We start from the raw sequence: 57671 nt of genomic DNA, 5'->3' as shown, positions 1-57671 counted from the left end.
CCTGCCCGCCGAGCAGGAAGCCCGCGTACACCACCATCAGGATCGCCGGTGCGGTGTAGTTGTGCACGGCGTTGTAGAGGAGTGCCCCCAAGCGTGGGCTGCCCGTGTAGCCGAGGGCGGAGAGGTCGAAGGCGAGAAAGGCGGCGGCCAGCCACCACCACGGCTGTCCCGCGGCGATGACGGCGATGACGATGGCGGCCGCGATGGCGCCGTTCTCGAGGCGCTGGACGGTCGCGACGCTCTTGCCGTATGTGTGCTGGCTCATGCCGTCTATCCCACACCCTGTTCCTGGCACGGAGTCAAGACTCCCGTAGCGACTGCTGGTCGCGAGACGATTCACGCCGTGAGATGAGCTTAGAATCGACCGGATGGTCAGTTGAGCCGAACGAAGACGGGGGATCCATGGCAGAGCCGCAGAAGCGCAACACCGAGCGCACCCGCCGGGCGGTCCTCGACGCGGCGATGCACGCGATCCTCGACCGGGGCACTCGTGTGACGATCGCAGAGATCGCGGAGAGCGCTGGGGTCTCGAAGAGTGGGCTGATTCACCATTTCGGTAATCGTGATCAACTGTTCGTCGCCGTCGTGAAGGACATGTCTGAGCAGCTCCGAGAGGCAGTCGTCGCCGAACTCGACCTGTCGGAGAATCATCCGGGGAAGATGCTGCGGGCCTACGTTCGCGCGCTTTGCAAAGGGGGCGCCGACGCGGCGGCGGCGCGTGACTTCGCTGCGGCAGCCAATTGGAACGGGCTGTCCGCGATCCCTGCGATCGCCGCTCTCCTTGAGGAGTACGACGCATGGTGGAGCGAACAGCTCGCGGCTGACGGGCTGAGCGCTGAGCGCATCCAGATTGTTCGCCGGGCAACGGAGGGGGTGGTGGCCGCGGTACTGCAGGGGGGCGAAGATGAGTCGAGCATCGCCGCGGCCCGCCGCCTGTTGCTGGAGCTGGCCACGGAAGGCTCCTTCAGTCAGCCCCTCTGACGGATCGGAGGTTCCTCGCACGCTTGACGTTGTTCCGACGACGTAGCGTGAACTGAGGATGCGCCGATGACGGAAAAGAGATGCCACGCTGTTTGCAGGCGTTCTCGGCCAGCGGCGCGATGTGCTCCGCTGGCCGCGCCTTGTGCCTTCAGGACAGCCGGATGCCTCGCAGCTCGCGACGCGAACTGATCCCGAGCTTGCGGTAGATGTTCCGCAGGTGGGCCTCGATCGTGCGTGGGCTCAGGAACAGCTGCGCACCCACTTCCCTGGAAGTGGCGCCGGTGGCCACCTGCCTCGCGACCTGCAGTTCATGGGCGGTGAGTTCACCGGTCGATGGCGTCGTACGACGACGTGGGTGTTCACCGGTCGCACGGAGCTCTTTCGCCGCTCGCGCGGCGAAGGCGTCCGCACCGATGCGCGAGAGGAGGTCGTGCGCTACCCGCAGCTCATCCCGGGCTTGCTGGCGGCGCCCCGCGCGACGCAGCCATTCCCCGTAGACGAGGTGAGCCCGCGCCGCTTCGCCGGTCAGTCGTGAGGCCTCGAGATACTCAATCGCGGCGCGATAGTGAGGTTCAGCCGACTCGCCGGAGAGCGTGAGCGCACGCGAGCGAGCCTCTAGGCCGCGAGCCCACGGGGTGTCGCTGGCGTCCGCACGGGTGCTCAGCTCCTCAAGGGCCCAGGCGGCGCTGTGCGGGTCGCCGGCTCGAGTCGACGCCTCGATCATTTCGGCCAGGCCGACGCTGCTCAGCGACAGTGCGACGCACTCGCAGGTGATCGCCGCGGCTTGCTGCGCCTTCTCGTACTCGCCGAGGGCGTTGTGCACCACAGCGGTCGCGTATGCGGCCAGTGCGACCTCCGTTCCTTCCGGGGGAGCACTGGGGTCCCGCAACGTGAGCTCTCGCAGCCTGGCCACGGTGTCAGCGTCACCTCGCCATGCGGCAACGATGGTCTCGGATTGGCGCATCGGCACTCCGCCGGTGGATTCCGCGATCGTGATCGATCGCCCTGCCATCTCGCCGGCCCGGGTGAGCTCGCCTCCGAGCGCCAGGATGTTGGCGTGGATGTTGAGCGCGCTGGCGAGACCGGTCAGAGCACCGTCTGCTCGAGCCGATAGGACGTTTGCCTCCGCGAGTCGATAGGCGAGGTCGTCGTCGAGGATGCCGACAGCAGTGCGTGCCGCCAGCCAGAGCCAGGACCGGTAACGCGGTGTCGGGGTATCGGAAGGGTCGGCATCGCACAGCGCTCGCAATGCATCGCGGAGCGGGGGAACGCCGGCGGCGAACCCTCGGATCATCGTTGCCGATAGCGCGAAGAGCAGGCGGTCAACCGGTCGGACGGCGTTCGTGAGCGAGTGGTCCGCGAGGGCGGCCTCGGCGACAGTTTGCCACGTCGGACCACCGAGGACGAGTGCCGTATCAAGGGCGCGAAGATGCGTCTGGTGGGCAAGGTCCGGATCGAAAGGTGCCATGTCGTGTGCGACACGCAGGAGCATCTCCGGGACGTTGGGATCTCGGCTCAAGTAGAAGGCGATCTGCGCCCGCAGCAGCGCCAAGCGCGCACGCTGGAAGTCGTCGAGCGGGCCCGCTTCAGCCGTATCGAGCAGATCGAGCGCGGTGCCAGACGCACCCGACTCGTGCACGGCATGTGCCGCCTCGAGGGCGCGTCCTGCCCGAGCCGCCGGATCTGGTGTCAGCTGCGTCGCTCGCAGCATGAACGCTCCGGCTGCCGCGTAGCCTCCGCGCGCTCTGGCACGGGTGGCCGATCTCTCCAGCTCCCCGGCGACGCGCTCGTCAAGCCCGGAGGTCGCCTGGGCCGCATGCCAGGCTCGGCGATCCGGCTCAGATGCCGGGTCGGTGACAGCCGCCAGAGCTGCGTGGGCGCGCCGCCGGTCGGCCGCGTCCGTAGTGCGATAGACGGCTGATCGGGCGAGGGGATGGCGGAAGCGCACCCGGGCGCCGATCTCCAACAGACCCACCGCCTCGACTGCGGCCGCCGACCTGGGAGCGATGCCGGCGTGTCCGGCGGCGTGCCAGAGCAGATCCGGGTCCCCTGTGGGGTCGGCGGCGGCGATCAGCAGCAGCGTCTGACTGTCTTCGGGGAGCCCCTGTACTCGATTCCGGTACTCCGTCTGTACGCGTACGGAGACGTCAGAGAGATCGGGCTCCTGGAACCCGCCCGCCAGCCGGGGCGGCGGGGTGCGAGAGGGAAGCTCCACCAGGGCGAGCGGGTTGCCGCGGGCTTCGGCGATGATCCGTTCCCGCACGTCGTCGTCGATGGGTGCCGGGACGACCGAACTCAGCAGCAGCCGAGCATCCGCGTCGCCGAGTCTCCTCAGATGCATTTCGGGCAGACCGGCGAAGACCGCGCCTCCCGCCTCGCCGTCGCGAACACTGAACACCATGGCCACACGCTCAGCCTCGATCCGCCGCGCGACGAAGGCGAGAACTTCCGCCGAGGCCGGGTCGAGCCACTGGGCGTCGTCGACGAGACACAGCAGACCGTTCTTCTCAGCTGCCTCGGAGAATAGCCCGAGAGTTGCCAGACCCACCAAGAACCTGTCGGGCGCTGAACCGGCGTCGCGACCGAGCGCGACGCTGAGAGCCAGCTGCTGCGGCTCCGGCAGCGTGGATATCTGGCCGAAAAGGGGAGCACACACCTGATGCAGACCCGCATAGGCGAACTGCATCTCGGCCTCGATACCTGTCGACGTCTCGATGCGGAAGTCGAGTTCCTCGGCTTTCGTCTGCAGGAACTCCAAGACGGCGGTTTTGCCGATGCCGGCCTCGCCGCGCACCACAAGCGCCCCGCTGTGCCCGGCCCTCGCCTCACCCAGCAGATGCTCGCCCCGGCGGCACTCGGCGTGCCGGCCCAAAAGCAACGGCCCGTCTCCTTCCGCTCGGCAACGATCTCGTCGAACTGTGTGCCGACAACAGCCATTATGAACGGTTCGACGGATGTCGACGCAGAATTTCTTTGACCGGCCGTGTACGTGACGGGCCGGAATCTCTTGACCCTGTTGCGACCACAGGGTGTTTGCTGATCTCAGCGGCCGAAACTCTGCCGGCCGGAGCGAAAGGATCTGTCCATGGGTTACATCAACGTCGGGGACGAGAACAGCACCCCGATTCATCTCTACTATGAAGATCAAGGGGCCGGGCAACCCGTTGTGCTGATCCATGGTTATCCGTTGAACGGGCACAGCTGGGAGAAGCAGACGCGCGCGCTGCTCTCGGCGGGGTACCGGGTGATCACGTATGACCGCCGAGGCTTCGGTCAGTCGTCGAAGGTCAGCACGGGCTACGACTACGACACCTTCGCGGCTGATCTGAAGATCGTGCTGGACACTCTCGATCTGCACGACGTTGTTCTCGTCGGGTTCTCGATGGGCACGGGGGAACTTGCCCGCTACGTCGCCAACCATGGGCATGAGCGGATCGCGAAGCTCGCCTTCCTCGCTTCGCTGGAACCGTACCTCGTGGAGCGCGATGACAATCCGGAGGGCGTTCCGCAGAGCGTGTTCGACGGTATCGAGGCCGCCGCGAAGGACGACAGGTATGCGTGGTTCACCGAGTTCTACCAGAACTTCTACAACCTCGAAGAGAACCTCGGCTCGCGCGTCAGCCAGCAGGTCGTCGACGCGAACTGGAACCTCTCTGTCACCAGCGCACCAGTCGCCGCCTACGCTGTGGTCCCGACCTGGATCGAGGATTTCCGTGGTGATGTCGAGGCCGTCCGTGCCGCGGGGAAGCCCACCCTCATTCTGCACGGCACGAGAGACAACATCCTTCCCATCGACGCCACCGCCCGCCGCTTCCACCAGGCCGTGCCCGACGGTGAGTACATCGAGATCGAAGGCGCACCCCACGGCCTGCTTTGGACCCACGCGGACGACGTCAACAAGGCTCTGACTGCTTTCCTCGCCCAGTGACCGTCATGAGTGCGGAGGCGTCGATCGCGCCCTCCGCATCCGCCGAGTAGCAACGGAGGCTTTCATGGCATGGAGCACTCGTGAACTTGCGGAACGAGCCGGGACGACGGTGAACACGATCCGTCACTACCACCGGCTCGGACTGCTCGAGGAACCGGAGCGCGAGTACAACGGATATAAACAATACGAGGTGCATCATCTTGTGAGCCTCTTGCGTATCCGCCGTCTCGCCGACCTCGGCGTGCCCCTCTCTCAGATCCGTGACGTCCGGGCGAGCACCGACAGCACGCCGCAGACCCTGCGTGAGCTCGACGCCGAGCTCGAGGAGAGCATCCGCAGGCTGGAGGAGGCGCGAGCCGACATCGCCGTCATCCTGCGCGATGAGGTTCCGGCAGACACGCCCGCCGGGTTCGCGTCGGTGGCGGGCAGGCTGTCGGAGACAGACGCTTCCATCCTTCACATCTACACGCAGCTGTATGACGAAGCGGCACTCGCCGACATCCAGAAGATCGCTGAGGATGTCGAGGACGTGGCTGTCGATCTCGATCGGCTGCCGCCCGACTCCGATGAGGAGGTCCGACGCGCGCTCGTTCCGCGGCTCGCCAGGAGCCTGGCGCGGAATCTCATCGACTATCCGTGGTTGAACGATCCGGCGTCTCATCTCTCCAAGAGCGGCTACGTCACCTCGCAGACCATGATCGAGGCCATCCACGAACTGTACAACCCGGCGCAGCTCGACGTGCTCGGGCGGGCGCACGAGGCCGCGCGAGAGCTGGTGCTGAAGCTGCAGGAATCGGAAGAGGGACCAGAATCCGGAGCGGGTTGACCGCGTGCTGGGAACACGGTGCAGACTGCGGTCGCAGGATTCGTCTGCAGGCATGAGAAAGGTGCACCGAATATGACCGACGAACAGCGTGAACCACGCGTCGCATCCCAGGAGAGCGTCGGCGGTCGTGCGGACGGCGCGCAGACACTCGCGGAGGATCTCCTCCTGGTGCTCTTCCAGCCGCAGTCCGGCACGATCTCCGGCGAGGGGACGCTCTACTACGTCCTCGCGGGAGCAGTTCTCGCCGACCTCGGCCTCGGCGCTCATGTTCGAACCGGGACGGGACGGCTGGGGGGCCTGACGGTCGAGGCCGTGGCCGACAACCCGCCGTCCGATCACCTGCTGCGCGCCACCTGGGAGTACGTGGCCGACAAGCCTCGAGGAGTGCAGACGGTGCTGGCGGCGACGGGCCCCACGCTGCGCGAGCCGCTGCTGGACCGGTTGATCGAGCGCGGCGAGCTGCGTCGTCGCGCTCGCAGGTCGCTCGGCTTCATCCCCTCTTCGGTGATCGAGGAATCAGACTCAGCGCGCCGTCGGGCGCTGCTCGCCGACATTCGGGCCGTGCTCGTCGACGGAGCCGAACCCACACCCCGCACCGCTGCTCTCGCCGCGCTCCTCTACGGCAGCGGGACGCTCCCTCAGTTCGACCGCGACATCCCATGGACGTCCCCGGTGATCACGCGGGCCGAGGAACTCAAAGAGGGAAACTGGGGAGCCGACGCGACCGCGCAGGCCGTGGCGCGCAGCGTCACCTCGCTCATCGTCAGCAACGTCATCGTCGCCGCCGCCGTCCTGCCGCGTACCTAGGCCGCCTGAAGACGCCTGAAAACCGCCGGTTTCCTGGAGTTTCACGGCCACGTGGACGCTCTTTCCTGTGGGTTTCCTTCCCGCGCTTGACCCTGTTCTGAGAACACAGCTTCTACTGGGTGACGCATGAAGAATCCGCACGCAAATCTGGGAAGGAAGTAGAAAAATGGACCCGATCGAGCAGCTCGTACGAGGCTTTCAAGACCTCGTGGCGTACGTGCCTGAACTGGTGCAGCCGTTCGTCGTCATGCTCGCGGGAGCGGTCCCCTTCGTTGAGGGCGAACTCGCGGCCCTGGTCGGCATCGTCGGAGGGATCAACCCGATCGTCGCGGGCATCTTTGCAGCCGTAGGCAACTTCGTGAGTGTCCTCCTCGTCGTGCTCGTCACCTCGCGCGCGCGCACAGCAGTGGTCGATCGTCGAGCTGCGCGAGTACCCGTGACCGTGGGCGCCGTGAATGCCGCTGAGGACTTCGCCGCCGAGAAGTCGGAGTCGAAGGGCCGCGCGAAGTTCAAGCGGTGGGTAATCCGCTTCGGTGTCCCTGGCGCCAGTATCCTCGGCCCGCTGGCGATCCCGACTCAGTTCACATCCGCCATGCTGGTGGCCGGGGGCACCCCTCGGGCGTGGGTGCTGCTCTGGCAGGCCGTGGCCATCGCCATTTGGACGACTGTCAGCACGGTGTCTGTCTGGGCCGCGCTGACCTTCCTCGTCGGTGTGTGACACGAAGGTAGCCGTCGGGGAATCACGTCGCTGACACCCGAGCCGGAAGAGTGGTCTGGACGTAGCGTCACGGTGGATCACGAACGCCGCCAGCTCACGCTGGCAGCCTCACCAACCAACTACCTGTCTGGAAATCGGGTCGTCCATCAGAACTTACCGTTCATCCACCCAGGGGATCTACGCGGGCACTCTCAAACGACGCACGCACACACGCTCCCAGACCTTTCAGACGAGTCAAGTCGCTACATTGCCGTCTGAGCGGCGCTGGATCATGCTGAAAGGTGACCCATCCACTGCGCGCCGGATTCAGGGGCGACGAGAGGCTTGCCACTGTCCCCAGCGGTCCCACATCGCTGGCAGTTCGACCTCGAGGAAGGCATAAAGTTCGGCGACGTTCTCGAGCCTGTCGCGACGACCCGTGGACGACTCGCCCAGGACGCTGAGCCCGCGCTCGACGATCTGACGGAACGCGGTCGTCTTCGCGTACCGATTCGCGAGCATTCGGCTCCAGCCGTCGGCACCGATGCGCAGATACTCCTGTCGCTGACCGCGCTTGCGGACGCTCTCGACCAGGCCGCTCGGGGTGAGCAGCTTCGCGGAGGAGCTGATCGAGCTGCGGCTTACCTCGAGAACGCGTGCGAGATCAGCGGCGCTCTGCTCAGGGGGGTCGCTGATGAGCAGCCAGCCGATCACGCGCCCGGAGATGAGTGGCATCCCCTCGTCGGCGAAGAACACCGCGACCTCGTCGACGAAGTCGAGTTCGGTTTCCGTGGGGTTGGTCATGTGCTCATCCTCGAGAGAGGTCGTGTCACGAAGTGTCCGCATCATTCTGCCAGGAAGGTCGAGATCAGCCCGTTGACGAGATCGGGCCGCTGCCGATTCGGCCAGTGCCCAGTCTCTTCGATGAGCTCGTAGGAGGCGTTCGGGATGGCCTCCGCAGCCGCACGAGTGTGCTTAGGTGCGATGCCGACATCCTTGTCGCCCTGAATGATGAGCGTCGGGCACTGGATCTCGTGCAGCCGCGGCCGCAGGTCGACGTTCATCCTCCGGAATCCGATGGATCCGTTCTGCCAGTCGGAAGACCCGGAGCCGTTCGCGACGGCATCCGCGTGGTACTCGTCGACGATCTCATCGAAGTCATCCACCGGGCCGGCGAACAGGCTCGTGCGAGCGAACCACGCGCATGCCGCACGGCTGCGGAAGATCCACGACGGCAGCGTGCGATTGAGGAATCGTGATTTCGCCATCAGCCAGAGCAGCTGATGGACGACGGGCGGGAAGGTGATGATCCCACCTGGCGCGAGCGCGACGATCTTCTGGACACGCTCGGGGCGTTCGATCGCGTAGGCGAGGGTCAGCGCTCCTCCTTGAGACACGCCGGCCAGCGATACGGTGTCCAGCTCGAAATGGTCGAGGGTAGCGTCGATGCAACTCAACATGCGCTCGTGGTGGGCCTTGCCGTCCCAGGGGGTGGATCCGCCCTGCTTCGGCCAGTCAAGAGCGAAGACGCGGTGAGATTCAGCCAGCGCCGGGATCGCCCGCCGCCAGCTAAGCGAGATGTTGTCGTTTCCAGCGCCGCTCAACAGCAGTATTGCGGGCCCGGTTGTGCCTCGCGTGACGACGCGGAGGGAGCCCTCTGGTTGGGGGATCCGCACCGAGACGCCGAGGTCGGCGGCCGTGTCTCGTGTGTCTGTCATGGATCGAGTTTAAGTCATTGCAGTAATTACTGCAATGACTGTATTCAACCCGTGCTCGGTATGCGTCCGCGGGGTATCAAGCAATCCTGCCGCTTCGGGTAGCGAATTCCTCGGGGGTCGTGGCCGTCTTCGAAGGAGTCGAACATCCGCATCGCGCCAGCGATATCCTCACAGGTGCGTCCGCGCGCCAGAGCGCCGCGTGATGCAGACATCCCGCCCGCACCGCCACCGGGGAGTCTCGACAGTGGCAATCCTCGCCGTTATCGTGGGCCACGAGGCGGCGGTTCCGCCGCGTGAGGAGCGTGATCATGCTGGTATTCGGAATCATTCTGATGGTGATCGGCGCGATCGTCGCATGGGCGGTGCCGGGCATCTGGCGACTCGAGGGCTTCGACTGGGCGCTCATCGGCTACATCCTGCTCGCAGCGGGGGCGGTGCTCACCATCCTTGGGATCGTGCAGCTGGTGCGGCGCGGACGCGCGACCACGACGACGCACACGGCCGTGGATCCTGCGGCGGGCACGCGTACGGACCACGTCGAGCGGCGCGACGACCTCACCTGAGCCAGGAGGGGGAGCACGCGTCATGTCGTGCGCGTGCTCGACGAGCGCCATTGCGCCTACGGGGCCACGTCACTAGCCTCTCCGCATGGCCGAGATTACGGCGGGCGAACTGCTCGACGTCGAGCATGCGGGCTGGCGCGCGCTGTGCGCTTCTCGGGGCGGCACCTTCTATGGCGAGCTCATGTTGCCGGACGCGCTGTTCATTCTTGTGAACGGAGCGACGATGACGCGTGACGATGTCGCCGCCAGCTTGGATGGCGCACCGGGATGGGACTCCTATGAGCTCGTCGAGGCGCGTCTCGTGCCGATCGCCGATGACGTCGCCGCACTCAGCTACCGCGCCACGGCGACCCGTGCGGATCTCCCGGAGCCGTTCACCGCGCTCATGTCCACCGTCTATCACCGCGTCGACGGGCGGATCCGCCTGGCGCTCTATCAGCAGACGACCATCACCCACTGACTCGGGCTCGCCCGTCGTGGTGCTGTGCCGCCAGCCACGAGTGACGTGCGCGACCTTCGGGTCGAGGCCGGTGTGACCGCGCGTCTCGGGTGATGACGAAGGCCACTGGGGCGGCACGAAGCTGCCGTGAGTGGCGCATGCTTGCCAACAACTTAAAGGTCTAAGCTATATTGGTGGGGCCTTCACTTTGTAGGGCGGAGGCATCGACGCCGACCCGGCGTGAATAGTGATAGGAAAGCCATGGCGCAAAGAAGCGTAACTCTAGGGGGAATTGTCGACGTCCCGACGGGCCTCTTCATCGACGGGCAGTGGGAAGTGGCCCACGACGGCGCGACCGTCGCGAACATCAACCCCGTCGACGGACAGACGCTGGCCGAGGTCTCAGCTGCGGGCAGCCCCGACGTAGACAGGGCCGTCGAGGCAGCGCGGCGTCAGTTCGACTCCGGCCAATGGTCGTCGATGTCTGGGGCGGATCGAGCAGGTCTCCTGCAGCGTCTCGCTGATCTTATGGACCGCGACGCCGAGAAGCTGTCGACCATCCAGTCGTTCGAGAACGGAGCGCCGAGGCTCGCCGGCGCGATGTTCGACGTGCCCGGCTCGGCAGCGACGCTACGGTATTTCGCTGGCTGGGCCGACAAACTGACCGGGACAGTCATCCCGACGCCGGGCTTCATGGGGCGCGAAATGCTGTCCTACACGGTGCGCCAGCCGCGAGGAGTCATGGCCGCCATTGTCCCCTGGAACACGCCGCTCGCCGCGAGTATCAACAAGCTCGCCCCCGCTCTCGCGGCCGGGTGCACTGTCGTACTGAAGCCGTCGGAGGAAGCGCAGCTCGCGGTCCACTATCTCGGCCTCCTGATCCAGGAAGCGGGCATTCCCGACGGGACGGTCAACATCGTCACCGGTGTCGGCCAGGTCGCCGGAGCCGCGCTCGTCGCCCACCCCGGCGTTGACCACATTTCATTCACAGGCAGCCCAGAAATCGGCAAGCAGATCGCCCGCACCGCGGCGGACAGCCTCACACACGTCACGTTGGAACTCGGAGGGAAGTCACCTCAGCTCGTTTTCGCTGACGCGGACATCCGCCGCGCACTTCAAGACACCGCGACCGGTCTTTTCGTGAACCAGGGGCAGATCTGCGCCGCCGCATCGCGTGTTCTCGTGCACCGCGACGTCTATCGCGAATTCGTCGACGGCCTGGGCGCTGCGGCCGCGTCCATGCGGGTGGGGGATCCGAACGTCTCCGGCAATCAGCTGGGGCCGGTCATCAGTCAACGTCAGCTGGACCGGGTGCTCGGCTACATTCACGCTGGCAAGGAGGAAGGCGCTCGCCTTGTCGCCGGAGGGTCGCGCGTGGGGAGCAAGGGCTTCTTCGTCGAACCTACGATCTTCGCTGATGCGACCAATGACATGACGATCGCGCGCGAAGAGATCTTCGGTCCGGTCGGTACGGTTATTCCCTTCGATGACGACGAGCATGCGCTCGCCCTTGCCAATGATTCTGCATATGGGCTCACCGCTACCGTGTGGACGAGCGACATCTCGCGCGCGCATTCGTTGGCTCACCGCCTCCGCTCCGGAACGGTGTGGATCAACGGGTGGGGTGCGGTAAATCCGGCCCTCCCGTGGACGGGGTTCAACGGCAGCGGAACTGGCACCGAGCTTGGCCTGCGCGGCCTGGAAGAGGTCACTGAGGAGAAGGTCGTGAGCGTGATGCTCTGAGCGGGTGCGGACCTTCTCACTTCCGCTCCTCCCCTTCACAAAACCTCGAACTCCTTCTTCATGAAAGGTCAACCAGAAATGTCATCGAACCCGACTGTCCAATGGGACTACATCGTCGTGGGTGGGGGCACAAGCGGCGCGATCATGGCCTCCCGCTTGAGTGAGGACCCTTCAGTGCGCGTACTCGTTCTGGAGGCCGGTCCAGATTTTCCTGCTTCCGAGGCGCCGTCTGATTTCAGCGGCATCGATCTTGAGGCCATTGGTCGTCTCGCGGAATATCCGGACCTGTACTGGCCGCAGGTGGTTGCGCGTCCGAACGGCACGCAGGAGCCGATGCTCTACGAGAGGGGGCGCGGCGTGGGCGGGAGCTCATCCATCAATGCCATGGTCGCGCTCCGGGGCTCGTCCGAGGACTACGATTCGTGGGCCGCTGAGGGGGCGTCCGGCTGGGCTTTCGCCGACGTGCTGACATCCTTCCGTCGGTTGGAACGGGACCTTGATTTCCCCGAATCAGATTTCCATAGCTCAACCGGGCCGATTCCCATCTATCGCGAGCCCGAGTCCGAGTGGGGAGGGATCGACCGAGCGCTCAAAGAATCGGCGCTTCTCGCCGGTCACCCATGGACTGAGGACGCGAATGCGCCCGACGCGACCGGCGTCTCCCCGGTGCCGGCGAACTACCAGGACGGCAAGAGGGTGTCGACGAACGCCGGTTACCTTGAGGCCGCGCGATCGCGCTCGAACATCACGATCAAGGGTGACGTGCTCGTCGACCGGGTACTCATCACCGATAGCGTCACGCGTGGAGTGCAGTTGGCGGACGGCTCGACCCACCGCGTCGCAGAGGGCGGCGAGGTGATCCTCAGCGCGGGAGCCATCAACTCACCGACCATCTTGCAGCGGTCAGGCATCGGCCCCGCTGACCTGCTCGCGCAGCTCGGGATCGATGTTGTCGCGGATCTCCCGGTTGGGGACGGTCTTCAAGACCACGCTGGTGTGTGGCTGGCCTTCCCCTCGACCGACGCAGCGCGACGCAGCACGAGTCCTCGTCCCACGCACATCCTGCTTCGTTACAGCTCGAACATCGGTGAATCGCGGCCCAATGACATGATGATGATGGGCGCGAACGAGGCGTTCTTCCCTGGGCAGCACGGGTCAGCGCTGGGTGTCATTCTGCACCAGCCCTTCTCCCGTGGGTCGGTCCGAATCACCTCGACCGATCCGGCGGTCGGCCCCGAGGTCGACATGAACCTGCTGCAGCATCCTGCCGATCGCGCCCGCATTTCCGACGGGCTGCGGCGGGCTCACGAGCTCTTGGAGAGTCCGCCCTTCAGTGAATACGTCGTGCGGCAGCCCGCACGTCTCGACGAAGAGGCGCAGCGAGCACGGGCGATGTGGGTGTGGCACGCATCCTCCACGTGCCGCATGGGCGGTGCTGATTCCGCGCAGGCGGTCGTGGGTCCTGACGCGCGCGTGCGGGGGGTCGATGGACTTCGAGTTGCGGACGCATCGATCATGCCATCGGTGCCCAGCGCGCCGACGAATATCGCAGCGATGATGATCGGGGAACACGTCGCCGCCATCATTCGACGCGACATCAGGGCTTCACGTAATTGACCTCTTTACGTTGGCGGTCGGAATAACAAGCGCAGTGAGATATCCACGTCAGCTTCGTCTCCTCGGCCGGAGGCGAGCGGCGACTCTATTGTGTTAATTAGACGTCTATCTACCGTCTTGGGTGCTAATAGTTAGCGACCTTTCGTGGCGGTGTGAACTGGGAGTGCTTTTCAATGACGAAACGTAATAACCTGTACCGGAGAATCGGCGTGCTGTTTGTTGGCGGGATCGCATTTTCCGTGGCGAGTGGGTGCGCAAATAATCCCGACGCGGGAAACGCCGACGGTGAGCAAATCGATGGTCCGTCATTAGCGATCGCCGTCGAACAACCGGTCACCGGAGGGTGGGATCCAACCCAATGGACATTCTTGCAGTACTCGCAGGTTTCGCAAGCGGCGTATGAGAGTCTTCTGCACGCTACTGTCGAGGGCGACTTCTCTCCAGGGCTTGCCACCGACTGGGGCTTTGAGTCTGCCCTCGAGTTTCGAATGTCCCTCCGAGAGGGCGTCACCTTCAGTGACGGCGAGGCGTTCGACGCCGCCGCTGTCAAGGCCAACCTCGAGTACGGCAAGGCGTCGGACGGCAGAGGCGCCGCTCTCGTTCAAGCTGTCGACTCGGTGGACGTCGTTGACGAATACGAGGTGGTCATTCATCTGAGCACTCCTGTGCCGGATCTGGAGCTGATTCTGAGTCAGAACATGGGGATGATGGTCAGCCCCGCCGCGCTGGGGAAGCCCGCGGACCTCGTCAACGCGCCAGTCGGGGCCGGCCCATACGTTTTCGACGCCGCGGAATCAATCGAAGACTACTCGTACGTGTTCACCAAGAACCCTGACTACTGGGATGCCGACAATGTCGAATTCTCTGAACTCACCTTTCGCGTGATGTCAGACGCGCAAGCGGCCTTCAGTGCGCTGCAGGCAGGGGAGGTGAATCTCTCCTGGGCGACCCAGCTCGACGCGGATGCCGCGGAGTCTGCTGGCATCAACGTCTACGAGTCCGCTGGTCCGACGGTAGCTGGACAGTTCGTCGACTTGAATGGTGAACTGAACCCGGGTCTCGCAGACGAGCGTGTCCGGCAGGCGATCAACTACGCGATCAACCGTGAAGCAATCGCGGAGAACGTCATCATGGGATCGCCGACAAGCCAAATGTTTAGTCCTGAATCTGATTCGTTCGTTGACGCCCTCGACGACGCTTATCCATATGACCCGGAACGCGCTAAGCAGCTTCTCGTCGAGGCGGGCTATGCGGACGGGTTCACGTTCGCCGTCGGTTCCGTGGCGGCTCACCAGGTTCCTCTTCAGGCCGTGGCCGAGGACTTGGCTGCAGTAGGCGTGACACTTGAAATGGAGCTGCCACAGTTGGCGGAATTCGTCCCTGCGGCTATCAGCGGAAAGTTTCCCGCTGTGTTCGCTCCCGTATCATTCGCAAGTCCGTCACTCGACTTTCAGAATTTCATTTCCACGGAGGGCTCGAAGAACACCCGAAAGTACGAGGATGCGGATCTGATCGCGGCGCTGGATGACTCAGCGTTCCTGGAGCTCGAAGAGCGAACGGTCGAATACCAGAAGATCAACACCGTCCTCACAGAAGAAGCGTGGTTCTTCCCGGTCGTTCGGATGAATGCTTACTACTTCTACGACGAGACCGTGGACGGTCTCGAGCGGCCGGTGGGTCACCCGCTCCCAACGATCCGCACTCTGCACCCGAGTTCTGAATGACTCTCGGCTGCCACGGCGAGCGTGCGCGCCAGTATCGATGCGCATGAGCTGTGAAGAATCGAGGGCCAGGCGTGCGGCCGGCGTGATCAGGAGGCCCGTGCCACCTCATGATCGCGTCGGCGCGTTGCCTCTGCCGACCACACCGATGCGCCGATACGTCGACTGAGCGTCTCCGCGGCGGCGAGATGCTCCTCGGCGACCGCGTTCCACCCCTGCATCCGGGCCAGGATGCCGAGATGAAGATCGACCGGGCCGGCGTCGATGGTGCCGTTCGTGGCCACCATCGACCCGTAGGGCTGCAACAACTCGTAGAGGACGCCCGCGTGCTGGTGAAGCGACAGCTCCTCGCAGGCGAGCGTGAAGTAGTGGAGCGCGTGGAGCCAGAGGAGGTCTCGCGGTAGGCGTTCGAAATTCGTCGCCGCGAACTCGTCGATGACCGCCGTCGCGTCCTCCTGATGCCCGGAGCGCGACAGCGCGAGCGCGAGCGCTGCGTTCCACGCGGGGAGCCCGTCGGTGAGCGCTTCGGCCTGCTCCCGGACCGCGTCCATGATCTCGGGTAGCCGCCCCTGGAGCATCCGGAAAGTGAAAAGCTGCCCGGCGAACCAGGTGTAGGCGTCGGCCTGTTCGCTCTGCGTTCCGAGCTCGAGCGCCATCGCGGCCAGTCGCTCGGCCTCGTCGAAATTCCCACGCGCGCCCTGACGCATCGCCTGCCACGTGCGCAGCAGCCAGGTTCGCGCGGGATCTGCGCGAACCTCTGCCAATCGCACCGCTTCGTTGACATAGCGATCCGCAATCGAGAACTCCCCGAGACGCATCCGTGACTGGGCGGTCCCCACCGCGGCCGACAGACGCATCTGCCGGTCTCCCAGACGATTCGCGAGCGACATCAGCCGATCGTTCATGAGTGCGCACTCGGCCGGATCCTCGAACAGCGCGTGCAACACGGCGTACCGGTGCGCGAACACGAGAGCGAGGGCCTGCGGATCCCCGCTCTCTTCGGCGATGTCCAGCGCGCGCTTCGCAGCCGACAGAACCTCGTCGCGGAGGGCCGACTGCCGCACATGCTCCAGAGCCCACGCGCTCAGCAGCTTGGCGCGTGCGGGGAGGTCGTCGTCGGGACTGTGCGCGAGAGCCACCTCGATGTACTCGACGCGCTCGTCGTCGATTGCGGAGGTGTTCGACCACCATCCGCGGTTGTTGGCGAGCACCGCGGTCGTCAGACGCTCGGGGTCGTCGGCGCTCCGCGCGAGCCGGGAGGCTTCCAGAAGAGTGTCGCGGTACTGCGGCTGTGCGAGTCGCTGCTGGGCGCGCCCGAGCTCGATGAGGAGGTCGCACCGCAGCGTCGTGGGCGTCGCGGCTTCCATGAGACGTAGCGCGTCGCCGAGGAGTTCCTCGCCAGCGGCCGGCGCCCCACGGAAGAGCGCCTGCCTGCCCGCGGCGAGGAGGTGACGCACTGCGCGTTCGATACCGTCGACCACGTCGGAGCGCCGGTAGTGGTGCGCAATCAGCTGGTGATCGACCGCGACATCTCCGGTGTCGTCGCTGTCGAGGGCGCGGGCGATCTGCGCGTGCAGCGCGGCTCGCTCGGAGGCGGGGAGAGAGTCGTAGAGCACCGCGCGCACGATGTCGTGGCTGAATCGGTAGCGGAGAGGCTCCCCTTCAGCGTGTTCGATCAGTCGGTGGTGCAGCGCCGCGCTGAGGGCGGCGTCGCGCTCGGCTGGGGATATGCGCTCGAAGAAGTCGGTGAGGCGGAGTGGTGCGAACGTCGTACCGAGAACGGCGGCCCGCCTCAGCAGGCCGCGGGCGGCAGCCGGGAGAGCCATAATTCGACTCTCGATCACGCGACTCACTCCCGCGGGCGGCGGGGGGAGTTCGGTGGACGACGGCCGCTCGATGACCAGCTGGCGCGTGAGTTCGAGCATGAAGAGCGGATTGCCGCCTGATGCATCGAGGATGTAGTCGCGTCCCCACTCCGGCAGCCGGTCGTCGTCCGACATCCGTCCGCTCTCGTTGTCGATGAGCTGTCCCGCCTCGTGGAGACCGAACCGTCGGAGCGCGAGGTGGCTGACCTGCCCCGACTGCCGCAGCAGATCAGTGAGGGGCGAATCGTCGCCGGAGTCAATCTGGCGATCGCGCACGCAGACGATGACGAGCGCGTTGACGCGCCGCGGGCTATGCAGCAGGTGATGGATGGCGAGTTGCGACTCGTGATCGGCCCACTGGGCATCGTCGATGACAATGAGCCCCGGCTCCTCGCGGGTCGTGGCAGACAGCCAGGCGGCGATGGCGTCCAGGGCGCGGTGGTGATCCGCGTCGTCGCGGCGCGCACCATGATCGCCAAGGTCGTCGTCGACGTCGCCCCGCCAGCCCGGCAGGACCTGAGCGAGGTCGGGCGCGCGGCGTCGGAGCTCCGCCTCGTGCCGTGCGGGCAGGGGAGTGGCGAGATGCGCCTGCAGCAGCTGCGCGAACGCGCCGAATGCTGATCGGGTGGAGAACTCGCAGCGCGCCCGCAAGACGGTGACGCCTCGCGCGCTGAGCCTGTCAACCGCCGCGTCGGCAAGCCGCGTCTTTCCGATTCCCGGTTCGCCGCTGATCGTGACAACTCGGAGGCCGTCACCGCTCTCGCGCCAGGCCCGGTCGATGACGGCGAGCTCGTCGCGGCGGCCGACCAGGGTTTCGTCATGAGCGGCACTGAGGGGCGCGGCAGGCGTCGGCGATTCCGGCTGGTCCGCGGCCAGCGGATCCGCAGCCCCCGCCAGCAATGCGCGGTGCAGGCCCGCGAGCAGGGATCCTGGCTCCGTACCCAGCTCATCGATGAAGATCTCTCGCGCCTGACCGTATGCGTCGAGCGCCTCAGCCTCGCGCCCCGCCTGGCGCAGCGCGCGCATCAGCTGATGCCACGTCGACTCGCGCAGCGGGTCGGACGCGAGCGCCGCGCGCAGCTCGTCCAAGAGCGAAGCTCCGGCCCCGCACGCGAGCGCGGCCTCCGCGCGGTCGTGGCGGGCGATCCGCCTTCGTTCTTCGAAGTGCAATGCCGAGAGCCTCAGCCCGCGCGCTTCGGCGAGGTCGCCCAGGGCCGGACCGCGCCACACATCGAGCGCCTCGGTGAGCGTCTCCAGCGCACGCGAGTGCTCGCCGACCTCGAGCTGCGCGCATCCTGCCTCGTGCAGTGCGGTGAAGCGCACCGTATCGAGATCGAGTCGAGACGGATCGAGGCGGTACCCGCCCGCGACGAATTCGATCTCGAGGCGTAGCTGCTTGCGCAGGCGCGAGATGTGCGCCTGTAGCGCATGGGGAGCATCTGCGGGCTGCTCGTCATTCCACAGGTCGTCGATCAGCGTGTCGACGGGCACGGGGCGGTTCTCGCTGAGGGCGAGCCTCGTCAGGGCGATGCGCTGACGACGACTGCGCAACGGGACCAGGACGCTGTTGACGTGGGCCTCAATCGAGCCCAGCAGACCGACGCGTGTGCTCGCCTCCACCTGTCCCATTCGGCTTCCCCCGTTCGCCCGAGACGGCGCATCGACGTCGTCTCGGTTGGATCCCCGCGACGACAGGGATCGCGACGGCGTGACGCCTCTCCCTCACCTTACGCAATAGTCCTCGATATCGATATGCTGATGAGGGCGTGTTTTCTCCCCTGACGCCTCTGACAACTTCATGAAGGGCCCGGCGATGCGTCGCACAGTTTCCCTCGTCGTCGGCATGTTTGTCGCCGCCGCGCTGCTCATTGTTCCCGCGACTCCGGCGGTGGCCGAGTCGGTGCCGGACACGACCGACGTCACGCCTCCGGCCGCGGCAGCCACCTGGCGCGGAACCGTTTCAGACGCGGTTCGTGCCTTGCCCACTCGTGCGGATCACCGAGCCGGGTACGACCGCGGCAAGTTCGCTCACTGGATCGACGCCGACGGCGACTGCCAGGACACGCGCGCCGAGGTGCTCGTCGACGAATCGACGTCGGCGACGGCGGGCGGATGCACGATCCGTACCGGAACCTGGACTTCGTACTACGACGGTGTGACGACCACGAGTGCGTCTGCGCTCGACATCGACCACGTGGTCCCGCTCGCCGAGGCATGGCGATCGGGCGCACACGCCTGGAGCGCGGAGACCCGCAAGCGCTTCGCCAATGACCTCGATTCGCCACGATCGCTCGTCGCCGTGACCGCGTCGTCGAACCGATCGAAGAGCGACCGCGACCCCGCCGAATGGCTGCCTGCGCAGAACACATGCCGGTACGCGAAAGACTGGGTGGCGACGAAGATCCGGTGGGGACTGTCGGCCGATCGCGCCGAGAAAAACTCGCTCGCCTCGCTCGGCGAACGGTGCTTCGGCGACATCACGGTTCGCATCGCGAACCCCGGCAGCGGCCCGGAGAGCGGCAGCGGCGGCGGTGGGTCAAACTCGATTCCCGTGTACCGGTTCTGGTCGTCGACGTTCGATAACGCGCACTTCTACACGATCAACACGCGCGAGGCGCAGAACCTCCACTCGGGCGACCGCAACTGGGCGTACGAGGGCAAAGACTTCCGCGTCTTCCCCGTGAAGAACAAGCGTTGCCAGCCGGGAACGAAGGCGGCGTTCCGGTTCTGGTCGTCGTCGTTCCAATCGCACTTCTATACGATCAACGCCGCCGAGGCGAAGAAGATTCGCCGGACGGACAAGAACTGGAGCTTCGAGGGCACCGGCTTCTGCGCGGCGATGTCGACCACCGGCACCGTGCCGGTGCACCGCTTCTGGAGCGCGAAGTTCGGCAAGCACTTCTTCACGGCGAACGCCAACGAGGCGAACATGTTACGCCGGTCCGACCCGAACTGGACCTATGAGGGCGTGGCCTGGCAGTCCCCGACGTCCGGCGCACCCTCGCCGGACCTCGAGGATCCGCCCACGCCGAAGCCCAAGCCGAAGCCGGACGGCGTCGCGCCTCCGTCACCGAACGGCTGGGACTGCCCCGCAGGGTACCCGATCAAGGGAAACCACGCGAGCTCGGGCGAGCGGATCTACCACATGCCCGGGGGCGGGTACTACGACCGCACCAGGCCTGAGGAGTGCTTCGCCAGCGAGCGTGACGCGCGCGACGCCGGCTACCGCCGTTCGAAACGCTGACGGCGGCTACCGCCGGCGACCCGCGATCGAGCGGATGAGCCACGCGATGACGGCAATCAACACGAGCGCGATGCCGACCCAGAGCAGGAAGCGAACCGCCTCGACGATGCCGCCGAGCACCAGCAGCACCACGGCGACGATGACGATGATCCACAACAGAATGTTCATACTCGCCACTGTATGCACATCGAGAGGACGCGGACAGGGGGTTGACGACGACGCTCGTGTCGTCCAAGGGGCCAGCCGCGCTTCCCGTGGCGGTCTGGCGCCGCGTTGTCAACCTCCTTCCCGCAGCGGTCTGCGGTCGCTAACGTGCGCCGCATGGCTTCACTGTGGCAGCTGACCGCTCCCCGCATCCCGACCGACGAATGGCGCGCCGTGCCAGGCACGGTGGACGCGATCGTGGTGGGCGCGGGCCTCACCGGCCTCGTCACGGCCGTGCTTCTGGCCCGCGCCGGTGTGCAGACCGTCGTCCTCGAAGCCCGAGAAATCGGCGCGGCGACGACCGGAAATACGACCGGCAAGCTCAGTATTCTGCAGGGCGACGTCTTCTCGGAGATCCGTCAGCACAGCGGCGAAGACGTGCTGCACGCATACGCGCAGGCGAATCTCGAGGGGCAGGCGTGGTTGTTGCGCGAGCTCGAACGGATGGGGGTCGCGTTCGACCGCCGGCCCGCGGTCACCTACGCCGCGGCGGACGCGGACGACGTCGACACCCAGCTCGCCACGCTCGAGGCTGAGCGGACCGCCATGGAAGCGGCGGGGATCGAGGTCGTTCCCGACGCCACGACAGAGGATCCCCTCGCCGCCGTGGGCGCTGTGCGGCTTGGCGATCAGGCCCAGCTGCAGCCCATGGCGGTGTTGGCGGGGCTGACCGACGAACTGCGCGAGCGCGGCGGCCGGATCGTGACGGGCTGCCGCGTACGCGACGTGCAGGAAAGCGGCGAGGGGGTCTCGGTCGTGAGCGATCGCGGCACTATCGCGGCCGCGCGGTGCGTGCTCGCGACGGGATTTCCGATCCTCGACCGTGGACTGTTCTTTGCGAAGCTCGATCCGTCGCGCTCGTACGCCGTGGCGTACCGGCTTCCGCACGAGTCGCCGCCTCGAGACATGTATCTCTCCCTGGGGCGGTCGGGCCGGTCGCTGCGCACGGCGACGGGAGCGAACGGCGAGGAGCTCCTCGTCGTCGGCGGAGGACCGCACGTCACGGGCAGGTCGCCGGACACGGCACGTGCGCTCGGTGGCATCGATGCGTGGACTGCGGAGCGGTTCTCTTCGCCGGAGCGCGTCGCTTGGTGGGGCGCACAGGACTACAGAACCCACTGGCGGCTCCCGTTCGCGGGCGCACTGCCGCGCGGAGGCGGACGCATTTACACGGCGACCGGATACAACAAGTGGGGCATGACGAATGCCGTCGCGGCCGGGCTGACGATCGCCGCCGACATGCTCGGAGGGCACCTCGAGTGGGCCCACACGCTGCGCGAGCGCGCGTTGCGGATTCCGGCGGTGAAGGCCGCAGTCGGTGCCAACGCCGAAGTGGGGCGACGGGTGATCGTTGACTGGGCCTCGAGCGAGGCTGGCACCGGCGGCGGCGATGATGAACCCGCTGAGGGCGACGGGATCGTCGTGCGCGAAGGAGCTTCGCCGATCGCGATCTCCCGTGTCGACGGATCCATCTGTCGTCTGTCAGCCGTCTGCCCGCACCTCGGCGGAATCGTGACGTGGAACCGTGCGGAGCGCAGCTGGGACTGTCCTCTGCACGCCTCGCGGTTCTCCGCGACGGGCGAGCGTTTGGAGGGACCAGCCGTCGACGATCTCGCGTCCGCACCCGTGTGAGCGAGATGTGAACGCTGCGTGGTTGTCTGAGGGATCTCGCACGCGCACAGGAAAGCAGCACGCACCATGCCATTCACACGCAACGTCAGTACCCCCAGGATCACGACCGTCGCCACTCTGGTAGCAGCCACATTGATGCTCGGCGGATGTTTCTCAAACCCGATCGACGAGGTCGTGGACCAGATCGATGAGGCAGTCGCCGGGGAAGCAGCGGCTGAGGCGGCCGCCGATGACGAGCAGGCTGACGCCATCGAGGTCGAGGTCGAGGATTCGGACGGCGAAGTCGGACTCACGTCGGGCAATACCGTCCCCGACGGGTTCCCCGCCGAGGTGCCGTACATCGACGGCCGGATCATCGTCGGACAGGTCGCGGGTACGGGAGACAACAAGCTGTGGAGCCTTGGGATCGCGGTCGACGATGTCGAAGCCGCGTTCGCCGAGCAGGTCGAACTCGTCCGTGCAGAGGGTTTCGAACCCGGACTCGACAGCCCCGACGGTCTTCTCAAGCAGTTCTCGAAGGACGGCCTGGCGCTGTCGGTGAGCGCCTCCGAACTGGCGGACGGACAGCCGATGGTGATGGTCCAGGTCCAGAGCACGGCCTCTGACGATGGATCCTCCCGGCCCGAGGACGGAGCGAACGATGCGGACACAGACAACGCCGACGCAGTGGACGGCGACATCGTCTGTGAGGACGGCGATGCCGCCGCTCGTGCCGAGATTCCGAACGAACTCGCGGAGCTGAGCGTGCCCTTCTACCCGTGCCTGGTCGAGATGTCCGCGATCCCGGGAAGCGACCCGCTGTTCGTCGGGGAGTACGACACGGATCACCCGTCGGTCCTCGTCGAGGCCGAGATCCTCCTGCAGTTCGAAGGATCCGATTGGGAGGTCACCAGCCGCGCGAACGAGGGCGACAACACGATCACTCAGGCCGAGATGCCCGGATACTCGCTCGTCGTGGTGGTCGGCCCGAGCCGGATGCCCGACGCCGAGAGCAGCGTTCACTACACCTTGCGCCCCCAGTGACCACGGATCCGCGCCCCTGATGGAATCGCGGAGGACAATGGGCGTATGTCGTTCCCGCTGATCCCCGAGCTTCCGAAACCGCAGTATGTGATGTCGCAGGAGGGCTTCCGACTCGCGACGTACACGTGGGGTGACGAGGACGCGCCCACCGTCGTCGCGGTGCACGGCTTCGCTTCCAGCTGCCGCGACAACTGGGTGAACACGGGGTGGGTCAGCCGCCTCGTGCGAGAGGGGTTCCGCGTGCTCGGGATTGACCAGCGCGGGCATGGCGCGAGCGAGAAGCCCCACAGCCCCGAGGACTATACGATGGACGCGCTCGTCGCCGACGTCGGCGCCGTCCTCGACACGTACATGGTCTCGCCGGTCTCCTATCTCGGCTACTCGCTCGGAGCGCGTGTCGGATGGCACGTCGCGCACGGGTTCCCGCTGCGCGTGGGCCGCGCGATCCTCGGCGGCATCCCGGATGGGCGTCCCCTCGGCCGTCTCGACATCGCTCAGGCGCGCGCGTATATCGAGGACGGAACCGAGGTGACGGATCGGGTCACGCGCAACTACGTCACGCTCGCCGAGCGGGTCGCCGAGAACGACCTCCGCGCACTCGTCGCGCTCGCGGCGGGCATGCGATTCGGCGACGAGGATCCGGATCTCGGGGATCCGCCGCAGCAGCCGATCCTCGTCGCGACGGGATCCGAGGATCGGATCCTCGAGGAGTCTCGCGAGATCGCCGCCGGGCTGCCCGACGGGAGCTTCGTGGAACTGCCGGGGCGGCACCACTTCAACGCGCCGGGGTCGCGAGACTTCAAGGCGGCCGGCGTCGACTTCCTCAGGGCGGGGCGCCAGGACTGACCGCGACTGAAGCCCGTCGACAGGACGACGGCAGTTCGTGGACGGGCGCCGGGTTGACGCCGGATGAGCCCGGTGGGCCAAGAGTGTTGCCGTAGTCGTGCATCGGACGGTCGGCGAGGGCTGAGGCGGCCGGTCGTTCAGGCGATGACGTCGACGACGCGCGTCTCGCCGCGTACCGGCGTGAGCGCTCCAGAGGTCCAGGCCGCGACGTCGGCGTCGAGCGCGTCGAGCTCGGCGGCCGGAACCCACACCGCGAACGTGGCGGCGTCGGCGTACGCCACGTCATCGAGCACGGATCCGTGCTGCGACACCCAGTCGCGCAACAGATGGTCGACGCGACCTGCGTCAGCGTGGGGAACCGCGATCGCGGCGTGCGTCAGCGCTCGACGATGCACGATCCGTGCGCGATCGAGCGTTTCGGAGACAGCATTGCCGTAGGCGCGCACGAGGCCGCCGGCTCCGAGCTTCACGCCCCCGAAGTAGCGCGTGACGACGGCGACGAGGTCGGTCATCCCGCGGCGGCGCAGCACCTCGAGCATCGGCACGCCTGCGGTCCCCGAGGGCTCGCCATCGTCTGATGAGCGCGCCTGGTCGCCCGTGGCGCCCGTGACCATTGCGACGCAGTTGTGTCGCGCGTCCCAGTGCTGCTTGCGGATCTCCGCGATGAACGCGTCGGCCTCGTCAACGGACCCGACGGGCTGCAGGTGGGTGATGAATCGGGATCGCTTGATCTCGATTTCGTGGTCGACGCGCCGCGCGATCGTCGCGGGATACTCGGCCATCCTTCGAGGCTACCGGCGCACCGCGCCCAGGCGGGTCGGGCAGACTGGGGCGGATGCCTTCCCTGCTTGCTGCCGCGCGTGCCGCGGGCGACGACTCCGATGCCCTCTACGACGCATTCCTCGGCTGGTCGCTCGAGAAAGACATCGAGCTGTATCCGGCGCAGGACGAGGCCGTGATGGAGCTCGTACAGGGGAACAACGTGATCCTCGCCACCCCGACCGGAACGGGTAAGTCGCTCGTGGCGATCGCCGCGCACGCCATCGCCCTCGGCCGCGGGCAGCGCACGTATTACACCGCGCCGATCAAGGCGCTCGTGAGCGAAAAGTTCTTCGCGCTCGTCGAGACATTCGGCGCCGAGAACGTCGGCATGGTCACGGGCGACTCGTCGGTCAACGCCGACGCACCCATCGTGTGCTGCACGGCCGAGATCCTCGCGAATCTCGCGCTCCGCGAAGGCGCGGACGCTGACGTCAACCAGGTCGTGATGGACGAGTTCCACTACTACGGCGACCGCGACCGCGGGTGGGCGTGGCAGGTGCCGCTGCTGCTGTTGCCGCGCGCCCAGTTCCTCCTGATGTCGGCGACGCTGGGCGACACCACCGCCATCGAGCGCGACCTGACGGCACGGACGGGGCGCGAGACGGCCCTCGTCGCCGGAGCCGAGCGGCCCGTCCCCCTGCACTTCCGGTACGAACAGCGCCCCGTGCACGACGTAGTGGAAGACCTGCTCGCCGAACACGAAGTGCCCGTCTACATCGTGCACTTCAGCCAGGCCGGGGCGATGGAGCGCGCGCAGGCTCTCGCGAGCATCAACGTCACCTCCCGCGCCCAGCGTGACGAGATCGCCACGGCCCTCGGCGGATTCCGGTTCACCACGAACTTCGGCAAGACCCTCTCGCGCCTCGTGCGCGCGGGCATCGGCGTGCACCACGCGGGCATGCTGCCGCGCTATCGCCGACTCGTCGAGACGCTCGCGCAGCAGGGGCTGCTGCGCGTCATCTGCGGTACCGACACGCTCGGGGTCGGCATCAATGTGCCTATCCGCACGGTGCTCATCACGGCGCTGTCGAAGTACGACGGGACCCGCATGCGTCGGCTCGGCGCGCGCGAGTTCCACCAGGTCGCCGGCCGAGCGGGCCGCGCCGGGTTCGACCCGTACGGCAACGTCGTCGTGCTCGCTCCCGAGCACGAGATCGAGAACGCTCAGGCGATCAAGAAGGCCGGCGACGACCCCAAGAAGCGCAAGAAGGTGCAGAAGAAGCAGGCACCGAAGGGCTTCGTCAGTTGGAGCGAGCAGACGTTCGAGAAGATCATCGAAGCGGATCCGGAGCCGCTCACTCCGCGCATGCAGATGACGACCGCGATGCTGATCGGCGTCATCGCCCGCGGGGGAGATGTCGTCGCCAACGTCCGTGCGCTCGTCTTCGACAACCACCAGCCGCGACAGGAGCAGTACGCACTCGCGCGCCGCGCCCTCGAGCTGTTCCGCACCCTGCGCGATGCCGAACTCGTCGAGGTCACTGCAGTCGGCGAGATCCGCCTCGTCGTCGACCTGCAGCCGAACTTCGCCCTCAACCAGCCGCTGTCGCCGTTCGCGCTCGCCGCGTTCGACCTGCTCGATCCGGCAGGCGGCCCCGGATCCGTGGGCACGGGCGACTACGCGCTCGACGTCGTCAGCGTGGTCGAATCGACGCTCGACGACCCACGTCAGATCCTCGGTCAACAGGAGTTCAAGGCGCGTGGCGAGGCCGTCGGCGCGATGAAGCGCGAGGGCATCGAGTACGACGAGCGCATGGAACTGCTCGAGCAGATCACATACCCGAAGCCCCTCGACGAGCTGCTCTCCGAAGCGTTCGAGACGTTCGCGTCATCGCAGCCCTGGGTGCGCGACTTCCAGCTGTCGCCGAAGAGCGTCGTGCGCGACATGTATGAGCGGGCGATGAGCTTCGCCCAGTTCGTGCAGTGGTATCAGCTCGGACGCAGCGAGGGACTCGTGCTGCGCTATCTCTCCGATGCCTACCGCACGATCCGGCAGACGGTCCCGCCCGAGGCACGCACCGAGCCGCTCGAGGACATCGTCGAATGGCTCGGCGAGATGGTGCGGCAGGTGGATTCGAGTCTCGTCGATGAGTGGGAGACGCTGCTCGCCGGTCTCGACGCCCCGGAGGGGGAGGGGCCCGTCCTGCCGCCGTCGCCCGCGTCGGTCGTGCGGAACCGGCGGGCGTTCACCGTTCTCGTGCGCAACGCGCTGTTCCACCGGGTGCAGCTGGCGGCTCTCGAACGGGACGCCGATCTCACCGGCCTCGACCCGGATGCCGGCTGGCCCGCGGCGCTTGACGACTACTTCGACGAGCACGACGCGATCCTCGTCGGTGCGGCGGCGCGCTCGCCGCAGCTGTGCGTGATCGACGAATCGGATCCGTCAGTCTGGCGCGTCGAGCAGACGATCGACGACCCGGCGGGTCACCGAGACTGGCGGATCCGCGCGGAAGTCGACCTCGCGGAGTCGGCCGAAGAGGGCGAAGCGGTCGTCCGCGTCACGGAGATCGTCCGCCTCTGACCGGCCGACAAGTCCACAAGTCTCCGACGAGTCCGCTGCGAACAGCTGCGGACTCGTCGGAGACGTGTGGACTCGCGGGGAAGGTCGCGTCAGGCGGCGCCGGTGAGGCCGCGGGAGATCGTCGCCGCGGCCGCGAGCCACGCGCGCTGAGTCTCCGGCCGCAGGGCGCCGAAGTGCAGGTGACCGTCGATCATCGCGGGGTCGAACGGGATCTGCACGACGTCGCGCGTCAGCTTGCGGTATCCGTCGACCACGCGCCGGACCTCGTTCGCCGGCGCCTTCTGGTCGGCCTGGCTCACGATCGTCACCGCGTTCGCCGCGAGGCGCGCCGAGTGCTCGTCGCGATCGGCCAGTGCATCGAGCAACAGCGCGCCCGCCTCGGCGTGCTCGTCGCGTGTCGTCGTGGCGACGACCAGCTGATCGGTGCGGTCGATCATGCGCTGCCACAGCGGATCCGACTCGTCGTTGCCCGAGTCCATCACGATGAGGCGGTAGTAGCGCGCGGCGACGGAGTGGATGCGGTCGACGTCCTCCGCCGAGACGCGCTGCTCCGACGCGAGAGCGATCGGCTGCGACCGCAGCACATCGAACCGGTCCTGTCGCTGGTGGTGCACGAACTTCGCCACATCGGCCGCCTGCGCGTCCGCGGACAGCAGATGCTCCGCCGCCTCGAGCATGTCGTGCAGCGTGCCGTCGTGCGGGCCCTGCTCCGTGCGCCAGCCGAGCGTGCCGCGCGTCTGGTTGTTGTCCCACGACAGGACCCCTGCGCCGCCGAGCCGCGCGAACACGGCACTGAGCAGGATCGTGGTGGGGGTCTTTCCGGATCCGCCCTTGCCGTTCACGACGGCGATCGTGCGCGGTCCCGGCCAGTGCTGCGCGACCGACATCTGGTCCGCGCGCTCGGCGCGCTCCTCCGCGCCCGGACCCATGCGGATCCCCATGCGGGTCATCGCGCCACGGAAGCCGCGCGTGGCGGGCTCTTCGCGCGCGTCGCTCTCGAGTTCGCTCGTGAGGAACGTCTCGCGGTTCGCACGGCGGTTATCGAAATCGGCAGTCGACACGCTGCCGTCGGCCGGATCGTCGTCGGGTGCGCTGGATCCCGTGCGCACCGGGCCGGCATCGCCGGCGCGGCCGGCGGGGACGTACGACGGCCCCGTGTCCGCGGCGGCCGGGCGGGGCGGAGGCGGCGTCATCTGCACCGGCGCCGGCTCCCCCGCGGCGTACTCGACACGCTCGTCGCCGTCGACCACGAGCGGCCACTCGCCGTCGGGCTCGGTGACGATGACGCGCGTCGGGGCGCCCAGCTGCCGGGCGATCCCGGCGGTGAGGCGCACGATCTCGCGGCGTGCGTCCTCGGCGTGCGTCGTTGGGATCTGATGCGGCGTCTCGTCGACGACGAGGACTGCGGACCCATCCGGGTGGATCGTGGCGTGGAGCCCGTCCTCGTTCGAGCTGTCGCGCATGGCGCCCCCTTCGAAAATGCGCTGGTGGTGTGAAGCTCCCCAAGAGGGCAGCGGTTCCTCAGCCTACCGACTGTGTATCGATGGATCCCGAACCGACGTTCGTTGTCTATCGCGAAAGAATGCACTTTCTTGCGCCCGAATCGGCGCGCAGAACGACGTTTTCTAGCCGTACGCTCGAGATGACCGCTACCCGCGCGTGGCGCACCCGCCCGACGCATGAAGGAGTCAGATCGCGTGAGCACGCTCTACGAAGCCAGCCGCATCGAATGGGCTGAGCGAGAGGAACTGGCCGAGCGGATGATCCCGCTGATCGGCCGCCTGTACCGGCAGCACGGCATCGTCCCCTCGATCCTCGGACGCCGCCTGATCAACTGCTCGCCCCTCGAGATCCTGAAGGCGCACCGCTTCACCCGCAAGGTCGGCGACCAGGTGCTGGATCCCGTCAAGACTCTGGCCGTGCTCGAGGCGCTCGAACGCCTGGCTCCGGGGCCGGCTTCGCTCGATATCGCGCGACTCGTGACCGAGTTCGCCAAGGTCGGCGCCTCCTACGGCGGTCGCGAACTGGAGCAGTTCCTGCGCAGCGAGCTCGCCGAGGTCGTCGCCGCGGAGCCGGCGACCCCGACCGACGTCGTGCTCTACGGTTTCGGGCGCATCGGCCGCCTCGTCGCGCGCCTGCTCATCGCGCATCAGGGATCCGGTGACGGCCTGCGGCTGCGCGCCGTCGTCGTGCGCCGCGGGTCCGACGACGACCTGCTCAAGCGCGCCGAGCTGCTCAAGCGCGACTCCGTGCACGGCCCGTTCCAGGGCACCGTCGAGGTCGACGAGGAAGCGAACACGATCCGCGCGAACGGCACGCTGATCCAGGTCATCTATGCGAACGACCCCGCGAAGATCGACTACACCGAGTACGGGATCCACAACGCGATCGTCGTCGACAATACCGGGCGCTGGCGCGACGAAGAGGGCCTCGAGCAGCACCTCCGGGCGACCGGTGTCTCGCGCGTGCTGCTCACGGCCCCCGGCAAGGGCGACATCAAGAACATCGTCTTCGGCGTCAACAGCGACGAGATCGCCGACACCGACCGGATCCTGTCGGCCGCCTCCTGCACGACGAACGCGATCACACCGGTGCTCGCTGCGATCGACGAGGCGTACGGCGTTGACCGCGGGCACGTCGAGACGGTCCACTCGTTTACGAACGACCAGAACCTGATCGACAACTTCCACCAAGGATCGCGGCGCGGGCGCGCGGCGTCGCTCAACATGGTCATCACGGAGACCGGTGCGGCGAAGGCGGTCGCGAAGGCTCTGCCGCAGCTGAAGGGGCGCCTGACGGGCAGCGCGATTCGTGTGCCGACGCCGAACGTGTCGCTGGCGATCCTCAACCTCGATCTGAAGCGTGCGACGACGAAGGACGGCATCAACGCCTTCCTCCGCCAGACGTCGCTGACCGCCCCGCTCCGTCAGCAGATCGAGTACAGCGAGAACCCGGACGCGGTTTCGACCGACTTCGTCGGCACGAACCGTGCGGGCATCGTCGACGGACTGGCGACCATCGCCGACGGCGACGAGAACGTCGTGCTGTACGTCTGGTACGACAACGAGTTCGGCTACTCGGGTCAGGTGCTGCGCGTGCTCGAGCGCATGGCCGGTGTGCACCCGATGATCCTTCCCGTCCGTCAGCCGGTGGCAGCCGAGGGTGCACGGGAGGCCGTGCTGGCCTGATGTGTCAGATCGCGTCGTCCGCCGCGACGATGTCGATCTCATACATGTGCGACGGCGCCGACTCGTCGTGATTCGTTCGCGCCTCATCGATGAGCGCCTGGATGCGCTGGTGGAGGTCGCGGAACTCGTCGGGCGTCAGACGCGCGGCGTGCCGCGACATGACGCCATGCATCACCGCATCGCGCCCCGTGAGGTATTCCATCGACCAGGCGGCGGCTCGACGCACGATGTCGCCGTGGTCGGCAATGTGTCCGTCGACCACCACGGCGCCGAGCGCCTCGTCCGCGATCGGATCCTCGGCCGAGCCAAACGTGATCGACCGGATCGCCGGCACCCAGACGCGGTCGCGTCGGTCGCGCGCGCGGGACGGATCCTCTTCGATGATGCCTGCGTCCGCGAGCGTGCGGAGGTGGAAGCTGAGGCGGTTCGCGGGGATATCGAGCGCGTCGGCGAGGTCGGCAGCGCGAGCTGCGTCGAGGCGATCGAGTGCACGGAGGATCGCGCGGCGCACCGGGTGCGAGAACGCCTTGAGCATCGCGGTGGAGGCCGCGACCGATTCCTGCCCGTCACCGTCCATGCCACGAGTCTAACGAAACAGCACGAATAGTTGCGCAAGGTTAGTTGCGCAAGAAAAGCTGCGGGGTTATGGTGGCCGGTATGTCCACACCCTCCCTCTGGCGCACGCCGTCGTATCTCACGTGGTTGGTTGGCGACACGGCGCTCGGACTGACCCGCGCCCTCGTCGGGTTCGCGTTTCCCCTCATCGCGCTCGTGGTGACCGACGATCCTGCGCAGGCCGGCGCGATCGGCGGCGTCGGGCTCGCTGTCGCCGCCTTCTCGGGGATCGTCGGAGGCGTCTGGGCAGATCGGCACTCGCGGACGCGCCTGCTCGTCCTGGGTGCTCTGATCGGCGCCGTCGTCGCGGGCGGATTCATGGCGCTCGCGCTCGCCGACGCACTGACCTTCGTGGTCTTGCTCGCGATCGAGGTCGTGCTCGCGCTGCGCACGGGGGTCTTCGGGATGGCGGGGGAAGCGCTGCTCAAGGACATCGTGCCGAGCGGCGCGATCGGCCGCGCACAGGCGACCAACCAGGCACGCGACGCCGCCCTGAACCTCGGCGGCGGACCGCTCGGCGGCGTGCTGCTGACCGTCGGAGCGTGGTTCGTGGGGGCGGTGCTCCTCGCCTGCCAGGTGATCGCGCTCGTGACCGCGTGGCTTCTGCGGCGGCACGTGCCGGGGCATGCTCCGGTGCGTGCCGAGGCGCGACGGAGCGTGTTCGCGGAGGCTCGAGAGGGGTTCGCCTGGCTGTTCTCCCGGAGCGACCTGCGCGGCGTACTCGCGATCATCACGATCATCAACCTCGGACTGAGTACCGCGATAACCACCGTGATCTTCTCGCTCCAGCAGCGCGGGTTCTCTCCGACGGACATCGGCTGGATCGCCGCCGGCGCGGGGGCGTCGATGCTTGCCGGATCTCTTCTCGCGCCATGGTGCGTGGCTCACGTGCGTACCGGGATCCTTGCCGCCGTCGGTATCGCGGCGCTCGCCGCTGCTGTCGTCGCGCTGCCGTTCGTGGACGCCCTGTGGCCGACGGTCGCGCTGCTCGCGGGCGGCGCCTTCCTGATCCCCGCGCTCAACGCGGGCATGAGCGGCTACTTCATGGTCGCCGTGCCCACGCACCTCATCGGCCGCGCGAGCAGCGCCGCCTCGCTCTGCACGGCGGGGGCAGCGCCACTCGCGCCGGTGCTCGCCGGTGTCGGCCTCGCCGTCTTCGGGCGGCTCCCGACCCTCCTCTGTGCCGCAGCGCTGTGCGCCCTCGCGGCGCTGCTCGCCATCGCGAGCCGGCCGCTCCGTGCGCTCCCCGCCGAGAGCGGGTGGGCCGCGCACGCCGAGCGCAGCGCGCCTCCTTCTGTGTCCGTGACGCGCGCGGACTAGGATCGGAGGGGACGCGAGGAGGGGCCGTGAGGCGCAACGCAGAGGCGATAGAAGAGGGTGTCGCGATCGCCCTCGCTGCCGCGCGCCTGCAGCTGAAGAACCGGATCCTCGTCGACACGATCGTCGCGGGTGAGGACTTCGCCCTCGAAGCGTTCGGTGTGGATGCCCGGGAGGTGCTCATCGCGCTCGCGGACGAGCAGGACGGCGCGGCGTCGGCCATGACGACCGCCCGCGTGAAGGCCTGGGGGCGGCACTCGGATCCGCACGGCACGCACGATTACCGAGACCGCGACGTGCGCAACCTGCGTCGGCGTGCGAAGCAGTATGCGGGCGTGGCCAAGCGACTCCGTGCGCTCGCCGAGTCCGACGACGACGTCCATCGCCTCGTCGAGAAGGCCCGCGACGCCGCCTGGCACGACGTCGAGAACAACATCGACAACCGGCTTCGGATCGAGGCGATGCGCCCCGATGACGACCCGGACTACGCGCGCATGCGAGACGCGCGCATGGAGGCGCTGCGCCTCGTCGACCTGCAGAAGCTCTCCAGCGAGACGCGCGCGCGGGACGAGCAGACCGACGCCGCCAGCTGATACTCAGACACGCCCGACGCTCCGGAGGTGGGGGCGCCGATTTCCGCTCCACCCGTGGGGCAATGTAAGCTGTATGAGTTGTCACGGCAACGTGCGCCCCTAGCTCAACGGATAGAGCATCTGACTACGGATCAGAAGGTTGGGGGTTCGAATCCCTCGGGGCGCGCAGAACGAAAAGGCCCGGTTCCACGGAACCGGGCCTTTTCGTTCCCCGACGCAGCGCTTCGTGTGACGCTTGTGACCCTTTGCGACGCGACGAAGGGTCACAAGCGTCACACGAAGCGCTGCCCGCGCCCCTTGGGGCCCGGGCGTCGGGGGGAGCGGGCGCGTGGCGCTACCGTGGAGGAATGCCTTCCCCTACTCCTACCGAGGTTCTGGACGTCGTCGGCCGCCTGGAGGCGGAGCAGGAGATCCCGGACGAGATGCGCGCGGACGTGCGCCTGCTCGGGCGCCTGCTCGGCCACGTGCTGCTCGAGAGCGGATCCGACGGGCTGTTCGACGACGTCGAACGCCTGCGCGCCGCGACGATCGAGGCGTACACGGATCCGACGTCGGACGCCTTCGACCGGGCGACCGCGATCGTGAGCGGCTTCTCGCCCGCACGCGCCGACGAGGTCGCGCGTGCCTTCACCGTCTACTTCCACCTGGTGAACCTCGCCGAGGAACGCCAGCGCGTGCGCATGTTGCGTCGACGTGACGGCGCGGCCTCTCGCGATCCCCGCGGCACGATCTCCGGCGCGCTCACGGCGCTCGCCGACGAGATCGGCGACGACGCAGCGCGCGAGCGGCTCGGTTCGCTGTGCTTCCACCCGGTCTTCACGGCTCACCCCACCGAGGCGCGGCGCCGTGCGGTCTCGGCGAGCGTTCGACGCCTCTCGGACCTCGTCGACGCGCTCGACGCGGATCCGCGCGGCGGAGCGGCTGAGGACCGCACGCAGCGGCGGATGCGCGAGGAGATCGACACCCTGTGGCGCACGTCGCCGATCCGCCCCGAGAAGCCATCGCCCCTCGACGAGGTGCGCACCGTGATGGGTGTCTTCGATGACACCCTCTTTTCGGTCGTGCCCGAGATCTATCGCCGCGTGGATGACGCTCTGCAGGGCGCGGACAGTGGGGCACGCCCGCCGGCGGTGACGCCGTTCGTCCGCGTCGGCAGCTGGGTCGGCGGCGACCGCGACGGCAACCCGTTCGTCACCGCGAAGGTGAGCAGGAAGGCCGCCGCCATCGCGAGTGAGCACGTGCTCCACGGGCTCGAGCGCGCCGCGCTGCGCGTCGGTCGGGGGCTGACGCTGGGCACCGCCTCGACGCCGGCCAGCGCCGACCTCGACGCGCTGTGGGTCCGGCTGCGCAGCGCCGACGAAGACGCGGCGGCCGAGGTCGCGAAGCGCTCACCGAACGAAACGCACCGCGCAGTCGTCCTGCTGCTCGCGCGCAAGATCGTCGCGACGCGCACCCGCAACGCCGACCTCGCCTACCGCGACCCGGACGATCTGATCGCCGACCTGCGCATCGTCCAGAACTCGCTGGTCGCCGCGAGCGCCACGCGCCAGGCCTACGGCGAGCTCCAGGAGCTCATCTGGCAGGTCGAGACCTTCGGTTTCCATCTGGCCGAGCTCGAGGTACGTCAGCACTCGGCTGTGCACGCGAAGGTCCTCGCGGAGCTCGAGGCTGGGGGAGAGCGCAGCGAGCTGACCGAAGAGGTCCTCGAGGTCTTCCGCGCCATCGCGTTCGTACAAGATCGCTTCGGCCCGCGCGCCGCGGGGCGGTACATCGTGTCATTCACACAGCAGACGCAGGATCTCGCGAACGTCCACCGGCTCGCCCGCTACGCCGTCGGCGAGAATGGCACGCCGCCCGTGCTCGACGTGATCCCCCTGTTTGAGACGTTCGACGACCTGCAGGCGGCTCCCGGGATCCTCGCGGAGATCGTCGACGAGCCGAACTTCGCGGCGCGCCTCGCGCAGACCGGGCGCCGACTCGAGGTGATGCTCGGATACTCCGACTCGTCGAAGGACGTCGGACCCGTCGCCGCGACGCTCGCGCTGTACGAAGCGCAGGCGGCGATCGCGGAGTGGGCACGCGACCAGAGCATCGAGCTGACGCTCTTCCACGGCCGCGGCGGCGCCCTCGGCCGCGGCGGCGGACCGGCGAACAGCGCGATTCTCGCTCAGCCACCACACTCCGTTGACGGGCGCTTCAAGCTCACGGAGCAGGGCGAGGTGATCTTCGCCCGCTACGGCGACCCCGACATCGCGATGCGTCACGTCGACCAGGTGGCGGCCGCGATCCTCACCGCGTCGGCGCCGTCGAACGAAGAGCGTAACCGCTCCGCGGCGACGCGGTTCGCCGACATCGCCCAGAGCATGGAGGCCGCCTCCCGCGCGCGGTTCTTCGACCTCGTGAAGGCCGACGGCTTCGCGCCGTGGTTCGCGACCGTGACGCCGATGGAGGAGGTCGGTCTGCTGGCGCTCGGCTCGCGTCCGGCCCGGCGCGGTCTGTCGGTCGAGTCCCTCGAAGACCTCCGCGCGATTCCGTGGGTGTTCGCGTGGACGCAGGCTCGGATCAACCTCGCCGGCTGGTTCGGCCTCGGCACCGCGCTCGACGCGGTGGGCGACGAGAACCTCCTCCGCGAGGCCTACGCCGAATGGCCGTTGTTCCGCACGATGATCGACAACGTTGCGATGAGCCTGGCGAAGACCGACGACCGCATCGCGCACGAGTACCTCGCGCTGGGCGACCGGGAGGATCTCGCGGCGCTCGTCCGGGACGAGATGGCTCTCACCCGCGACTGGGTCGTGCGGATCGTCGGCGGCAACGGCCTGCTCTCGAACAAGCCGGTCCTGCAGCGCGCGGTGAAGCTCCGCAGCCCCTACGTCGACGCGCTGTCGCTGCTGCAGCTGCGCGCCCTGCGGGCGCTGCGGGACGCCCCCGAGGGCGCCGATGCGGATCCGGAGGTGCAGCGCCTGCTGCTGCTCGCAGTGTCCGGCGTCGCCGCGGGGCTGCAGAACACGGGGTGACGCTCGGGCGCGCGTGACGGCGTCACGCCGTCACGGCCCGCGCCTCCGCCGGTTTACGCGGGTGAAACGTCAGAGGCGTCGCGCAGCTTCTGCGTGAGCGCCGTGAGCGTGCGCAGCTCATCCGTCGACAGCGTCGACATGCGCTCCGCGATGTGGCGACCGTGGGTCACCGCGAGTGCGCGGAACTGCCGCACGCCCTCCTCGGTGGCGGTCACGAGTGCGCCGCGTCCGTCCTCCGGATCCGGCTGCTTTGTCACGAGCCCGCGCGAGATCATCTTGTCGATGAGGCGAGAGACACTCGGCTGGCTGATGAGGATGTTGCCCGTGATGTCGCGCAGCCGGGCGGTGTTGCCGGGGGCGCGGACCACGGTCAGCAGCACGTCGTATTCCGACTGGTACAGCGAGGAGCCGCTGAAGTCACGTTTCAATTCGTCGAAGATCTCGTACTGGGCGCGGAAGAGGTTCTCCCACGCTTCGACGGCGAGGCGGCGATCCGGCATACATGCAAGTGTATGCGTCTCCTGCGCGAGGACGAGGAAAGGGCCCGGGTGAAGTATTCTTCAACCGGGCCCATGTCCCTTGCACCAAGAGTGTCCTGCAATCACATGCCGGTGACCGCCACAGCAAAACGATCACCGTGCGCATCACTCTATAACGGTGAGGTAACGGATAGCAAGAGATTTCCGTTACGTTTCTGTTATTCATCATTCGCTCATCACAATCATTCAGGTTCAGAGAGGAGCCCGGCTATGGCCATCGCGACGACGAACCCCACGACGGGGAAAATCGAGCAGACCTTCGAGGCGCACTCCGAGGAGGAGGTCGAGCGCCGCATCGCGCTCGCGCAGTCGGGATTCGAGGACCTGCGGGCGACGACGTACGCGGAGCGCTCCGGCTGGATGCGCCGCGCCGCGGACATCCTCGAGGAGAGCATCGAGGAGCTCGCGAGCCTGATCACCCTCGAGATGGGCCGACCGATCGCCGGTGCGCGCGCCGAGGTCACGAAGTCGGCCAAGGGCCTGCGCTTCTACGCGGACAACGCCGAAAGCTTCCTCGCGAGCGAGCAGCTGGATGACCCGTCGGTCGTCGGCGCCTCGCGAGCCGGCAAGACGTACGCGCCCCTCGGCGTCGTGCTCGCCGTCATGCCGTGGAACTATCCGCTGTGGCAGGTGCTGCGGTTCGCCGGTCCCGCTCTGATGGCCGGCAACGCGGGCCTGCTCAAGCACGCGTCCAACGTGCCGCAGGCCGCCCTCTTCCTCGACACGCTGTTCGAGCGCGCCGGGTTCCCGACCGGCGCCTTCCAGACGCTGCTGATCCCCGCCGCGCGCGTCGAGGGCGTCCTCCGCGACCCGCGCGTGAAGGCCACGACGCTCACCGGATCCGAGCCCGCGGGCCGCTCGCTCGCGTCGATCGCGGGTTCCGAGGTCAAGCACGTCGTCCTCGAGCTCGGCGGTTCGGATCCGTTCGTCGTGATGCCGTCGGCCGACGTCGAGCGCGCCGCGACCGTCGCCGTGACCGCCCGCAACCAGAACAACGGGCAGTCGTGCATCGCCGCGAAGCGGTTCATCGTGCACACCGACGTCTACGACGAGTTCGCGCGACTGTTCTCCGAGAAGGTCGCCGCGCTCACCGTCGGGGATCCCTTCGAGGACTCGACCGACGTCGGCCCCGTTGCGACGAAGTCCGGCCGCGACGAGCTCGCCGAGCAGGTGCGCGACGCGGTCGACAAGGGTGCCGAGGTGCTCGCCGGAGCGCGGGTTCCCGAACGCGACGGGTGGTTCTACGAGCCGACCGTGCTTGCGGGCATCACCCCGGAGATGCGCCTGCACCTCGAGGAGGCATTCGGCCCCGTTGCGACGGTCTACCGCGCTGCCGACCGCGAGGAGGCCCTGAGTATCGCGAACGGCACGACCTTCGGCCTCAGCTCCTCGGTCTGGACGAACGACGACGACGAGGAAGACTGGTTCGTGACGAACCTCGACGCGGGCGCCGTGTTCGTCAACGGCATGACCGCATCGCACCCCGAGCTGCCGTTCGGCGGCGTGAAGGACTCGGGCGTCGGTCGCGAGCTCGCGGCGGAGGGTATCCGCGAGTTCTGCAACGTCAAGACCGTCTGGAAGGCGTGAGCTCCGGCGCGACGTCCCGATCGGATCCGGCCGGCGTGCTCGTCGTCGGCGAAGCGCTCATCGACATTGTCGACGACGGCGCACGCCGCGATGAGCACGTCGGCGGGAGCCCGGCGAACGTCGCGCTCGGTCTCGGACGGCGGGGCGCAGACGTCGCGCTCCTCACACAGATCGCGCGCGACGAGCGCGGCCGCCGAATCGCCGAGCACGTGACGGCCTCCGGCGTGCGCATATGCGATGAATCCTGGTCGCTCGAGCGCACGTCGACGGCGCTCGCGCGGATCGGATCCGACGGGGCGGCGACGTACGCATTCGACATCGTGTGGGACGCGCTGCGCGCGCCGGAGGGGATCCGTCCGCGCGTCGTGCACACGGGATCCATCGCGACGACCCTCGAGCCCGGGGCGGCTGCGGTCCGCGACGTGATCGCCGGTCTGGGCGCGGACGAGGTCACGTTCGACCCCAACATCCGCCCCGCGCTCGTCGACGACCGCGACGTGGCCCTCGCCCACGTCGACGCGATGATGCGGCTCGCGACGACCGTCAAGCTCAGCGATGAGGACGCGGCGTGGCTGTTCCCCGGCGACGACGTCGATGCGGTGCTCGACCGGATCCTCGCCGTGGGACCGCGCCTGGCGGCCCTCACGATCGGTGCGGAGGGCGCGGTACTCGCCACCGCGCAGGACCGTGTGCCCGTGCCGCCCGTCGCCGTCGACGTCGTCGACACGATCGGGGCCGGCGATACGTTCATGGCGACGATGATCCACGCGCTGGCGTCGCGACCGGCCGGTCCCCTCGCCTGCGGCGATCTCGAAGCGATCGGGCGCGACGCGGTCCGAGCCGCCGCCGTCACCGTCTCTCGGGCGGGTGCGGACCTGCCCTGGGCCGCCGAGCTCGCCGACGGATGACGACGCTCGCACCACTGTCTGTACCGCCTCGCGGTCACCTGTTGTTACTCTCGTGTTGGTCATTCGTTCACCTCTCGGTGTGAGCGCGTGGCCGGGCGTCCGCCGGGCGTCCCTCCACGTACTCCAGGGAGACAACAGCGGTGGCGACCGACACCCCCTCGAAGCCGGAACCCGACCCCGACGAGGGCCCCAGAGACTTCGAAACACCGGACCCGCAGGATAAGTGGTGGCATCTCGGCTTCGGCGGGCTGCTGGCGATCTGCCTGGTGACGTTCACGCTGTGGTCGTTCGGGTGGGTCTCTGACGGCACCAACCGTGTCCTGCTGATCACCGCCATCGTGTTCGGCGTCTTCATGGCGTTCAACATCGGTGGCAACGACGTCGCGAACTCGTTCGGCACGAGCGTCGGATCCGGCACCCTGACGATGAAGCAGGCACTTCTCGTCGCCGCCGTGTTCGAGGTCTCCGGCGCCGTGCTCGCGGGCGGTTCCGTCACCGACACGGTGCGCAGCGGCATCGTCGACATCCAGGTCGTCAATCAGAGCCCGGACGATCTCGTCTACATTATGATGTCGGCGCTCCTCGGCGCGGCGCTGTGGCTCTTCCTCGCCACGCGCATGGGCTGGCCCGTCTCGACCACTCACGCGATCATCGGCGGCATTGTCGGCGCCGCGGTGACGATGGGGCTCAAGACGGGGCTCGGCGGCCTCGAGATGGTGCAGTGGGAGTCGATCGGTCAGATCGCGCTCTCCTGGGTTCTCTCGCCGCTGCTCGGGGGCGTCGTCGCGTTCGGGATCTTCTGGCTGATCAAGCGGTTCATTCTGAGCCCCGCGCAGGACGACCGTGAGGAGGGGCACTACGCGTTGCAGACGCTCGTGCCCATCGTCGCCGCCGTCGCGGCGATCATCCTCGCCGGCATGCTCCTGGTGAAGGGACTGTCGAACCTCGAAGTCGCCGTTGATCCCGTCGTCATCGCGTTCCTCATCGCGATGATCGGCATCGCCGTCTGGGCGGCCGTGTACGTCTTCGCGAAGTCGCTCAAGAAGAAGAAATTCAAGAAGGCCGCCTTCATCCTCTTCTCCTGGATGCAGGTCTTCACCGCGAGCGTGTTCGCGTTCAGTCACGGCGCCAACGACATCGCCAACGCCGTCGGACCCTTCGCCGCGGTGCTCGACGTGTTCCGCACGGGCCGGGTCGGCGAATCGGCGGCCGTTCCGCTGCCGATCCTCATCACGTTCGGCATCGCCCTGTTGGCCGGACTCTGGTACATCGGACGTCGGGTCGTGTCGACGGTCGGTAAGCGGATCACCGAGATCCACCCCGCGAGCGGGTTCTCCGCCGAACTCGGCGCGGCGGGCGTCGTCATGCTCGCGTCTGTACTCGGCCTCCCCGTGTCGTCGACGCACATCCTCATCGGAGCCGTCCTCGGCGTCGGGCTCGTGAACAAGGCGGCCAACTGGCGCCTGATGCGGCCGATCGCGCTGGCATGGGTCCTCACGCTTCCCGCGGCGGCCGCCGTCGGATCGGTCGGTTACCTCGTCCTCAGCGCGGTCGCCTGACCCCGCGGTCCAGTTAGAGTCGAAGGGATCCGCAGAGGAAGGAACCCGCGATGACGATCGACATCCCCCAGATCACCCTCAATGACGGCCACCGGTTCGCGGAGGTCGGGTTCGGAACCTATCGCCTGACGGGCGACGACGGCATCGCAGCGATCGCGTCGGCGATCGAGACTGGCTACCGCGTCGTCGACACAGCCGTGAACTACGGCAACGAGGCCGAGGTCGGCGAGGCCGTGCGCTCCAGCGGCGTCGGGCGGGACGAGGTCATCGTCACGTCGAAGATCCCCGGCCGGCACCACGGGTACGACGAGGCGATCGCGTCGACGCGCGATTCGCTGGCGACGCTCGGGCTCGATCGTCTCGACCTCCACCTCATCCACTGGCCGAACCCGAGCGTGGACCGCTACGTCGACACGTTCCGCGGCATGCTTCGGCTCCAGGACGACGGCCTCATCCGCTCCGTCGGGGTGTCGAACTTCACCGAGGCGATGCTCGACCGCCTGATCGAGGAGACGGGCGCGATCCCCGCTGTCAACCAGGTCGAGATGCACCCCTACTTCCCGCAGACCGCACTCCGGGCGTTCCACGAGACGCACGGGATCCGCACCGAGAGCTGGAGCCCGCTCGCACGGCGCACCGAGCTGTTGTCGGAGACGACGATCACCGAGGTCGCAGCGGCGCACGGCGTCACCCCGACGCAGATCGTGGTGCGCTGGCACGTGCAGAACGGATCCACGCCGATCCCGAAGTCGGCGCACGCCGATCGCCAGCGGGAGAACGCCGACGTGTTCGGCTTCACGCTGACGGACGACGAGGTCGCGCGCATCTCGGCGCTCGAGCGCGGCCGTCTCTGGGACGGCGACCCGAACACGCACGAGGAGATGTGACGCGCCGCCAGTCGCCTCATATGAACCGTCGGCGACAATAGCTCGCGTGGGAGCGAAGAAGACGGCGGGCATCGTGGTCGGCGGCCTGGCCCTGATCGCGGCGGTCGGTGCGGTCGGGGTCATCGGCGTGACCGCGATCATCTCCTCGATCTCGTTCGAGGCTCCGTCCCTCGGTGACGAGGCGGCCGATCGCGTCCCCCAGGAGACCTCGGCGACCCCCGTCGCCGCTCCCGACGACGACGCATGGATCACCGCGGTCGCGGACGAGACGGGGATCCCCGAACGCGCTCTCGTCGCGTACGTCGCGGCAGACGCGTACGCCCGCGGGGAACTCGGCTGCGAGGTCGGGTGGAACACCCTCGCCGGGATCGGCTGGGTCGAGAGCCATCACGGCACCCTGCAGGGCGGATCCATCGACGCCGACGGCGTCGCGCGCCCCGAGATCCGCGGCATCCCGCTCGACGGCACGAACGAGACCATGCGGATCCCCGACACCGACGGCGGCGCGCTCGACGGCGACACGCAATGGGACCGCGCCGTCGGCCCTCTGCAGTTCATCCCCGAGACGTGGTCGATCTGGGGCGTCGACACCGCCGGGGACGGCGGCGCGGATCCGCACAGCATCGACGACGCCGCCGCGACGGCGGCGCGCTACCTCTGCCGGCTCGACGGCTCCCTCACCTCAGAGGAGACGTGGGTGCGTGCGATCCGCTCCTACAACGACGTGTTCGACTACCAGGTGCGCGTGGCGTCGGCGGCCGAACGCTACGCGAGCGTCGCCGCGTCGATGACGAACCGGTAGCGCACGTCTCCCGCGACCGTGCGGTCGTACGCCTCGTTGATCTGGTCGGCGGTGATCAGCTCGGTCTCGGGGGCAATGCCGTGCTCGGCGCAGAACTCGAGCATCGCCTGCGTCTCGCGGATCGACCCGATGTTCGAGCCCGCGAACGACTTGCCGCCGCCGATCAGGGATCCGACCCGCAGCGCGAGCGGCTCGGGAGGCAGCCCGACGTTCACGAGCGCGCCGTGCGGCCTCAGCGTGCGCAGGTAGGCGTTGACGTCGTACGGCGCGCTGATTGTGTTGATGATGAGGTCGAAGGTGCGCGTGAGCGCGCGCAGTGCGCCGTCCTCGTTCGTGGCGACGTGCCGCGCCGCGCCGAAGGAGAGCGCGTCCGCCTTCTTCGCGTCGGTGCGGGAGATCGTCGTGACCTCGGCTCCCATCGCGACGGCGATCTTCACGGCCATGTGACCGAGTCCGCCGAGCCCGACGACGGCGACCTTCCTTCCCGGTCCCGCGCCCCAGCGCGCCAGCGGCGAGTACGTCGTGATGCCCGCGCACAGCAGGGGAGCGGCCCTGTCGTAGGGGATCGCCTCCGGGACGGCCAGCACGAAGTCCTGATCGACCACGACGTGGGTGGCGTACCCGCCCTGCGTGGTCGTGCCGTCGACATCGGTGGAGTTGTACGTGCCGACGTTGCCGTTCGCGCACATGTGCTCGTCACCGGCCAGGCATTCGTCGCACTCCCGGCACGAGTTCACCATGCAGCCCACGCCGACCCGGTCACCGACCGCATGCTTCGTAACCTCCGCGCCGGTCTCGATGACCTCGCCGACGATCTCGTGGCCGACCACCTGCGGGAAGGTGATCTTCCCCCACTCCTCGCGGACCGTGTGGATGTCGCTGTGGCAGATGCCGGAATAGCGGATCGCGATCATCACGTCGCGCGGACCGACGTCGCGCCGCTCGATCGTCAGTGGAACGAGGGGATCCGTCGCGGACGTCGCGCCGTATGCATTGACGGTGAGCATGAGGACTCCTGTCGGGATGGGATGCGTCCCCCTATCGTGGCATGCGCGCGGGGCTGACGAATCAGCGGTGGTGCGCCGGCCCGTGAGCCGGTGCGAAGCGCAGCGGCGACCATGCGCCCGGCTGGTCGAGCTCGGCGTAGCGCACTTCCGCGCGGTCCGGCCATACCCGCGCGGTGCACGCGATCGTCGAGAGCGTGGGATATCCGTGCGGGCGGTTGTCGCGGACGATCGCGCGGGCGTCGCCGGGGTCGACCTCGGCGGTGCGCGCGAGGACGTCCGGCCACTCCTCGAACGGTGCGTCCGCGAATGTCTCCCGCCAGGCGGCGATGCGCGGCGTGCGCGGGTCGTCGACGTCGTTGTGCGCAACCATATGGGTTCCGGGCGCGAGGGTCTCGGTCCTTAACGCGGATCCGTCCCACGACGTGACGGCGGCCGCACCGGCGGCGATCTTGACGACGTTGAACCCGCGCATCCGCTTCACCCCGTCAAAGGGCATCGCGTCGAGTGCGGCGAGTTCGTGGGCGTCGAGCTCTCGGAGCGGGCGCCCCGACGGGTCCTGCGCGAGAGCGTCGAAGGGCAGTCGTCCGCGCGAGAGGATCTGCTCCTCCGGGAGATCGGGGGTTCCCTCACGGTTCAGCACGACGGCGAGGCGTCCGGCGTCCGGTTCCGCCGCGAGCCACGCGCCGCCGGTGCGCTGATCGCGCACGCCGACGACATCGGGGCGCTCGGGCCACCAGGCGCCAAGCGGATCCCAGGAGCGGGAGGGGTCTTCGTCGCGCACCGCGAGGAACGACACGGGCTCGGAGGAACCGGTAGAGGGAACGCGGACGACGACGGTGCACACGCCTCCCAACCTATCGGCTCGCCAGGAATGACAGGATGGGTCCATGTTCATCGTCGTGGGCGTGACCGGCGGCATCGCCGCGTACAAGACCGTGCAGCTCGTCCGGCTGCTCGTGAAGGACGGACACGATGTGCACGTCGTGCCGACCGACGACGCGCTGCGATTCGTCGGGATGCCCACGTGGGAGGCGATCAGCCGCAACACCGTCACCACCTCGGTGCACGACGACGTCGCCCAGGTGCGCCACGTGGCGCTGGGCCAGCAGGCTGACCTCGTCGTCGTCGCACCGGCGACCGCAAACACGATTGCCAAGATGGCCGCCGGGTTGGCTGACGACTTGCTCGGCACGACGCTGCTCGCCACGACGGCACCCGTGCTCATCGCCCCAGCGATGCACACCGAGATGTGGCGCCACCCCGCGACCCAGGCGAACATCGACACCCTGACCTCGCGCGGCGTCCACATGATCGGACCTGTCTCCGGGGAGCTCACGGGAGGCGACAGCGGCCCGGGCCGCGTGTCCGAGCCCGAGGACATCTACGCCGCCATCCGCCGCGAGCTCGAGCAGGGCGCCCCCGGCAGCGCCGCCGCGGCCGGTACGCGCTGGCTGGTGACGGCGGGCGGCACCCGCGAACCGCTGGATCCGGTGCGTTACATCGGCAACCGTTCGAGCGGGCGCCAGGGCCTCGAGGTCGCCCGTGCGGCCGCCGCCCGCGGTGCCGACGTGACGCTCGTCGCGGTCAACATGGATCCGGGCCTCGTTCGTATGACGCCCGAGACCCTTCCCGGTGCGGCCGAAGGGTCGTATGCGTCACACGAATCCGGCATCCGGATCCTCACGGCCAGCAGCACCGAGGAGCTGCGGGATGTCGTGCGGGAGGAAGCCGACCAGCACGACGTGGTTGTGATGGCGGCGGCGGTGAGCGACTATCGCGCGGCGGACGTCGCGCAGGACAAGATGCGCAAGGAAGACACGGGCGGGGCGCTGAGCATCGAGCTCGTCGAGACGCCGGACATCCTCGCGGAGATCGCGGCGTCGCGGCGCGAGGGCCAGACGATCGTCGGCTTCGCGGCCGAGACCCCGGGCGAGAAGACGCTTGCCGAGCGCGCCTTCGCGAAGCGCGAGCGCAAGGGGTGCGACCTGCTCGCGGCCAACGAGGTCGGGTGGGATCGCGGTTTCGAGCGCGACGACAACCACCTTCTCGTCGTCGATGAGATGGGAATCGTGGCCGACGTCGCGGGCACCAAGCGTGAGACGGCCGAGGGGCTCGTGACCGCGATCCTCGCGCGCTGAGCGAATGACTGCTGGGCGAGAGGCGCCCTCATCCGCTCAGGGAGTCCTCTGCTCGGCCAAAAGTCCTCCGCTCAGGACCGCTCGGCCACGTCCACGTCAGGCGACGACGAACGCGTCGGCGACCCCCTCCGGGGAGAGGGCGTGCTCGACCGCGAGCATGCTCGCACCGATGATCGGAGCCTGCGCCCCCGCGGCCGACTGCGCGATCGCGAGACGTTCGGTCGCGAGCGGCATGGACCGCGCGTAAACCACCTCGCGCACGCCGGCGATGAGGTGCTCACCGGCACGGGACATGGATCCGCCGATCGCGATGACCGACGGGTTCAGCAGGCTGACCGACGTCGCAAGGACCTCGCCGATGTCGCGGCCCGCCTGTCTCACGGCCTGGATCGCGGTGAGGTCGCCCTGGCGGACGAGGTCGACGACGTCGGAAGCATCGGCCGCGTCGTATCCCTGCGCGCGGAGGTCGCGCGCGATCGCGGAGCCGGACGCCAGAGCCTCGAGGCAACCGGTGTTGCCGCACGCGCACGCGACATCCGAGCCGCGAGAGACGCGCACGTGGCCAATGTCGCCCGCGCTGCCGCGTGCGCCGCGCTGGAGGCGCCCGTCGGACACGATCCCGCACCCGATTCCCGTCGCAACCTTGATGAACATGAGGTGATCGACGTCGGGCCACGCGACGGTGCGCTCGCCGAGGGCGGAGATGTTGACGTCGTTGTCGACGAGCACCGGCACGTCGAGGTGCTCGCGGAGCCATCCGCGGACGTTGACGTTGTTCCACCCCGGCATGATCGGCGGGTTGACGGGGCGGCCCGTCGGGAACTCGACCGGGCCGGGGAGCCCGATTCCGATGGCGGCGATGTCGGCTTCGAAGCGACCGAGTTCACCGAGCAGGCGGCGGGCGCCGTCGACCACCCACGCGAGGATCCGGTCCGGCCCTGCCGCGATCGGCAGCGGCTCGCTGTACTCCGTGAGGATCGTCCCGCCGAGGTCGGTCAGGACGATGGTCGCGTGCGATGCGCCGAGATCCGCGGCTACGACGATCTTCGCGGCGGGGTTGAGCGCGAAGCGTGACGGCGGCCGACCGCCCGTCGAGGCGCCGTCGGCTACCGGTGCGATCAGTCCCATCCGCATCAGCAGGTCGACGCGCGCGGCAACGGTCGACCGGGCGAGGCCCGTGTGCTTCGCGAGCTCGGCCCGGGTGTGCGGGCTGCCGTCTCGCAGCAACTGGAAGATCTCGGATACGGATCCGCGGCCGTTCGTTGACACCTCAGGCACTGCGCACCCTCCCTGACTTTCGTTCCGCGCGCTGAGCGCCCGCCCCCGCAGTCTTGTCGATGAGGGTGTGAATCACCTGCCGGGGCGGGAGGCGAAGCGCTGCTGTAGCAGAACGGCGACGACGATGATGATGCCCTTCACTACGGACTGCGTCGACGACGGCAGATTGTTCTGCACGAACACGTTGGTCAGCAGCGAGAAGATCAGCACGCCGAAGACGGTGCCGACCATGGTGCCGCGTCCGCCGGACAGCAGCGTGCCGCCCACGACGACCGCAGCGATCGCGTCGAGCTCGAGCAGGGTTCCGTGCGTCGAGGTGCCGGCCGTCGTGCGGGCGATCATCAGCACCGTGCCGATGCCGACGCACAGGCCGGCGATCGTGTAGATCCACATCGTGTGACGCTTCACCTTGATGCCGCTGAGGCGCGCGGCTTCGAGGTTGCCGCCGATCGCGATGGTGCGGCGCCCGAAGGTGGTGCGGTTCAGCACGACCCAGCCGGCGACCGCGACGAGAGCGAAGATCCAGATCGAGAGGTCGACACCAAGGATGTCGACGTTCATCGCGCGAACGAAGTCCTGGTCGCGGATGATGAGCGTGCCGTTGTCGGAGATGACCTCGGCCAGCCCGCGCGCGCCGACCATCATCGCGAGGGTCGCAATGAAGGCGACGACCTTGCCATAGGCGATCACGACGCCGTTCACGAGGCCCGCAGCCGCGCCCGTCGCAAGGGCGAGGACGACCATGACGATCCAGTGCGACTGCGCGACGATGTCCTGCACCGCGGCGATCGTCGCGACGACTGACGCGAGCGCCAGCACCGCCCCGACCGACAGGTCGATGCCCGCCGTGAGGATCACGAAGGTCATTCCGACGGCGACGACGCCCAGCACCGACGCCTGACGCAGCACAACGAGCATGTTGTCGAAGTTCGCGAAGTTCTCGCCGCCGGTGATCGCGCCGACGACGAAGAGGACGATGAGCGCGAGGACGAGACCAGCGTTGCGGCCCACGCCGCCGCTGAAGAAGCGGCGCAACGCGGACGGGGCCTGAGTCGGTTCGGTTGTCTGCGTGCTCACGCTGCGGTTCCTTTCATGACGAGATCGAGCACGCCGTGCTCGTCGATCTCGGATGCGTCGATTGTGGAGAGGAGTTGCCCGTCGCCGATGACGAGCACGGTGTCCGCGAGACCGAGGACTTCCTCGAGTTCACTCGAGACGACGACGATGGCGTTGCCGGCGTCGGCGAGGCTACGGATCAGAGCGTAGATCTCGGCCCTGGCGCCGACGTCGACGCCGCGCGTCGGTTCGTCGAGGAGGAGGATGCTGCTGCCGTGCACGAGCCAGCGCGCGAGCAGGATCTTCTGCTGATTGCCGCCGGACAGGGTTCCCGCGGCGCGAGTGGAGTCAGCCGGGCGCAGCTCCAGTGCGTCGATCTGCTCGTCCGCCACGGTGCGCTCGGCCGACTCGTCGAGCCAACCGGCGTGCGCGATCTCCTGGAAGGACGACAGAGTCACGTTCTTGAAGATCGGTTCGCCGAGCAGCAGCCCCTGTGACTTGCGCTCCTCGGGGCTGAGGCCCATCCCCGCGGCGATCGCGGCGGCAACGGATCCGCGCGGGACGCGGGATCCGTTCACTGTGACGGATCCGCTCGTCGCGCGCCTGGCGCCGTAGATCGTCTCGACGATCTCGCTCCGCCCGGATCCGACGAGGCCGGCGAGCCCGACGATCTCGCCCGCGCGCACCTGAAGCGATACATCCTCGAACGCGCCGTCGAGGCTGAGCGAATCGACGTCGAGCATGACGGGCGCGCTTGCGGGAACGCCGGGGCGGTCGGGGAAGACGTTCTTGACGGCGCGGCCGGTCATGTGGTGGATCAGTTCATCGGTCGGCGTCGACGCGACGTCGAGGTTGCTTGCCGTCGACCCGCCGTCCTTCAGCACGGTGATCCGATCGCCGATCGAGCGGATCTCCTCGAGCCGGTGCGTGATGTAGATCACGGCGATGCCCTGGTTCGTGAGCTCATGCACGATGCGGAAGAGGTTGTCGACCTCACCGCTGTCGAGCACGGCGGACGGCTCGTCCATGATGATCAGCTCGATGTCGTGCGAGAGTGCGCGAGCCATGCTCACGATCTGCTTCCCGGCGGCACTCAGCGAGCCGACTTCGGTGTGCGGCGATAGGTCACTGTGGCCAAGGCGCTCGAGGATCTCGCGTGCCCGCGTGGCCTGCTCCGACCGTCTCGTCACGCCAGCGCGGTCGAGCTCGTGGCCGAGGAAGATGTTCTCGGCAATCGTCAGGCCGTCGACGACATCGAGCTCCTGGTACATCGTCGCGATGCCGAGCTCGATCGCGGCCTGCGGGTTCGGCATGCGCGTCGCCTCGCCGTGCCACGAGATGTCGCCCTCGTCGTGCGCGTGCACCCCGGCGAGCACCTTGATCAACGTTGATTTTCCGGCGCCGTTCTGCCCGAGCAGGCAGTGCACCTCGCCGGGTGCGACATCGAGGTCAACGCCGCGGAGGGCGATAACGGAGCCGAACCGTTTCGTTACGCCCCTGACCGAGAGAAGAGGTTCAGGGTGGTCCACTTTGATCACTCAGCGAACATAACATGTCGAACGTGCCGACGAAAGCAGCCGTGTCCCGAACGTTACGTCGCTGCATACAACGATGTAGTCCTTGTCATCGCGCCTAACGCGACTTTTTACATCGTCCAAGCAAAAGATGTACATCGTGCAGCAGTTCTGCTAGCGTCGGCCTCGTCGATACGGACAGCATTGTCGGCGCTTCACGCGTCAACCGGATCGGCGTCACCTGCACTTTTCAAGGAGGAACCATGCAGTCACGACGCGCAACGCGTAAACGGGCGCTCATCTCAGGCATCGCCACGGCCGCCGCCATCGGCCTGCTCGTCGGATGCACGAGCGACGGAACCGAAGACACGGGCGGCTCGGCGTCAGACGAGACGACCACGGAGAACGAGGCGTCCGGCGACGACGCAGCCGCTGGCGGCAACGTCGTGATCGGCTGGTCGGGCCCCGAGGCCGACCACGGCTGGCTCGGCGCGATCAACACGGGCGCGATCGAGGCCGCGGAGGGCTTCGACGACGTCGAGCTCCGGCAGGCCGAGGGCACGAACGACGTCACGCAGCAGATCGCAGCGATCGAGCAGTTCGTCAACGAGGGCGTCGACGCCATCGTCGTGCTGCCGAGCGACGGCGCGTCGCTGACGCAGGCGGCGCTGGCGGCAATGGAGGCGGGAGTTCCCGTCATCAACGTCGACCGTGAATTCAGCAACACCGACGCCTCGCGGATCACGATCCTGGGCGACAACTACGGCATGGGCGTCAGCGCAGGCGAGTACATCTGCGAGCGCGTCGCCGACATCGACGACCCGATCATCGGCGAGATCGCCGGTATCGACTCGCTGCCGCTCACGCAGGACCGCTCCGAGGGCTTCGCCCACGCACTCGAGGAGTGCGGCCTCGAGGTCGGCCCGCGCGTCGCGGCCGACTTCACCGTCGCCGGTGGCCAGGAGGCCACGGCACAGTTCCTGACCGCTAACCCGCACTTCGACGCGATCTGGAACCACGATGACGACCAGGGCGTCGGTGTCATGGCGGCGATCAACGAGTCGGGCCGCGACGAGTTCTTCCTCGTCGGCGGCGCGGGAAGCCAGAACATGATGGACCTCATCGAGGCCGGCGACTCGGTCATGGAAGCCACGGTGATCTACCCGTCGACCCAGGCGGCCGACGGCATCGCGATGGCGCGCCTGCTCGCGCAGGGCGGCACGATGAGCGACCTCGTCACGCCGAGCGTGCCGTACCGCATCGTGCTCGACGCGCCGGTCGTGACGGCCGAGAACGTCGACGAGTACTACGACCTCGCGTTCCAGTCGTAACAGCAGCCGCGGGGCGCCGCAGGGCGCCCCGCGGTCACGCCCAAAGGGAAGGAAATATACATGACGGACACTCTGCGCGTCGCCCTCGTCGGCTACGGATTCATGGGGGCGGCCCACTCGCAGGCGTGGCGCACGGCGCCGCGCGTCTTTGACCTGCCGCGCGCCATCGACATGTCTGTCATCGTCGGACGTAACGCCGATGCCGTGGCGGCGTCCGCCGAGAAGTGGGGATGGCGCGAGTCCGCGACGGACTGGCGCGACGTCGTCACCCGCGATGACATCGACATCGTCGACATCGTCACGCCCGGTCACTCGCACGACGAGATCGCGATCGCGGCGCTCAAGGCCGGTAAGCACGTGTTGTGCGAGAAGCCGCTTGCCAATTCGGTGGCCGACGCTGACCGGATGGTCGACGCCGCGCACGGCTCCGGGTCGGTCGCGATGCTCGGCTTCACGTACCGTCGCGTCCCGGCCCTCAGTCGCGCGCGCGACCTCATCGCCGAGGGACGGATCGGCACCGTGCAGCAGGTCCGCGCGGCCTACCGCCAGGACTGGCTCGTAGACCCCGAGGCGCCGCTCTCGTGGCGTCTCAAGAAGGACGAGGCCGGTGCCGGTGCGCTCGGCGACATCGGCGGCCACGCCGTCGACCTCGTGCAGTTCCTCACGGGCCAGACGATCGAGAAGGTCTCCGGCGTCATCGAGACCATCGTGAAGGAGCGTCCCGTCGAAACCGAGCGCGTCGGCATCGCCGGCAAGGGCGGCGACGAGTACGGCGAGGTCACGGTCGACGACCTCGCGATCTTCACCGGTCGTCTGTCGGGCGGCGCGCTCGCGGCGTTCGAGGCCACGCGTTTCGCCACGGGCCGTAAGAACGAACTGACCGTCGAGATCTCCGGTGACAAGGGAGCGATCGCGTTCAACCTCGAGGACATGAACGTGCTGCGCGTCTACGACCGGACCGCCGATGACCTCGACCAGGGCTTCACCCGCGTCATCGTCACCGAGCCGGGTCACCCGTACCTCGAGGGATGGTGGCCGGCTGGCCACCTGCTCGGCTACGAGCACGCCTTCAGCCACCAGGTCAAGGACCTCGTCGAAGCGATCGCCGACGGCTCCGCGCCGGCGCCGACGTTCGACGAGGGCGCCCAGGTGCAGCGCGTGCTCGAGGCTGTTGAGAAGAGCTCCGCCGACGACGCCCGCTGGGTCGCCGTCTGATCACGTTCAGGAGGACATTATGACAAGACCGATCACTCTGTTCACCGGCCAGTGGGCCGACCTGCCGTTCGAAGAAGTGTGCCGACTCGCGGGCGAGTGGGGCTACGACGGCCTCGAAATCGCCTGCTGGGGCGACCACCTGGATCCGTGGCGCTGGGATGACGAGGCATACATCGCCGACCGAAAGGCGATTCTCGAGAAGAACGGCCTGAAGGTCTGGACGATCGCGAACCACCTTAAGGGTCAGATGGTCTGCGATGACCCGATCGACGGACGGCATCAGGACATCGCATCGGACCGCGTGTGGGGCGATGGGGATCCCGAGGGCGTGCGTCAGCGCGCCGCGGAAGAACTCAAGAACACCGCGCGCCTCGCGGCGAAGCTCGGCGTGAAGACCGTCACGGGCTTCACGGGATCCGCGATCTGGAAGTACGTCGCGATGTTCCCGCCCGTGGGTGACGACGTCATCCAGGCCGGCTACCAGGACTTCGCCGACCGCTGGAACCCCATCATCGACGTGTTCGAGGAGGTCGGGGTCCGCTTTGCGCTCGAGGTGCACCCGTCCGAGATCGCGTACGACTACTGGACGACGAAGGCAACGCTCGAGGCGATCGGGAACCGCCCCGGCTTCGGCATCAACTTCGACCCGTCGCACTTCATGTGGCAGCAGCTGGACCCGGTCACGTTCGTTCTTGACTACGCGGACAAGATCTTCCACGTGCACGTGAAGGAGTCGGTTGTGAACCTCGACGGTCGCAACGGCGTGCTCGGTTCGCACCTGCCGTGGAACAACCCGCGCCGCGGATGGACCTTCGTGTCGACGGGACACGGCGACGTTCCGTGGGAGCCGCTCTTCCGTGCGCTGAACTTCATCGGCTACGACGGTCCGACGAGTGTCGAGTGGGAGGACGCGGGCATGGATCGCCTCGACGGTGCTCCCGAGGCCCTCGAGTTCGTCCGGAAGCTCAACGCCATCACGCCGCCCGACGCGGCGTTCGACTCCGCGTTCAGCACCAAGTAGGACCCCGCTGAACGAGCGGCCCGGCGGAGATCCGCCGGGCCGCTCGTCGTTTCAGTGAGCCGCGTGATACTCCGTGTCGCCGCGCTTCCAATAGCCCTTGATGACGGCGCGAGCGGGATCCACGCCCCACCGGCCGACGGCGAGCGCGCGGGCGGGCTTGACGATCGCCTGCTCCGCCCCCACGAAGACGAACGGATCCTCGCCCGGCTTGTCGTCCTCATCCATGTTCGCGAGCGCGGCGGCGAGGGCGGTCCCGGGGAACGCGCGCTTGCGGTGGATGTATTCGACCGGAACCGGGGCGTCGATCGGAACCTGGTCGGCGGCCGTCGGAACTTCGATGAGGATCACCGCGGCGTCGTCTTCGTCGAGAAGCGCGGCGTAGCGGCGGATCTGTGCGATGGCCGTCTCGTCGCCGGCGAGGAGCCAGCCATCGGGCTTGCCCGCGAGGCGGATTGTGCCGCGCGGGCCACCGACCCCGATCGGAGCGCCGATCGGGGCGTTCGCGGCCCAGCGGCTCGCGACACCCTCGTCACCGTGCAGCGCGAACTCGAGGTCGAGGAACGGCGTCCCCGCGTCGTCGTCGCCCCACGCGAGCGGCGTGAACTCGCGACTCGGCGCCTCCCGCATCTCCTCGACGGTTCCCGGCTCGGCCTCCGGCAGGAAGATGCGGATGTGATCGTCGACGCCCGAGGTCTGTCCGAATCCGTCGAGCTCCTCGCCGGCCACGCGGATCCGCACGTACCGGTCGGTCAGGAACTCGCGCGAGACGAGGTGGGCGCGGCGGAAGGCGAGCTCGACGCTCTCGCGCTCAAGAGCGAACGAGGGGGAGGTGCTGGTGGACGTCGTCATATAACTTAGGCTAGCCTATGAACGTCCGATTGAGGCTTGCCTTACCTAAGAGCTGTGAGTGCATCGGGTCCACCACCACGAGTCCGCGCCTGATAGCGCGCTCTCCCTACTGCAGGAGTTCCGCATGAGCATGATCCGTCCCCTGTCCGCGCTGTCGCTTGTGGCCGCGTCCGCGCTCGTCCTGGCTGGCTGCGCCTCGCAGAACGACGCCGAGGCCGCCGCCGGAGGGGACGCGCCGGCCGGTGCCGACGAGACGATCGAGTTCACGTTTGAGAACAACATCGCGGGCGAGGACGAGGAGCCGGAGTACGAGTCGGTGACGGTCAACGTGCCGAAGGACCCCGAGAACGTCGTGATCTTCGACATGGCGTCGCTCGACACGTGGGGATCTCTTGGTGGCGCTCCCGTTGTCGGTGCGCCGCTCGATTCCGTGCCCGACTACCTGGCCGACTTCGTCGCCGACGATGCGATCAATGCCGGCACCCTGTTTGAGGCCGACCTGCTGGAGATCGAGGCGGCGCAGCCCGACCTCATCATCGTTGCGGGCCGCTCGGCGACGCTCTACGACGACCTGCGCGAGATCGCACCGACGGTGAACCTGTCGTCCGAGGGCTCCTTCGAGGAGACCCTTGAGCGCAACACGACCTTCCTCGGTGAGGTGCTCGGCGCCGAGGACGAGGCCGCGACGGCGCTGGCCGACATCGAAGCACAGCTTGCCGAGGTTCGCGAGCTGACCGCTGAGATCGAGACCGGTCTCAGCGTGATGGTGTCCGGCGACAGCCTCAGTGCGCTCAAGCCGGCGAACGGCGACTACTCCGGCCGCAACCTGCGCGGCGGCCTCGTCTACGACCTGTTCGGTGTCGCCCCCATCACCGACGACATCGAAGCGGCGACGCACGGCGAGCCGATTTCGTTCGAGTTCCTGACGGAGTTCGACCCCGAGTACCTGTTCGTGACTGACCGGAACGCGGCGACCAACGAAGAGGGCGCGCAGTCCGCCGATGTGGTCCTCGACAACGACATCGTGCACGAGACGACCGCCTGGAAGAACGACAACATCGTCTACCTCGACCCGACCGCCTGGTACATCGTGTTCGGCGGCCTCCAGACGACGCAGATCATGATCGACGACATCACAGCGGGCGTTGCGTAAGACGCTGACCGCCCCGACGAGCACCCCCGCCCCCGCGCGCACCCGGCGCACGTGGGTGGGGGTGCTCATCGGCGCCGCGCTGGTGGCGCTCGCCGCCGTGAGCCTCCTCATCGGGGCCTCGAACGATGTGTCGGTGTCCTCCCTCGCGAAGGGTGACGGCGACGCTCTGTTCCTGCTGGCTGCCAGCCGGATCCCCCGCACGGTCTCGCTCGTTCTCGTCGGTGCCTCGCTGGGAATCGCGGGCCTCATCATGCAGATGCTCGTGCGCAACAAGTTCGTCGAGCCATCGACCACCGGCGTCACGGAGTTCGCCGTTCTCGGTATGCTCATCGCGCTCGTGTTCTGGCCGGGCATGCCGATCCTGCCCCGCATGGCCTTCATCTCGCTCTTCGCGCTCGCGGGCACCTGGATCTTCCTCCGCATCATCCGCTTCGTCCCGGTGCGCACGCTCGTGCTCGTTCCGCTCGTGGGCATCATGCTCGGTGGCGTCGTCGGGGCCGCGACGACGTTCTTCGCCTACCGCCTCGACCTTCTGCAGTCCCTCGGCCAGTGGTCGCAGGGATCCTTCGCGACCGTCATGCGCGGACGCTACGAGTTCCTCTGGGTCGCGGTGGTGATGGTCGTCATCGCGTGGCTCGCGGCCGATCGCTTCAGCGTGATCGGCCTCGGCGAGGAGTTCGCGACGAACCTCGGACTCGACTTTCGGCGCGTCGTCGCAATCGGCATGATCATCGTCGCCGTCATCACGGCGTGCGTGCTCGTCACCGCCGGCGTCCTGCCGTTCCTCGGCCTCGTCGTGCCGAACATCGTCAGCCTCATCATCGGCGACAACGTCCGGCGCGCGATCCCCTGGGTCGCCGGGCTCGGATCCGTGTTCGTGGTCGCGTGCGACATCATCGCGCGCGTCGTGCGGTTCCCGTACGAGATCCCACTGTCGGTCGTCGTCGGCATCGTCGGCGCGGGCCTGTTCCTCTGGCTGCTCTTGCGGAGGAGGGGTCGTGTCCACTGACGTGCGTCCGGCGGTTGTCGCCGCCCCCTCCGCTCCGCGTCCAGGCCGGGTGCGCGCGCTCTGGTCTCGGCCCGGGGCGCGGATCCTCGCACTCGCGGTCGTCGTCGCCGCGCTTGCCGTGTTCTATCTCGTGAACGACGTGCCGGGGTCCTTCCTGTTCGCGGCGAAGATCCGCGGGCTGACCATCGCGGCGATGGCCGTCGTCGCGTGCGCGGTCGGCGTCTCGACGGTGGTCTTTCATACGATCACGCAGAACCGGATCCTCACGCCGTCGATCATGGGCTTCGACGCGTTCTACGGCCTGATCACGACCGGCATGGTGTTCCTGTTCGGCGCGAGCGGCTTCCTCCAGGCCGACAGCGTCGTGATGTGGATCCTGCAGACCGTGGTCATGGTGGCGTTCAGCGTTGCGCTGTTCACGTGGCTGTTCGCGGGCAAACGGCGGTCGATTCACCTGATGCTGCTCGTCGGGATCGTGCTGGGCACGTTTTTCCGCAGCGCGACGGAGTGGATGCAGCGCATGCTGGATCCACTCGACTTTCAGGTCGTGACCGACGCGATGTTCGCCTCGCTGACGCGACCGGATCCCGCGCTGCTGCTGTTCACCGCGGCCCTCGTGCTGGCGGGCTGTGCCGCGGTCGTGCCCCTCGTCGCGCACCTCGACGTGCTCACGCTCGGGGCGCCAGCCGCCGTCGGTCTCGGCGTCGATCACCGTCGGGTTGTGATGTCGTTGTTCCTCGTCGTGTCGGTGATGGTTGCCGCCTGCACGGCGCTCGTCGGTCCGATCCTCTTCTTCGGTCTCATCGTCGCGAACCTCGCCTATTCGTATGCGGGGAGCTTCCGGCACCGCTGGACTCTTCCCACTGCCGTGCTGCTCGGGCTCGTCTGCCTGCTCGGCGGGCAGATCGTCATCGAACAGCTGCTCGGCTGGAGTGGGACGCTGTCAACCGTGATCGAATTCGCCGGCGGCGCGTTCTTCCTGTACCTCGTGCTGAGAAAGGGGGCACGGTGATCGTGCTCACGGGCGCCACCAAGCGCTACAACGGAAACACCGTCCTCGACGACGTGACGACGTCGTTCGGGGAGGAGGGGATCACCTCGCTGATCGGGCCGAACGGCGCGGGGAAGTCGACCCTCTTCGGGCTGGTGGGGCGGCTCATCGCGCCCGATGGCGGATCCGTCACGGTCGACGGCCTCGACGTGCAGACGGCGTCGTCGAAGCAGCTCGCGCGCACCATCGCCGTGCTGCGCCAAGACAACCAGCTCGCGGCGCGGCTGACGGTGCAGGACCTCGTCGAGTTCGGTCGCTTCCCGCACTCGCGCGGACGGCTCACCACGGAGGACCGCGACCGCGTCGACGAGGCGATTTCGTACCTCGCGCTGACGGAGCTGCGCGGCCGTTTCCTCGACGAGCTGTCGGGCGGGCAGCGACAGCGGGCGTTCATCGCGATGGTGCTCGCGCAGGACACGAAGTACGTGCTGCTGGACGAGCCGCTCAACAACCTCGACCTGAAGCACATGACCGAGATCATGAAGCTGATCCGTCGCATGGCCAATGAGCTCGGCAAGCGCATCATCATCGTGCTGCACGACATCAATTTCGCGGCGACCTACAGCGACCGGATCGTCGCCATGCGCGAGGGCCGGATCGTCGCCGACGCCTCATGCGGCGAAATCATGCGCCCGGACGTGCTGCGTGAGGTGTACGACACCGAGGTCGACGTGCGCGAGATCGATGGCCGCCCCGTCGCCCTCTACTACGCATGACCGCGCACCGCTGACGCACGGCCGCCCTCGGGTGCTGAGGTGCTGGGGCGCGTCGGCTGCAAGGCGGAGGAGTGAAGGCGTACGAATGTACGTCGATCGACGACAACGCCGCAGGCGGTGTGCG

General features: G+C 67.7%; 48 protein-coding genes and 1 tRNA gene (1 of these 49 running past the window's edge). 33 read left to right on the top strand and 16 right to left on the bottom strand.

The genetic code is table 11. From position 1 onward, the window contains the following. A protein-coding gene (locus tag IEW87_RS14850; protein WP_188713181.1) for a DUF4260 family protein crosses the window boundary here: on the bottom strand, window positions 1-265 show its 5' portion. The gene continues 143 nt to the left of window position 1, outside the view; 265 of the gene's 408 nt are visible here — the first part of the coding sequence; the start codon lies at window positions 263-265; the stop codon falls past the left edge of the window. Between the two features lie 137 nt (window positions 266-402). On the opposite strand from IEW87_RS14850, the gene IEW87_RS14845 reads away from it, so the two are divergent. Continuing rightward, complete coding sequence (locus IEW87_RS14845) at window positions 403-981, top strand: TetR family transcriptional regulator (RefSeq protein WP_188713180.1); 579 nt, start codon at window positions 403-405, stop codon at window positions 979-981. A 148-nt stretch (window positions 982-1129) separates the two neighbouring features. Here IEW87_RS14845 and IEW87_RS14840 read toward each other — a convergent pair whose 3' ends face one another. Next, window positions 1130-4111, bottom strand: coding sequence for an AAA family ATPase (locus IEW87_RS14840; RefSeq protein ID WP_188713179.1), 2982 nt, complete (start codon window positions 4109-4111; stop codon window positions 1130-1132). Here IEW87_RS14840 and IEW87_RS14835 point away from each other — a divergent pair. From IEW87_RS14835 to IEW87_RS14820, 4 genes are all read left to right on the top strand, one after another. Beyond that, entirely contained in the window at window positions 4067-4909 is an 843-nt protein-coding gene (locus IEW87_RS14835; protein ID WP_188713178.1) for an alpha/beta fold hydrolase, read from the top strand. The genes IEW87_RS14840 and IEW87_RS14835 overlap by 45 nt on opposite strands. Before the next feature lie 64 nt (window positions 4910-4973). Then, on the top strand, window positions 4974-5735 hold the full coding sequence (locus IEW87_RS14830; RefSeq protein ID WP_188713177.1) for a MerR family transcriptional regulator: 762 nt from the start codon (window positions 4974-4976) through the stop codon (window positions 5733-5735). A 72-nt stretch (window positions 5736-5807) separates the two neighbouring features. Beyond that, window positions 5808-6542, top strand: coding sequence for a GOLPH3/VPS74 family protein (locus IEW87_RS14825; protein ID WP_188713176.1), 735 nt, complete (start codon window positions 5808-5810; stop codon window positions 6540-6542). Between the two features lie 166 nt (window positions 6543-6708). After that, entirely contained in the window at window positions 6709-7260 is a 552-nt protein-coding gene (locus tag IEW87_RS14820; RefSeq protein ID WP_188713175.1) for a small multidrug efflux protein, read from the top strand. A gap of 306 nt (window positions 7261-7566) precedes the next feature. Here IEW87_RS14820 and IEW87_RS14815 read toward each other — a convergent pair whose 3' ends face one another. Together IEW87_RS14815 and IEW87_RS14810 are read right to left on the bottom strand one after the other, a co-directional pair. Then, a complete protein-coding gene (locus tag IEW87_RS14815) occupies window positions 7567-8043 on the bottom strand; it encodes a GbsR/MarR family transcriptional regulator (protein WP_188713174.1) in 477 nt (158 codons plus the stop codon). Window positions 8044-8084: 41 nt separating this feature from the next. After that, a complete protein-coding gene (locus tag IEW87_RS14810) occupies window positions 8085-8957 on the bottom strand; it encodes an alpha/beta fold hydrolase (protein ID WP_188713173.1) in 873 nt (290 codons plus the stop codon). Between the two features lie 308 nt (window positions 8958-9265). Between IEW87_RS14810 and IEW87_RS14805 the strand changes: the two genes are divergently transcribed. From IEW87_RS14805 to IEW87_RS14785, 5 genes are all read left to right on the top strand, one after another. After that, window positions 9266-9520: a DUF6458 family protein gene (locus tag IEW87_RS14805; protein WP_229731238.1), complete on the top strand. Its 255-nt coding sequence runs from the start codon at window positions 9266-9268 to the stop codon at window positions 9518-9520. 85 nt (window positions 9521-9605) lie between these two features. After that, window positions 9606-9980 (top strand): nuclear transport factor 2 family protein, encoded by a 375-nt coding sequence (locus IEW87_RS14800; protein ID WP_188713172.1) that lies wholly within the window; start codon window positions 9606-9608, stop codon window positions 9978-9980. A gap of 240 nt (window positions 9981-10220) precedes the next feature. Then, window positions 10221-11702 (top strand): aldehyde dehydrogenase family protein, encoded by a 1482-nt coding sequence (locus IEW87_RS14795; RefSeq protein WP_188713171.1) that lies wholly within the window; start codon window positions 10221-10223, stop codon window positions 11700-11702. 60 nt (window positions 11703-11762) lie between these two features. Continuing rightward, window positions 11763-13319, top strand: a complete 1557-nt coding sequence (locus IEW87_RS14790) for a GMC family oxidoreductase (RefSeq protein WP_308420934.1) — start codon at window positions 11763-11765, stop codon at window positions 13317-13319. A gap of 173 nt (window positions 13320-13492) precedes the next feature. Beyond that, the gene (locus IEW87_RS14785; protein WP_188713169.1) at window positions 13493-15043 is read left to right on the top strand and encodes an ABC transporter substrate-binding protein; all 1551 of its coding nucleotides are present in this window, start codon (window positions 13493-13495) and stop codon (window positions 15041-15043) included. Window positions 15044-15129: 86 nt separating this feature from the next. Here the strand turns inward: IEW87_RS14785 and IEW87_RS14780 are convergent, their stop codons facing one another. Further along, window positions 15130-18534, bottom strand: coding sequence for an ATP-binding protein (locus IEW87_RS14780; RefSeq protein WP_188713168.1), 3405 nt, complete (start codon window positions 18532-18534; stop codon window positions 15130-15132). Window positions 18535-18718: 184 nt separating this feature from the next. Here IEW87_RS14780 and IEW87_RS14775 point away from each other — a divergent pair, with 184 nt between their 5' ends. Further along, a complete protein-coding gene (locus tag IEW87_RS14775; RefSeq protein ID WP_229731237.1) occupies window positions 18719-20149 on the top strand; it encodes a sunset domain-containing protein in 1431 nt (476 codons plus the stop codon). Window positions 20150-20155: 6 nt separating this feature from the next. Here IEW87_RS14775 and IEW87_RS14770 read toward each other — a convergent pair whose 3' ends face one another. Further along, on the bottom strand, window positions 20156-20317 hold the full coding sequence (locus IEW87_RS14770) for a hypothetical protein (RefSeq protein ID WP_188713167.1): 162 nt from the start codon (window positions 20315-20317) through the stop codon (window positions 20156-20158). Between the two features lie 153 nt (window positions 20318-20470). On the opposite strand from IEW87_RS14770, the gene IEW87_RS14765 reads away from it, so the two are divergent. From IEW87_RS14765 to IEW87_RS14755, 3 genes are all read left to right on the top strand, one after another. Beyond that, window positions 20471-21985: an FAD-dependent oxidoreductase gene (locus IEW87_RS14765; RefSeq protein ID WP_188713166.1), complete on the top strand. Its 1515-nt coding sequence runs from the start codon at window positions 20471-20473 to the stop codon at window positions 21983-21985. A 66-nt stretch (window positions 21986-22051) separates the two neighbouring features. Then, window positions 22052-23008 (top strand): hypothetical protein, encoded by a 957-nt coding sequence (locus IEW87_RS14760; protein WP_188713165.1) that lies wholly within the window; start codon window positions 22052-22054, stop codon window positions 23006-23008. A 45-nt stretch (window positions 23009-23053) separates the two neighbouring features. Further along, window positions 23054-23854, top strand: a complete 801-nt coding sequence (locus tag IEW87_RS14755; protein ID WP_188713164.1) for an alpha/beta fold hydrolase — start codon at window positions 23054-23056, stop codon at window positions 23852-23854. Window positions 23855-23991: 137 nt separating this feature from the next. On the opposite strand, the gene IEW87_RS14750 is transcribed toward IEW87_RS14755, so the two are convergent. Continuing rightward, entirely contained in the window at window positions 23992-24636 is a 645-nt protein-coding gene (locus tag IEW87_RS14750) for a YigZ family protein (protein WP_188713163.1), read from the bottom strand. A 53-nt stretch (window positions 24637-24689) separates the two neighbouring features. Between IEW87_RS14750 and IEW87_RS14745 the strand changes: the two genes are divergently transcribed. After that, the gene (locus IEW87_RS14745; protein WP_188713162.1) at window positions 24690-27197 is read left to right on the top strand and encodes a DEAD/DEAH box helicase; all 2508 of its coding nucleotides are present in this window, start codon (window positions 24690-24692) and stop codon (window positions 27195-27197) included. 89 nt (window positions 27198-27286) lie between these two features. On the opposite strand, the gene IEW87_RS14740 is transcribed toward IEW87_RS14745, so the two are convergent. Beyond that, window positions 27287-28660, bottom strand: coding sequence for an AAA family ATPase (locus IEW87_RS14740; protein ID WP_188713161.1), 1374 nt, complete (start codon window positions 28658-28660; stop codon window positions 27287-27289). A gap of 216 nt (window positions 28661-28876) precedes the next feature. Between IEW87_RS14740 and IEW87_RS14735 the strand changes: the two genes are divergently transcribed. Next, the gene (locus IEW87_RS14735) at window positions 28877-30385 is read left to right on the top strand and encodes a glyceraldehyde-3-phosphate dehydrogenase (RefSeq protein ID WP_188713160.1); all 1509 of its coding nucleotides are present in this window, start codon (window positions 28877-28879) and stop codon (window positions 30383-30385) included. 4 nt (window positions 30386-30389) lie between these two features. Here IEW87_RS14735 and IEW87_RS14730 read toward each other — a convergent pair whose 3' ends face one another. Beyond that, window positions 30390-30962 carry a helix-turn-helix domain-containing protein gene (locus IEW87_RS14730; protein WP_188713159.1) on the bottom strand — a complete coding sequence of 191 codons (573 nt, stop codon included), beginning with the start codon at window positions 30960-30962 and terminating at the stop codon, window positions 30390-30392. 80 nt (window positions 30963-31042) lie between these two features. On the opposite strand from IEW87_RS14730, the gene IEW87_RS14725 reads away from it, so the two are divergent. From IEW87_RS14725 to IEW87_RS14710, 4 genes are all read left to right on the top strand, one after another. Continuing rightward, on the top strand, window positions 31043-32320 hold the full coding sequence (locus IEW87_RS14725) for an MFS transporter (protein WP_229731236.1): 1278 nt from the start codon (window positions 31043-31045) through the stop codon (window positions 32318-32320). A 26-nt stretch (window positions 32321-32346) separates the two neighbouring features. Next, window positions 32347-32910, top strand: a complete 564-nt coding sequence (locus IEW87_RS14720) for an asparagine synthase (RefSeq protein WP_188713157.1) — start codon at window positions 32347-32349, stop codon at window positions 32908-32910. A gap of 93 nt (window positions 32911-33003) precedes the next feature. After that, window positions 33004-33076 (top strand) — tRNA-Arg (locus tag IEW87_RS14715). A gap of 181 nt (window positions 33077-33257) precedes the next feature. Beyond that, window positions 33258-35927, top strand: coding sequence for a phosphoenolpyruvate carboxylase (locus IEW87_RS14710; protein ID WP_188713156.1), 2670 nt, complete (start codon window positions 33258-33260; stop codon window positions 35925-35927). Between the two features lie 53 nt (window positions 35928-35980). On the opposite strand, the gene IEW87_RS14705 is transcribed toward IEW87_RS14710, so the two are convergent. Beyond that, window positions 35981-36427, bottom strand: coding sequence for a MarR family winged helix-turn-helix transcriptional regulator (locus tag IEW87_RS14705; protein ID WP_188713155.1), 447 nt, complete (start codon window positions 36425-36427; stop codon window positions 35981-35983). A 249-nt stretch (window positions 36428-36676) separates the two neighbouring features. Between IEW87_RS14705 and IEW87_RS14700 the strand changes: the two genes are divergently transcribed. The 5 genes from IEW87_RS14700 (at window position 36677) to IEW87_RS14680 (ending at window position 42209) form a co-directional block, all read left to right on the top strand. Continuing rightward, complete coding sequence (locus IEW87_RS14700; RefSeq protein WP_188713154.1) at window positions 36677-38053, top strand: NADP-dependent succinic semialdehyde dehydrogenase; 1377 nt, start codon at window positions 36677-36679, stop codon at window positions 38051-38053. Next, a complete protein-coding gene (locus tag IEW87_RS14695; RefSeq protein ID WP_229731235.1) occupies window positions 38050-38961 on the top strand; it encodes a PfkB family carbohydrate kinase in 912 nt (303 codons plus the stop codon). The genes IEW87_RS14700 and IEW87_RS14695 overlap by 4 nt, the downstream gene beginning before the upstream one ends. A 140-nt stretch (window positions 38962-39101) precedes the next feature. Continuing rightward, a complete protein-coding gene (locus IEW87_RS14690) occupies window positions 39102-40520 on the top strand; it encodes an inorganic phosphate transporter (protein WP_188713153.1) in 1419 nt (472 codons plus the stop codon). Between the two features lie 50 nt (window positions 40521-40570). After that, a complete protein-coding gene (locus IEW87_RS14685) occupies window positions 40571-41407 on the top strand; it encodes an aldo/keto reductase (protein ID WP_188713152.1) in 837 nt (278 codons plus the stop codon). A 46-nt stretch (window positions 41408-41453) separates the two neighbouring features. Then, entirely contained in the window at window positions 41454-42209 is a 756-nt protein-coding gene (locus IEW87_RS14680) for a lytic transglycosylase domain-containing protein (RefSeq protein ID WP_229731234.1), read from the top strand. Here the strand turns inward: IEW87_RS14680 and IEW87_RS14675 are convergent. Both IEW87_RS14675 and IEW87_RS14670 read right to left on the bottom strand, forming a co-directional pair. Continuing rightward, on the bottom strand, window positions 42173-43216 hold the full coding sequence (locus IEW87_RS14675; RefSeq protein ID WP_188713151.1) for an NAD(P)-dependent alcohol dehydrogenase: 1044 nt from the start codon (window positions 43214-43216) through the stop codon (window positions 42173-42175). The genes IEW87_RS14680 and IEW87_RS14675 overlap by 37 nt on opposite strands. Before the next feature lie 61 nt (window positions 43217-43277). Beyond that, window positions 43278-44060, bottom strand: coding sequence for an NRDE family protein (locus tag IEW87_RS14670; protein ID WP_188713150.1), 783 nt, complete (start codon window positions 44058-44060; stop codon window positions 43278-43280). Between the two features lie 43 nt (window positions 44061-44103). Between IEW87_RS14670 and coaBC the strand changes: the two genes are divergently transcribed. Beyond that, entirely contained in the window at window positions 44104-45354 is a 1251-nt protein-coding gene (gene coaBC, locus IEW87_RS14665; protein ID WP_188713149.1) for a bifunctional phosphopantothenoylcysteine decarboxylase/phosphopantothenate--cysteine ligase CoaBC, read from the top strand. Between the two features lie 96 nt (window positions 45355-45450). Here coaBC and IEW87_RS14660 read toward each other — a convergent pair whose 3' ends face one another. The 3 genes from IEW87_RS14660 to IEW87_RS14650 form a co-directional block, all read right to left on the bottom strand. Further along, on the bottom strand, window positions 45451-46632 hold the full coding sequence (locus IEW87_RS14660; protein WP_188713148.1) for an ROK family transcriptional regulator: 1182 nt from the start codon (window positions 46630-46632) through the stop codon (window positions 45451-45453). Between the two features lie 72 nt (window positions 46633-46704). Beyond that, the gene (locus tag IEW87_RS14655) at window positions 46705-47709 is read right to left on the bottom strand and encodes an ABC transporter permease (protein ID WP_229731233.1); all 1005 of its coding nucleotides are present in this window, start codon (window positions 47707-47709) and stop codon (window positions 46705-46707) included. Further along, window positions 47706-49226 (bottom strand): sugar ABC transporter ATP-binding protein, encoded by a 1521-nt coding sequence (locus tag IEW87_RS14650; RefSeq protein ID WP_229731232.1) that lies wholly within the window; start codon window positions 49224-49226, stop codon window positions 47706-47708. The genes IEW87_RS14655 and IEW87_RS14650 overlap by 4 nt, the downstream gene beginning before the upstream one ends. Before the next feature lie 239 nt (window positions 49227-49465). Between IEW87_RS14650 and IEW87_RS14645 the strand changes: the two genes are divergently transcribed. The 3 genes from IEW87_RS14645 to IEW87_RS14635 are packed head-to-tail and all read left to right on the top strand — an operon-like array spanning window position 49466 to window position 52769. Next, window positions 49466-50533 (top strand): substrate-binding domain-containing protein, encoded by a 1068-nt coding sequence (locus IEW87_RS14645; RefSeq protein WP_188713147.1) that lies wholly within the window; start codon window positions 49466-49468, stop codon window positions 50531-50533. A 60-nt stretch (window positions 50534-50593) separates the two neighbouring features. Further along, the gene (locus tag IEW87_RS14640; RefSeq protein WP_188713146.1) at window positions 50594-51748 is read left to right on the top strand and encodes a Gfo/Idh/MocA family protein; all 1155 of its coding nucleotides are present in this window, start codon (window positions 50594-50596) and stop codon (window positions 51746-51748) included. Between the two features lie 19 nt (window positions 51749-51767). Beyond that, window positions 51768-52769, top strand: coding sequence for a sugar phosphate isomerase/epimerase family protein (locus IEW87_RS14635; RefSeq protein WP_188713145.1), 1002 nt, complete (start codon window positions 51768-51770; stop codon window positions 52767-52769). A 51-nt stretch (window positions 52770-52820) separates the two neighbouring features. Here IEW87_RS14635 and IEW87_RS14630 read toward each other — a convergent pair whose 3' ends face one another. After that, window positions 52821-53618: a siderophore-interacting protein gene (locus IEW87_RS14630; RefSeq protein ID WP_188713144.1), complete on the bottom strand. Its 798-nt coding sequence runs from the start codon at window positions 53616-53618 to the stop codon at window positions 52821-52823. A gap of 124 nt (window positions 53619-53742) precedes the next feature. Here IEW87_RS14630 and IEW87_RS14625 point away from each other — a divergent pair, with 124 nt between their 5' ends. From IEW87_RS14625 to IEW87_RS14610, 4 genes are read left to right on the top strand one after another with little or no spacing between them, the layout of a single operon-like run. Then, on the top strand, window positions 53743-54771 hold the full coding sequence (locus tag IEW87_RS14625; RefSeq protein WP_188713143.1) for a siderophore ABC transporter substrate-binding protein: 1029 nt from the start codon (window positions 53743-53745) through the stop codon (window positions 54769-54771). Next, complete coding sequence (locus IEW87_RS14620; RefSeq protein ID WP_229731231.1) at window positions 54764-55780, top strand: ABC transporter permease; 1017 nt, start codon at window positions 54764-54766, stop codon at window positions 55778-55780. The genes IEW87_RS14625 and IEW87_RS14620 overlap by 8 nt, the downstream gene beginning before the upstream one ends. After that, on the top strand, window positions 55770-56792 hold the full coding sequence (locus IEW87_RS14615; protein ID WP_188713142.1) for an iron chelate uptake ABC transporter family permease subunit: 1023 nt from the start codon (window positions 55770-55772) through the stop codon (window positions 56790-56792). Before IEW87_RS14620 ends, IEW87_RS14615 begins: the two co-directional genes overlap by 11 nt. Further along, entirely contained in the window at window positions 56789-57547 is a 759-nt protein-coding gene (locus tag IEW87_RS14610) for an iron ABC transporter ATP-binding protein (RefSeq protein ID WP_188713141.1), read from the top strand. The genes IEW87_RS14615 and IEW87_RS14610 overlap by 4 nt, the downstream gene beginning before the upstream one ends. Window positions 57548-57671 lie beyond the last annotated feature (124 nt).

The sequence above is a fragment of the Microbacterium faecale genome (genome assembly GCF_014640975.1).
GTDB lineage: Bacteria > Actinomycetota > Actinomycetes > Actinomycetales > Microbacteriaceae > Microbacterium > Microbacterium faecale.
The sequence above is the reverse complement of the archived record's forward strand: the minus strand, read 5'-3'. Positions and strand labels throughout refer to the sequence as shown.

Excerpts from the sequence above, each read along its gene's own strand:
- IEW87_RS14845 (WP_188713180.1), top strand. The coding sequence starts at position 403 with ATGGCAGAGCCGCAGAAGCGCAACACCGAGCGCACCCGCCGGGCGGTC.
- IEW87_RS14835 (WP_188713178.1), top strand. The coding sequence starts at position 4,067 with ATGGGTTACATCAACGTCGGGGACGAGAACAGCACCCCGATTCATCTC.
- IEW87_RS14840 (WP_188713179.1), bottom strand. The coding sequence starts at position 4,111 with ATGAATCGGGGTGCTGTTCTCGTCCCCGACGTTGATGTAACCCATGGA.
- IEW87_RS14830 (WP_188713177.1), top strand. The coding sequence starts at position 4,974 with ATGGCATGGAGCACTCGTGAACTTGCGGAACGAGCCGGGACGACGGTG.
- IEW87_RS14825 (WP_188713176.1), top strand. The coding sequence starts at position 5,808 with ATGACCGACGAACAGCGTGAACCACGCGTCGCATCCCAGGAGAGCGTC.
- IEW87_RS14820 (WP_188713175.1), top strand. The coding sequence starts at position 6,709 with ATGGACCCGATCGAGCAGCTCGTACGAGGCTTTCAAGACCTCGTGGCG.
- IEW87_RS14815 (WP_188713174.1), bottom strand. The coding sequence starts at position 8,043 with ATGACCAACCCCACGGAAACCGAACTCGACTTCGTCGACGAGGTCGCG.
- IEW87_RS14810 (WP_188713173.1), bottom strand. The coding sequence starts at position 8,957 with ATGACAGACACACGAGACACGGCCGCCGACCTCGGCGTCTCGGTGCGG.
- IEW87_RS14805 (WP_229731238.1), top strand. The coding sequence starts at position 9,266 with ATGCTGGTATTCGGAATCATTCTGATGGTGATCGGCGCGATCGTCGCA.
- IEW87_RS14800 (WP_188713172.1), top strand. The coding sequence starts at position 9,606 with ATGGCCGAGATTACGGCGGGCGAACTGCTCGACGTCGAGCATGCGGGC.
- IEW87_RS14795 (WP_188713171.1), top strand. The coding sequence starts at position 10,221 with ATGGCGCAAAGAAGCGTAACTCTAGGGGGAATTGTCGACGTCCCGACG.
- IEW87_RS14790 (WP_308420934.1), top strand. The coding sequence starts at position 11,763 with ATGAAAGGTCAACCAGAAATGTCATCGAACCCGACTGTCCAATGGGAC.
- IEW87_RS14785 (WP_188713169.1), top strand. The coding sequence starts at position 13,493 with ATGACGAAACGTAATAACCTGTACCGGAGAATCGGCGTGCTGTTTGTT.
- IEW87_RS14780 (WP_188713168.1), bottom strand. The coding sequence starts at position 18,534 with ATGGGACAGGTGGAGGCGAGCACACGCGTCGGTCTGCTGGGCTCGATT.
- IEW87_RS14775 (WP_229731237.1), top strand. The coding sequence starts at position 18,719 with ATGCGTCGCACAGTTTCCCTCGTCGTCGGCATGTTTGTCGCCGCCGCG.
- IEW87_RS14770 (WP_188713167.1), bottom strand. The coding sequence starts at position 20,317 with ATGAACATTCTGTTGTGGATCATCGTCATCGTCGCCGTGGTGCTGCTG.
- IEW87_RS14765 (WP_188713166.1), top strand. The coding sequence starts at position 20,471 with ATGGCTTCACTGTGGCAGCTGACCGCTCCCCGCATCCCGACCGACGAA.
- IEW87_RS14760 (WP_188713165.1), top strand. The coding sequence starts at position 22,052 with ATGCCATTCACACGCAACGTCAGTACCCCCAGGATCACGACCGTCGCC.
- IEW87_RS14755 (WP_188713164.1), top strand. The coding sequence starts at position 23,054 with ATGTCGTTCCCGCTGATCCCCGAGCTTCCGAAACCGCAGTATGTGATG.
- IEW87_RS14750 (WP_188713163.1), bottom strand. The coding sequence starts at position 24,636 with ATGGCCGAGTATCCCGCGACGATCGCGCGGCGCGTCGACCACGAAATC.
- IEW87_RS14745 (WP_188713162.1), top strand. The coding sequence starts at position 24,690 with ATGCCTTCCCTGCTTGCTGCCGCGCGTGCCGCGGGCGACGACTCCGAT.
- IEW87_RS14740 (WP_188713161.1), bottom strand. The coding sequence starts at position 28,660 with ATGCGCGACAGCTCGAACGAGGACGGGCTCCACGCCACGATCCACCCG.
- IEW87_RS14735 (WP_188713160.1), top strand. The coding sequence starts at position 28,877 with ATGAAGGAGTCAGATCGCGTGAGCACGCTCTACGAAGCCAGCCGCATC.
- IEW87_RS14730 (WP_188713159.1), bottom strand. The coding sequence starts at position 30,962 with ATGGACGGTGACGGGCAGGAATCGGTCGCGGCCTCCACCGCGATGCTC.
- IEW87_RS14725 (WP_229731236.1), top strand. The coding sequence starts at position 31,043 with ATGTCCACACCCTCCCTCTGGCGCACGCCGTCGTATCTCACGTGGTTG.
- IEW87_RS14710 (WP_188713156.1), top strand. The coding sequence starts at position 33,258 with ATGCCTTCCCCTACTCCTACCGAGGTTCTGGACGTCGTCGGCCGCCTG.
- IEW87_RS14705 (WP_188713155.1), bottom strand. The coding sequence starts at position 36,427 with ATGCCGGATCGCCGCCTCGCCGTCGAAGCGTGGGAGAACCTCTTCCGC.
- IEW87_RS14700 (WP_188713154.1), top strand. The coding sequence starts at position 36,677 with ATGGCCATCGCGACGACGAACCCCACGACGGGGAAAATCGAGCAGACC.
- IEW87_RS14685 (WP_188713152.1), top strand. The coding sequence starts at position 40,571 with ATGACGATCGACATCCCCCAGATCACCCTCAATGACGGCCACCGGTTC.
- IEW87_RS14675 (WP_188713151.1), bottom strand. The coding sequence starts at position 43,216 with ATGCTCACCGTCAATGCATACGGCGCGACGTCCGCGACGGATCCCCTC.
- coaBC (WP_188713149.1), top strand. The coding sequence starts at position 44,104 with ATGTTCATCGTCGTGGGCGTGACCGGCGGCATCGCCGCGTACAAGACC.
- IEW87_RS14645 (WP_188713147.1), top strand. The coding sequence starts at position 49,466 with ATGCAGTCACGACGCGCAACGCGTAAACGGGCGCTCATCTCAGGCATC.
- IEW87_RS14640 (WP_188713146.1), top strand. The coding sequence starts at position 50,594 with ATGACGGACACTCTGCGCGTCGCCCTCGTCGGCTACGGATTCATGGGG.
- IEW87_RS14635 (WP_188713145.1), top strand. The coding sequence starts at position 51,768 with ATGACAAGACCGATCACTCTGTTCACCGGCCAGTGGGCCGACCTGCCG.
- IEW87_RS14630 (WP_188713144.1), bottom strand. The coding sequence starts at position 53,618 with ATGACGACGTCCACCAGCACCTCCCCCTCGTTCGCTCTTGAGCGCGAG.
- IEW87_RS14625 (WP_188713143.1), top strand. The coding sequence starts at position 53,743 with ATGAGCATGATCCGTCCCCTGTCCGCGCTGTCGCTTGTGGCCGCGTCC.